Raw genomic sequence first — 57,671 nt, 5'->3', positions numbered from 1 at the left:
CTTACTTATTTTCTGCTTTAATACTTCATCTTTTTTTGCTTTGCTAGCGTGATATTAGGTCTCATTAATAGTAATACAGCAGACCCATTTTAGTGAGGTACAACCATCGCGGGCAAGATGCCCGCACTATAAATATTTAATTGTTAATATCTGTACTTTATATACTTACGAATATGCTGTAAAAATACTCTTCTTCATTCTCTTGAAAATCTCTGAAATTTCCCACTATTTTAGCGAGGTACAACTATCGCAGGCAAGATGGCCACACTATAAATATTTAATTGTTAATATCTGTACTTTATATACTTAAGAATATGCTGTAAAAATACTCTTCTTGGTTATCTTGAAAATGTCTGAAATTTCCCACTATATCCCTACTCCCTACTACCCTGGTTAAGAAAATTAGTTGACACTTCAATTATTAAATAATTAACACAGAAAAAATAACCTTTTCGATAATTATTAGTCAGTTCATGTTAATGATTCTTATGTTTACCACTCCCTTACCGAAAAATTTTAGTCTAAAGCCTCCCCTTTTAAGGGGATAAAAAAAAGAGAATATTCCTTATTTTAATCCCAATGCTTTCCTAGGTCATGCTGCGCAAACAGCTAGAAATACTGATAACTGATAACTGATAACTGATAACTGAAATGACTCCCCTACTCAGGTCACCGTCTATAAGCAAGCCAAACAATTAAGGCAGGAAGCATAGCCAAAACCACTGCCACCAGCGCCCAAATAATTATATTAGAACCAGGAGAGTGTAAGGCCAGAGGTAGCCAAATCACTAATGGAACTAAAATCATTACTATAGCTATTGGCAAATAATGCGCCCTCCAATTAGAATAGGCACGATTCCAATGTTTGCCTGTCCATCGCCAAGCTGGTTTGTAGGGGTAGTGAGTGGAGAGTTGTTCAATAGTATCGCCACTGTCACTTACCACAAATATTTGCTGACAGCGGTTACAGCCAAAGGCATCTGTCAGGGCTATTGGAATTAAGTGGCCCTTGCGCCGACACGGACAGGGGTACTCTCCATTCAAATCAATTTTCAGAGCTTTTTGAGGTCGCAAAGTAATCGTAGAACTGGCGTGGATAGAGAAAAGACAATATAAATAATCAGCATAGGTATATTATCCTAATTCTAACTTACATCAGAAGCAAGAGGAAACAAGGAACAAGGAAGAAATTTGATTATTGATATTACTTTGTTTTAACTATTTAATAGATAAATTTCAGCCTTATTAGATAAAAGCTTCAACTTTAGTTAAGCGGGTAACGCGATTCGAACGCGCGACATCAACCTTGGCAAGGTTGCGCTCTACCACTGAGCTATACCCGCAATTTCTAACCATATATCTATAGTTCCACAAATAATTTTATTTGTCAACCCTCCAGCAGATTTTTTATCAGAAAAAATTGTTGATCGCTTGGTTTATCAAAATAATTGGGTCGCGCCACCCCGCCTTTTAAGGCGAAATATTTTGGAGCCTTTCTCAAATCCTACTTCCCTCCTGGGAGGGGTTAGGGTGGGTTAACTTCTGTACGTCGCCAATCCGACGGCTCCCCCCTATCTGACTTATGACTTCTTGCTTCTGACTTCTGACTTCGTTAAGCTTCTGGAGATACATCAGATTCTACTAAATGGTTTGAACTTATGGGTAACGCTTGTGTTGTACCAGTAATACTACGATTATTAGGTGAGGAATTTATACCACCTCTCATTTGACGCATCAAACTAGCCATTTCCAGAGCATTCATGGCATATTCCCAACCCTTATTGCTTTTAATACCAGCTCTTTCTAGAGCTTGTTGCATGGTATCTGTGGTGACAATGCCAAAAATTACTGGTACTCCTGTTTGAAATGCTGCCGCAGCAATTCCTTTAGATACTTCAGCAGCTACATAATCAAAATGAGGTGTTTGGCCTTTAATTACAGCTCCTAAACAAATTACTGCATCGTAGCCACCGTTCATGGCCAATTGACGGGCGACTAGAGGAATCTCAAAACTACCTGGAACCCAAACATAATCTACTTGAGTACCCTCTGGATTTGGATCTACACCGTGGCGTTTCAAACAATCTTGACAACCCTCAATCAATTTACCAGTAATTAAGTCATTGAAGCGGCCAATGACAATAGCAAAGCGTAAGGATTCAGTTTGAGTAAATGTTCCCTCGAAAACTGTCATATTAGAATTCTTTTAGTTAAATTTTTTAGCTAAATCGCTCTTGAGCCTCACGCCATAATCTGTGATTTGGCGTGAGATGAATCGGCGGTAAATTAATGGGACTCGATGTCTCATTAATTTACAAATTTTATGTTATCATCGAACTATGCTGGTTTGAGCTAATCGCCACCAGTAATGAACCATGAAAATTTTATAGGATATGGGGTTGTTGGCCCGAATTCCTAGTCAACTGTGGGAAAACGTAAAATCTTATTCCGGAACTAGGTGAGCAGTTTTTTTATGTGCAAAAAGGGCGGTGGGGCATCCCGTCCTTAAAGCTCGTGGAGTCCGACGGGATACCGGGACTGCGAAACGAGAAGCCCACACTATAGCTTCAGCTTACTGTGGGAGTATGTCACTAAGAGTCAAGTGGCAACAAGGACTAACTTGCTATCTCTTGCCTCTTACACCATTTTTTCTCTAGGTATTGCCCAATAGAATTGTCTGATTCTATTCAATCTCAAATCAAAGTTGTTGGCCTAAACTACCAAAAAGTTTAAAACACCTACTGCAATTACCAGTGCTAACCATAAACCAGAACCAATAAAGATTAAAGGTTTGCCTTGACTCCAGATTTGGGGAGAAGCATAGGCAACAGGTACGCCAACTACTAAAACAAAAGATAAGACTACTAATAAAAGTAGTACAAATTGAAACAAGAATGTTAACATATTTTTCCTGGTAAAACAAAAATTTCAAGATACAAGAGATTAGAATATCATAAATTGTGCGATGGTAATCGTAATTTGAGTGGTGAATTTTTTGTACAGGTAGGTAGTAGAGGATTAGTTCCTAACAACTAGGTTTGGCGTGAAATTAATAAAGCAAATTTATCAGATTTTTCATAATCTCTATACATAGTCTTTCTTTGAGTAATAATTACTAAGATTTTATTGATTTTTAATTCTTCAAATCTATCTGCCTTGAGTTAGATCGGCATAAATAATAATTTCTATGCCTAAAACTACTAATAGAATAAGTTCAAAAGCACAAAATATGTAAATTACTAGGGAAAGATTTGTAGCTAAAGACCAGAACGCAAATAAAGCTACTAAACCAGATAATACAAAAGTAATTTCATCAATAATTAACTGTTCTATTTTTCGCCTTCTTCGTCTTTCGTCGCTTCTATGAAAAATTTCCCAGCCAAAGATAGATTCGATATTTGTATCGTCTATTTGTGCTTTGATTTTTTCGGTGAGAGTCAATCGAATATATTTTCCAAGAGCAGAGATTTTTTCGTCATTAACTAAATAAGTCCAACCGAGAATTAGGCAAACCCAAGGAATAACTAAGAGGGCATAAAAATTAGTTCTATTTGATAGAGCAAAAGAGAGTATTCCGCCAAATATTCCTAGTGTTAGATAAATTATTTGGTCTCGGAAGGCAATACGTTTGAGTTGTTCATCTTTCAATTTTTGATATTCGAGTAGAAAAACTTGAAGTATGGGTTTTTGGTCGTTCATAGAATTTTTTCTGTAATAAGTAATAAATTGGCAACAAAAGCAATTTAGTAGTATTGGAAATAAGTTAAAGTTGATTTAAGAGGAGTTCTGAAAAGTCCCATTTGCTACAGATAAGCCCCCTAAATCCCCCAATTTTGGGGGACTTTTAGAAGCAAATTGACTCTTGTTCCCCATTCAACAAAAAGCGGAGCAACATCTGGTTTCCCTTTCCAAGGGGGACGGGAGGGGATTAACTTTGTTGGGGGCTAGGGGGCAAAATTCAGTATCAAAAACTTTTCATAATTCCTCTAAAAGCAGTTTAATTTTCACACAGTAGGTTGGGTTGACGCTAAGGAAACCCAACAATAATACAGCAGATTCAACTTTGATAAAATATACCTATAGCAGGCAAGATACCCGCACTACAAATATTTAATTGTTTGACTTACTAACCTAAAATTATTATCAGCGATCGCTAGAAGATAAAATTCACAATAAGCATTAGTAATTGACCTGTATTTGAAATGAGTTAAAGTTTATTGAAAAACATTTTTATTTTCACACATTTCAAAATAAATTAGCCATAATAGAAAGCAGTTCAATTAATAGGTAAAGGTATGGCTTGTGCGGTTATTTTAACAGCTATTCGTATCGAATATATGGCAGTACGCGCCCATCTCAGTGACTTGGGGGAGGAGATTCACCGTAATGGGACAATTTATGAAAGGGGGAAATTTTCTATTGATGGTCAAGAGTGGGAAGTGGGTATTGTCGAGATTTATAACTATTCAACTGGATATGATACAATCCACTCATAACAAAATATTCTCTAGGCCAATTTTCAGAAAAGAGTTAGAGATGGAACAAAAAACTTCAATGTTTTGTCACCCAACACAAGAGCAAAACATCAATTTTAAGCAGGCAAAAAATTTTTTCAGCTTAGGAAAAATTTTCGCCAAAAAAAGTGAATGGAAAAAAGCGATCGCTGCTTATCGCAGGGCAATTGAATTAGCTCCTGACTGGAAAGAAGCAAGACAGTCTTTGACAGATGCAGAACATCAGTTTCAGGAGAAAACAATCAATACTCAACAGCAAATAGAACCTAGCAAAAAGTTGACAAGACAGGCAAAACATTTTTTCAGCTTAGGAAAAATTTTCGCCAAAAAAAGTGAATGGAAAGAAGCGATCGCTGCTTATCGCAAGGCAATTGAATTAGCTCCTGACTGGAAAGAAGCAAGACAGTCTTTGGCAGATGTAGAACATCAGCTTCAGGAGAAAACAATCAATACTCAACAGCAAATAGAACCTAGCAAAAAGTTGACAATAGCTGATTATCCGTTAGAGAAAATAGCTACACAAATCGCTACTGCTAGTAATGCAGTTATAGTAAATTATAATTTAGCAGATGACTATCACGCCAATGGCGATATTTTAGTAGAAAAAAGAGAAAAAGAAGAGGCAATTAAGGCTTATAAAAAAGCCATTGAAATTCAACCAGAATTATGGGAAGTGCATCATAAATTAGGTTATTTGTTGCAAGAAAAAGAAGAGTTAGAAGAAGCGGTTGCTTTTATAAGAAATCAATAAAGTTAAAATATGATTTTTGTTGGTCTTATTATAATTTAGGGGATGTTTTAGTTAAGTTAGAGAAGTGGGAAAAAGCTGTCAATGCTTATCGTAAGACTATTGAGTTGAATCCGGACTTTTGTTGGTCTTATTATAATTTAGCAGATGTTTTAGTTAAGTTAGAGAAGTGGGAAGAAGCTGTTAATGCTTATCGTAGGACTATTGAGTTGAATCCTGACTTTTGTTGGTCTTATTATAATTTAGCAGATGTTTTAGTTAAGTTAGAACAAAAGGAAGAGGCGATCACTGCTTACCAAAAAGCAATTAAGTTAGCTCCTGACTGGGAAGAGGCAAAACAGTATTTGGCAGATACGGAAAATCCGTTTCTGCAGAAAATAGCTAATGGCCAAGAGGAGCAAGAAGCTAGAGAGAAGTTAACAACGGCAGAGCAGTTGAGGGAAATATTAGCCATACAAAGGAAGTCAGATTTAGAAAAAGTTGCTGGTAGAGACACAATTAAAGTAGATTTAAATTTGGCAGATAATGATTTATTAAATACTCAAGAACAATACCATTTTAAGACACCAGATATGCAAGAAATTGATGAACAAGAGTTTGAATCACTTAAAAGTGAAGTTAATGTACTGATTATGACTGCAACCCATCCAGAAATAAGCTCAGTATTAGAACTTTTAGAACCTTACCCTGGAAGAGAAAAAATTTTGAAGTATTTTTCTGAAGCGGAAACTTATTATGTTGGTAAATTTGGTGCTTTTAACACTGTTGTTACTAAATGTCGCATGGGTTCAATAGGACCAGGTGCTGCTGGTTTCTCAACACTAGATGCTTTAAGAAAGGTGAATCCTAAAGCAACTATTATGGTAGGAATTGCTTTTGGTAAAGACGAAAAAAAACAAAATATAGGTGATGTATTGGTTGCTTCAGAAATTATTTGTTATGAATCTAAAAGAATTGGTGAAAAGGAAGATATTTATAGAGATGGTCCTTCACCAAGCAATACAACCTTACTGAATCGTTTTGAAAATGTTCATCATTGGGAGTTTAATGGAGTTGATAATTTACCTTGTAAAATTATACATGGAGCAATTCTTTCAGGAGAAAAATTAGTTGATAATTATGATTTTAAAGCCCAATTATTTGAGGATTTTCCTAAAGCTATTGGAGGAGAAATGGAAGGAGCAGGACTTAGTTCTGCTTGTATGCGTGAAGGTAAGCCATGGATTTTAGTTAAGTCTATTTGTGATTGGGCTGATGGAAAAAAACACAGTAAATATCAACCTTTAGCTGCTAGAGCTGCTGCTTCTTTGATACATCATGTTTTGCAGCAAAAAACTGTACTTAATGGAATTGACTAACAAACTAATTAAAGGAGGTAAACTTAAAGCGTTTTATTTTAGTTTGGTTGGGTTTCTTTCCTCAACCTACAAGATACTATTCTGCCTCAACGGTATCAGTTTCCAAGTTAACTCCCTCATATAAAACTTCAATAGCACAAGTAAATTCAATACTCTCTAATGTAATAGACTCACCTTCTGTATACCCACAATAATTCCAAATTTTTCCCTCCCCACGTTGATAAATTTCTACAAACATTGATTCTGAATCTACCAAAACATATTCTTGCAAGCTAGGAAATTGACGATAATATTTCAACTTATCCCCGCGATCGTATTTTCCTGTACTAGGGGAAAGCACCTCAACAATGACTGTAGGATTTTTAATAAAGTCACGAGATTTTAAATCCTCAGCATTACAAGTAACTACTAGATCGGGATAAAAATAACGATTATTTTTACTATCCTGAACTTTCACATCTGAAACATAAGCTTCACAACCTCTTTTACTCAAATGAGGATACAAAGCTCTGTAGAAATTGAGGTAAATTTTAGTATGAGGAATAGTTCCCCCAGTCATAGCTAAAACTTCACCGTCTACATATTCATGGCGAAATTCCTGTTTAGCTTCCCATTCTAGATATTCTTCTGGGCTAATTTTTTGATAATCTTGGGGTTGAGCAATCATAAGTTTTTTATTATTACAACGTTTTATTATAGCAGACTTTCGAGATAAATCCACAACTTCCATGCCACTTTCCGCTTGCTTCTTTTTTTGTAAATCAGCAAATATGGCTTCCAAATCGTGATTCAATGAACGAGAATACTCTTCACGAATTCTGTGAATTTCTTCGACAATCTCATCCCGGTACATAATTAATCTCCAAGCAGTTCCTATAGAAATAATATCAAGTCTCGTTAATTAACTATAATAAATCAGTTACCTTTAGTCATCTAAAGATGACTTAATTATTTATGCTATCCTAAAATTTTTAAGCCTATAAAATCTCACTTTTGACTTTTGTAAGGGCGAATGCCATTCGCCCCTACGACTTTTGACTTAATATATGAAATGAACATAATTTTATGCCACACAACCGCAGACTTCGACGCCCTCGGTGCCGCCGTCGGACTAACCCACCTCCACCCAGGTAGTCGCCTCGTAATAACTGGCGGTTGTCACCCCACTGTCAAACAATTCCTCGCCCTCCATCGAGACGAATTTGCCATTATCGAACGTCGCTCTGTCAACCCAAAACAAATTCACTCCATATTTATCGTAGATGTTCAAACACGCTCCCGACTCGGAAAAACTGCCCAATGGTTAGACTTACCACACCTATCAGAAATTATCATCTACGACCATCACTGTGAAACTCAAACCGATATTCGAGCTACCCAAACTTATATAGAAGCAGTGGGAGCAACCACAACCCTCATCACAGAAAAACTCCAGACTATCCAAAATAAACCCACCCCTATCTTAACTCCAGCAGAAGCAACAATTATGGCTTTAGGTATCCACGCTGATACTGGTTCCCTAACCTTCGACCATACAACACCAAGAGATGCAGCAGCTTTAGCATGGTTAATGCAGCAAGGGGCAAATTTACACGCGATCGCCGAATATATTCAACCTGGTTTGTCACCACAACTGCAAGATTTATTGAAAATAGCTCTGGAAAATATCCAACGCTCTACCGTGAGAAATTATCAAATAGGGTCGATACTATTACATACAGATGAATATGTTCCCGGTTTATCCACTTTAGCTTCTAGTTTAATTGACCTCACAGAAATAGACGCTCTCCTCCTAGCTCATACCCACTCCCTCAAAGACACAACAGAAAAAAGCCTAACAATTATCGGGCGATCGCGCATTCCAGAGACCAACCTCAGCGAATTATTACAACCCCTCGGTGGTGGAGGTCATCTCCGAGCAGCAGCAGTTACTCTCCGAGACAGTAACCCTGAAACAACCTTGGAAAAACTGGTAGACCAACTCAAAAATCAAATTCCTCAACCTCCCACCGCCAGAGATTTGATGTCATCTCCAGTTCGCACCATTCCTCCTGAGACATCCATAGAAGAAGCTCATCGCATACTATTACGTTACGGTCATTCTGGTTTATCAGTAGTAGACTCATCCAGAAAATTAGTAGGAATTATTTCTCGGCGAGATATTGATATTGCTTTACATCATGGTTTTCCTCATGCTCCGGTGAAAGGTTACATGACACCACAACTCAAAACCATTTATCCAGAAACAACCCTCCCAGAAATAGAAGAATTGATGGTGACATACGATATTGGTCGGTTGCCAGTGTTGGAAAATAACCGTTTAGTCGGAATAGTTACCCGCACCGACGTTTTACGAGAATTGCATCAACAACAACGCCCTCAAAACGAACAACTTGGTTGTATACCTGGTGAAACTTGTAAATCAATTGCCGAACTTTTACAAGAACGTCTTGCACCTCAACTTTGGCAACTACTCACCTGTGTTGCTGAGTTGGCAGAAAAACAAGGTTGGCAACTATATCTAATTGGGGGAGGGGTGCGAGATTTATTGTTATCAAAATTTGATGAGACTCTACTGTTAACAGATATTGATTTAGTTGTAGATGGTTGTCACTCTGAGTCAGCAGAAAAAGCTCCTGCGGTGGAGTTGGCAAAAGCACTGCAAAAAATTTACCCGACAGCACGTTTGGAAGTTCACGGTCAATTTCAAACTGCTGCCCTACTTTGGCATAACGACCTCGTGTTAGACTCTCTGTGGATAGATATTGCCACTGCTCGCACAGAATTTTATCCCTATCCAGCAGCTAACCCAGAAGTTGAAGCAAGTTCAATTCGTCAAGACTTGTATCGCCGAGATTTTACTATTAATGCTTTGGCAGCACGACTGACTGAACCTCGTGCTGGAGAATTGCTTGATTTCTTTGGTGGGGTGTCAGATTTGCAGGGGAAACAAATGCGGGTGTTGCACGCTAATAGTTTTATTGAAGACCCGACTCGTATCTATCGTGCGGTACGGTTTGCTGTGAGATTAGGATTTGAAATTGAAGGGAAAACGGAGGAATATATTCGTTACGCTATTAATAGTGGGGTATATCACCGTCAAAATATTGGGAAGGCGGAAAAAAATAGAAGGGTGCCTGCTTTGGAAACTCGACTCAAAAGTGAGTTGAAATATATTTTGCAAGCTAATTATTGGAAACCTGCTTTAGGGTTATTGGGGAGTTTGGGGGCGTTGCGTTGTCTGCATCCAACTATGGAGCTAGACCGGAAATTGTGGCAGCAGGTATGTTTGATGGATAGGTGTCTGCAACGTTTTGATGCCCAGAAAAGTTTATCTCACTGGCAAATGCGGTTGGAGGTTTTGATTGCTTATTTGGAGTCTGACTATCGTGGTTTGGTGGGGAAAAATTTGCAGTTGCCTGTGGATAGTGTGAAGCGACTGGAGCAGTTGGAGTTGGCAAAGGGTAAGGTGATGGAGAATTTACCAGAATGTAATACTCCGAGTCAGGTGGTGTGGTTATTGAGGGAGTACGATCTACCGATGTTGATTTTAATTGCGGTACAATGCGAGCGTTGGGTGCGACGTAAGGTTTGGCAATATTTGACTCAGTGGGGGAATATTAAACCTATTTTGAATGGAAATGATTTGAAGGCGATGGGTTATAAACCTGGGCGTGAATTTAAGTTGATGTTGGACGATCTTTTAGCTGCAACTTTGGATGGGGTGATGAGCGATCGCTCTGATGCTGAGAGATTTTTAGCTAGGTATTATCCTCACGCGCTAGGGAATAGGGAATAGGGAATAGGGAACTTTCAATAATTAATAATTAATACAGGACTTACGCAAATTAACCTTGAAAACGCCATATGTAGGGGCGAACGGCCGTTCGCCCCTACTTCTTCCTTACCTTCTCTATACAATACCGATGCTACCGGACATGATATAAAAGGGTTTTAGCATTGAAAAATGTTTTAACCAATTCTTGTAGTGCTATATTAAATTTATAGGGTAGGGAGATGGGGAGATGGAAGATTTTTTTATGCCGAATTAAGCGGATTTGATATAAGTAATAGAAAATATAAATTATAGCACTTTTGAGGATACTCAGGTACACTTGTAGAACTATTCTTATCAAAATAATTGGGTCGCGCAACCCCACCTTTTATATAGAACCCGGTTGAATAGTTATTGTATAGTTGGGAGTAGGGGACCCACCCCTAACCCCTCCGGTGGAGGGGAAGAGGGGAGTGGGGGAGTGGAGGAGTAGGGGAGATTAAAGGTTTGAAGTAATTTAAGAAATTATCAACATATATTATATAACCGGATTCTATATTACAGCCCTTTTGCTGATTGATAAACCACATCGTCATAACCAAAAACCTATAAGGGCGAATGCCATTTGCGTTCCGCAAAGCTCCGAATTGCGCCCCTACTGTGGTTTACTTAAATGAAAACCGCTGTAAGGCGAAATATTTTTGGAGAGTTGCTCAAATCCCCTATTTCCCCTCCCCTCCTGGGAGGGGTTAGGGGTGGGTTGGGAGGGGTTAGGGGTGGGTTGGGAGGGGTTAGGGGTGGGTTAACTTCTGACTTCTGACTTCTGAGTTCGTTAAATTCCCTGTTCCCTTTTAGGATATTTATGAGGAAAAAACAATGGCAATTGATGATGATTTTTTGTATCCTCGCAGTCGATATCAAGGTGATTTTACCCCTGAAAATTTAGTATTTAATTCAAATTTGCAAGAATTTGCTCAACGAATAAGTATAATTTGTGGTTTAGAAACTGGTGGAAAAATTTCTCCTGAAGAAGCTTACGAGCAAATAAAACAACTGTGGAAACAGTTGAAAATTTCTAAGAAAAATTTAGGAATAGGTACAGACCCTGAAAATAATTCAGACCAGAAAAATATTTGATCGGGTAATCAGATCGAGTTTATCTGAATATCAATTGATTAATAAAGGAGTTATATATAATGTTCCTAGACCATAATAAATACAACCCTTTATTTTTCATAATTAAAAATCAGATATTTTCTTAAATACTAAAGAATTTCATAACATAATAAGTATCAAAAAGTAACTAGAAAAAGCAGATTTTGTTGCCACAGGAAGTTAGAATTATTTCTCTGTAGATTCAATCCAAAAAATTGAGCATTTACCTATAGTAGATGCATGATTGACATACTCCCGACATCAAATCACAGATTATGATGCGGGATTCTCATCATTGATGATTCTACGCTCATAGAGATGACTTAGATTGGCAATATTACTATTACCAAACCAGAGGTCGGACTCTCCCGTAGCTTTTGGGTCTCCCCCAGATTCCGAGTGCCCCTCGGTACTGTTTACTATTGCTCCTAGCATTTCTAAACCTTTAGCTAAAATGTTCCTTGCTGCATTGTGGTCACGGTCTGCTATATAACCACAGTGAGGACATTTGTGAGTCCTAACAGACAAAGATTTTTTAACAGTTTGACCACAATTTGAACAATTTTGAGACGTAAAATGTGGAGGCACTGCTATGGAAGCAATTCCATGGAACTTAGCATAGTATTCTAACCATTGTGTGAACTGATACCAACTTGCATCAGATATGGATTTAGCTAAGTGATGATTTTTAACTAGGTTAGCAATCTTCAAATCCTCGTATACTACCAAATCGTGAGATTGGATTAACGCCCGTGCCGTCTTTACTCCATGGTCTTTACGCTGTCTACTGATTTTGAGGTGCTGCCTGGCTAATTGCTTTCTGGCTTTGTGGTAGTTATTTGATTGTGGCTTTTTACCTTTCTCGTGGCGGCGCGATACTTTCCGTTGTAGCTTTTTTAGTCGTTTTTCCGACTTTCTCAAATATTTAGGATTTTCTATAGCATTACCATCACTATCAGTATAAAAAGCATTTAAACCTAAATCAATTCCTACTATATTGCCTTCAAAGTTATGAGCTTCTTTTCTCTCTACATTTACTAGAAATTGACAATAATAACCATCAGCTCGTCTAACAACTCTTACACGACTTATTTGTTGCTCTGAATACCAGACTAAATCACGGCTACTCCATAGCTCAAATACACCTGCTTTAAAACCATCTTTAAACTCAATTTTCTTTCTGTCTGGGGATAGCTTATAGCCAGTTGTTTTATACTCTACTGAACGAGTAAACTTTTTGAATTTTGGATACCCCTTTTTACCTGGCAAATTCAATCTACAATTTTTATAAAATCCTTGTATTGATTGCCATGTTCTATCGGCTGATGCTTGTCTTGCTTGAGAGTTTAGCTTTTTGACCCAGGGAAAATTACTATCCTTTGCTAGTACAGAACAAAGCTTTTGTAAGTCATTGCGTTTGACATCTTTATTATCCATCCAATAGCGCAAGCAACTGTTTCTGATGAATTGACCTGTGAGAATCATTTCATCTAAAACTTTGTACTGATTTTGACTGCCTTTTAATTTGGCTTCAATTACTAGCACTCGCTATTGTTAATTCCTTGACTACATTGATTATTATAACTAAATTTACCTAAAATGTATACTAGATAAACTATTAATATTTGTGTATAATGATGACATCGAATTATAATTATATACGCATCATTCATCCAGACACGCTCATCTCGCGATTATAGTGTTGGCCTTCTGATGGGTTTAGGTAAAAGTACTGAAATAAGTAGGGCTTGCTGAATAAATCTAAAAGCATTGACATATAAAGACAAGCGCCTTTTTGGAATCGAATTGCAGTGCGCCTGTTTCAGTCTAAAATACTCATGCATGGAGCGTATTTTCGGCTCATAGTTGGGCAGAATAATTAAGGGACAATTCTTACTCCTACCTCCTGGCTCATTCACATTTCTTCTGTCTCCTGTCTCCTGTCTCCTACCCCTACTAAAAGACTTTTGAGCGCAAACCCTAAGTATATTTAATTTGACAAAAAGTAAATACTTATTAACTAAAATTACAGACCTTAAAGATTGGCAAATAAAAATTGATATAATATTCTCTATATCAAAGAAAAAAATAAACTTAAAATTTTTGAAATAAACTAAGGAAAAGCTGAAATGAAAAAGGGTAAATTTCTATATCCACAAAGTCGCTATTATGGGCAAGCAACTCCAGCAAATATCAATTTCAATGCGAAATTACAAGAATTTTCTCATAAAATAAGTTATATCAGTGCTTTACAAACATCAGGAAAAATTTCAGCAACATCTGCTTATCTACAAATTCAGGAACTATGGGAACAGCTAGAAAAAACCAAGAAAGAGTCTGATTTTTCTCAAAAATAGAGCAGAGTGGCAACTTTTCAGTATCCCCATCCACTTTTTCAATTCTTTATTACTGCAATAGACATCTCCAATAATAAAGAATAAAATTAACTATCGTACTCTTATTCATTAATTCTTTTCAGCTACTCCCTCTTTTCTAATAAAATTATTCATTTTCAAAGACCAACTCCATCCGATCGCCTCTAAATCTGGTCACCCCATATTCAATAATATTGCCATCCTGATTGACATTAATTGACTCTGCTAACAAAATAGGATGATTCATAGGAACTTCCAACAGAGAAGCATCTTCATGTCTGACTATACGAGCATAAACATGAGTTGTACGACGAATATGATCGCTATTGTATTTTTCCCTTAACAACTGAGTAATTGAATTTTTCTTTCGTAAAAATTCAATTGCTTCCTCCTCTATAATTCCTGGAAAACGATCTAAAGGAAAATGACTACTAGAAATATTAATAGGTTGATCCTCTGCAAATGCTAAACGTTCAATTAAAGCTACAGGAGCACCTACTTCTACTTCTAATCCTTCAGCAATAGAAGCATCAGCAGGTATTTCCACCACTTGCAGTAATCTAAAACTAGGCTTTTGGCCTTGGGCAATGAGAGTGTGATTATAACGTACCCTTTTACCAATAAAATACTTAATGGGTCTACCAACGACAAAAGTCCCACGACCTCGGTCTACTCTCACTAACCCTTCAGTTTTGAGAATGGCGATCGCCCTACGCAATGTATGACGGTTAACAGAAAAATATTCGCTCATTTGAGCTTCGGTGGGTAATTTATCTCCTACTTTATAAATTCCTTGATGAATATTTTGGCGTAATTCTTCAGCAATTCGAGTATAAACTGGCAATACTTCACGGCTCATGGCATCCTGAATATGTTTATATATATTTTTTAATATTTTTCTAGTTTAGATAAAATTGTGGAGCAGGCAACAATTATCAAGGGTAATAGGCACAAGTGTATGAGTCAAAAGTCAAAAGTTAAAAGTCAAAAGTTAAAAGTCAAAAGTCAAAAGTTAAAAGTTAATTTTTATAGACTCGAAACTTTGAGGCCACAGTAATTTCAGGAAATTATTTCAGATATTGGGTTTGAAACTATTTGTGACATCTTGAAAGTGAATTGGTATTAGTCATAGAGGTTTCACCGCTCACCCCCTAAATTGCCAGATATTACTTTGAAAAATGGGCGTTTACTCGATCGTTGAATAATAATATTTTGACCATAATGACGATTGAAATGTAGCAGTTAGTTTTTGTGAATTTATCTCCCGTTAAATCGGAGATTATAACGGGAGACCCCTTGCCGAATCAAGTTGGATAAAAAGTATATATCTATTATATATTGTACATAAGGGAATTTGTATAGACAAATATTGCTCTGGTTAATTGGACTGGAAAACCAATCTATGGACATTCAAACAGAAATGCGACAGGGATGGATGAAAACCTTAGCTAAATCTAATTTGAAGCAATTAGAGAGAAAAGTTGCAGAGATAGGCAAATTGCCTACATACAACTTTATAAGGCCACCAGAAATAGGTCTGACAATGGTACGAGGCCGCGCTGGTGGGACGGGACAAATATTTAATCTAGGGGAAATAACTATTACTCGTTGTGTAGTCAAGATAGAGGATATTATGGGTTTTGGTTATGTCCCAGGGCGATCGCATCGTCATGCTGAACTTGCTGCTTTGTGCGATGGTTTAATGCAACTGCCTGAATGGCATGATGTTGTAAAGTCTGTGGTTATTGAATTTATTGAAGCAGAAGTTAATGAACAAAAGGAAGTTCAACAACTACAAACAGAAGCTACGAAAGTTAATTTTTTTACTATTGCCAGAGGAGATTAATCAATTTTTTGTGAGGTGTATTATCAATGGATAATTGATAATTGATAATTGATAATTGATAATTGATAATTGTTTAATTTGGTCTAAGACCTCTGACGCTCGTTCCGACGCTCCTTCGTCGCTATGGCTTCGCCTCACGCTACCGCTAACGCTATCATTTATGAATAAAATAAAAAGAAAATATTTTCCTTAAGTTTAATCCCATCCGCTTACAAATTCAAGCTTTATTCTTAAAAATTAAAAGAGTAAAAGTGAAGTTATTCAACCATGAAACCTAGAATACTATTTGCTTTTAAGTCATTAAAATCTAGAGGCGGTATACAGCAATTATCAAAAATAAAATTTTATAGCAGTCGAAGAAAAGGTTAGGACAAATCAAAAACTTAAAACTAACACAAAGCTAAGATTTTTCCTTCTTTTTTTCTTCCTTCTTTCTTCTTTTTTCTTCCTTCTTTCTTCTTTCTTATTCCTTATTCCTTTTTTATGATTACTAAACTACCAGGATTTCCCGATATTGTACATGATTCTCAAAGAACTTTTGTCAATCTATTAAATGCCTTATCTTATCCAGGAAAGCAGCAACAAATAGATGGTAAATTAACACCACCATCTGACTTGAATATAGCTTGTGCTGCTGCCTGTTTAACAATGTTAGATTTGGAAACAAAAGTATGGTTAAGTTCAGATTTTCATCAAGATGTAAAAGCTTGGTTATTGTTTCACACAGGTTGTCATTTTACGGAAAATTCTCAAATTGCTGACTTTGCTGTAATTAAGAATATTCAAACTATTCCCAACCTATCAAATTTTCATCATGGTACGGCAGAAGAACCAGAAAATTCAACTACTTTATTTGTGCAAGGAGCGAATTTAGAATCAGGTGATAAAGTCATATTGAAAGGACCGGGAATTTTAGAAGAAATAGCAATTTCAATTCCGAAATTACCGGAATTTTTCTGGTCAGAATGGGAAGTTAACTTTAACAATTATCCTTTAGGAGTAGATATATTTTTCTTTGCTCAAAATACAGTTATTGGTTTACCAAGAACAACGAAAAGTAGATTAGTAAAAATATAAGCATTTCCTTAGAGGATATCTGAAAAGTTTTTTGATACTTAATTTTGCCCCCCTAGCCCCCCAACTTTGGGGGGAACAAGAGTCAATTTGCTTCTAAAAATCCCCCAATTTTGGGGTATGCGCGGGGGCTTGGATGTAGCATAAGGGACTTCTCAGACAACCTCTTAATTTCTACTATATTTTCAAGCAGAGAATTGAAGCATAAGAACGACTAGCTTTAGTTGTCAACAAAAAGTAATAAAGCTGATAGCTGAATTGCTGACCGCTGTTTGCGCAGCATTCCGCAGGAAATGCTTAGGTAAGAGAAAAAATGGAGGCAAAAAAACATGGCTTATGTAGCAGTAAAAGGTGGAGAAAAAGCAATCAAAAATGCCGAAGCATTATTGCAAGCTTTACGGCGTGGAGACCCCAATATTTCTGAACTAAGTTTAGAGCAAATTAAACAACAACTTACCCTGGCAGTAGATAGAGTAATGTGCGAAGGTGCACTATACGATGCAGACTTAGCTGCTTTAGCAATTAAACAATCATGGGGCGATTTAGTTGAAGCAATATTTTTATTAAGAGCATATCGAACGACTTTACCAAGACTTTATTATAGTCAACCATTAGATACTAGCAAAATGAAGATTCGACGGCGAATTTCTGCAATATTTAAAGATATTCCCGGAGGTCAATATTTAGGACCAACTTTTGATTATATTCATCGACTATTAGACTTTAAATTAGCTGCGGAAGGAAATAGTTATACTGCACCTCAAAGCCAAAATTTAAACTTAGATGAAAATCTTCCCAGGGTAATGAATATTTTAGAAAAAGAAGGATTAGTTTATGAGGAAAAAACAGAGGATGATAAACAACCTTATGACTTAACAAGAAAACCTCTAAAATTACCTGCTGAAAGAGATGCAAGATTACAAAATTTAGCTCGTGCAGATGAGGGTTTTTTACTTAGTTTAGGATATTCAACTCAGAGGGGTTATGGTCGTACCCATCCCTTCGCTGGAGAAATTAAAATGGGCGAAGTTGAGGTGTTTATTTGTCCAGAAGAATTGGGTTTTGAAATAGCGATCGCTGAGATTACTATTACTGAAGCTGAAAATGTAAATATGTTTACAGGTAGTAAGGAAGCAGCACCACAACTTACCCGTGGTTATGGTTTAACTTTTGGCTATAACGAACGTAAAGCTATGTCAATGGCGTTAGTGGACCGTGCCATGCAAGCTAAAGAATTAGGGGAGGAAATACAAGGACCTGCTCAAGACCCGGAGTTTGTTTTGTATCACTCAGATAATGTTCAAGCTCAAGGGTTTGTACAGCATTCAAAGTTACCTCACTATATTGATTTTCAAGCAGAAATAAATTTAATTAGAAAGCTGCGGAAGGAACACATTTAATAATGAATAATTAATAATTAATAATGAATAATTAATAATTAACAATTAATTGCTTAGGCAAAATTAATTACCTAATTTTATTCTATAGTATTAATTAGTTAATAATTGAAGTCTCGCCTAGGTTAAGCATTCTTTTCTCACTCTTAGTATTAGGTGTTCAACAATTAATAATGAAAATTAACAATTAACAATTATTTCTCCTTGAAAAGAAGAGGATTGACTCAAAGAATACCTGGCACGGGAGCAAGGAATACCTGACACGGGAGCAAGATGCTCCCACTATTCTCGTAATAAAAATAATGACAATGCACGACAATTACAATACACTACCACCTGATATTTAAGTTATTTATTCTGACTCCTGACTACTGAGTCCTAATAACAGTTTGATAAATGTTTACTACGAATTTCTGTTGCCTATTCCCTCTTCCCTCCTGTCTCCTGTCTCCTGTCTCCTGTCTCCTAGCTAAAAAATTTAATATTTATGAAGATACCATCTATATGTTAAATAACCAAAATCTAGAAATCTCAAATGGCAAAGTAAATAACTCACCAGAAAAAGGTTTTAACTTTGCCTATTTAGACGAACAAACAAAACGTTCTATTCGTCGTACTTTACTCAAAGCAGTCGCCATTCCTGGTCATCAAATACCTTTCGGTTCTAGAGAAATGCCAATGTCCTATGGATGGGGTACGGGTGGCATTCAAGTTACAGCTTCAATCATTGGAAAAAAAGACATTTTAAAAGTAATTGACCAAGGAGCGGATGATACAACAAATGCCGTAAATATTCGTCGCTTTTTTGTGAAAGTTTGTGGAATAGAAACAACAGAAAAAACCACAGAAGCAACAATTATTCAAACCCGCCATCGGATTCCAGAAACTCCACTTCAGGAAGGTCAAATTATTGTTTATCAAGTGCCTATCCCGGAGCCATTGAGATGGTTAGAACCCTCTGAAAAAGAAACTAGAAAAATGCATGCTTTAGAAGATTATGGAGCAATGTATGTAAAATTGTATGAAGATATTACGAGATTAGGAGATTTTGCTACGACCCATGATTATCCAGTAATGGTAAATGACCGTTATATAATGAGTCCGACTCCTATCCCACGATTTGATAATCCTAAGATGAATTATTTACCTGCTTTACAACTTTTTGGTGCGGGAAGAGAGAAGCGAATTTACGCAATACCTCCTTATACTCAGGTAAAAAGTTTAGATTTTGAAGACTATCCTTTTACTGTGGAAAAATGGAATAAAGCTTGTGAGTTGTGTGGTTCTACAGAAAGTTTTTTGGATGAAATTTTGATAGACGATCTAGGTAATAAAATGTGGGTTTGTTCTGATACAGATTATTGTCATCAACGGCAAATACAACTTGAAGAAGGAAGAAGGAAAAAGGAAAAAGGAAAAAGTGGATGGGGATAGTCTTTGACCAAAAAATAAAATCAATAGTCTCCCCTTTCAAGGAGATGAAAAAGCGGTCGAGAGATGGCGAGGAAACCTCGCCATATCCATGAGACCAAGAGAAAATCAAGTTCAATATTTCAATCCCAATACTTTAACTAGAGGTACTGATAACTGATAACTGAAATGACACGCCACTTCGTGTCTGAATAACCCAAACCAATTGTAAGCACCGTGTAGACGGCGGGGTATTAAACCCAAAAGTCCAGATAGAAAAGAAGTATAAAAACCAAATTAAAACTCGATCGGGGTGAATGATGGAACCATTATTAAATGTTGAAAAATTGAGTAAGTTTTATAGAAATATAAAAGCTTGTGACCGTGTTTCTTTCAATATGTATCCTGCCCAAGTTTTAGGAATAGTAGGAGAATCAGGTTCAGGTAAATCTACTTTATTAAATGCTATTGGAGGATACATACCAATTGAAGGTGGAAATATCACTTATACTACCTCTAGTGGAGAAGTATTAACACTGCCAAAACTATCAGAAACTCGTCGCCGTTTATTAAGGCGAAATGAATGGGGGTTTGTTCAACAAAATCCTCGTGATGGTTTGCGAATGAATGTAACTGCTGGAGCAAATATTGGCGAACGTTTAATGAATATCGGAGTAAAAAATTATGGAAAAATTCGGGAAGAGGCAGCTTATTGGTTAAGGCAAGTAGAAATAGATATTAATAGAATAGATGACTTACCAAAAATGTTTTCTGGAGGGATGCAACAACGTTTACAACTAGCTCGTGTTTTAGTGACAAAACCGAGGTTAATATTAATGGATGAACCTACTGGAGGTTTAGATGTTTCGGTACAAGCTCGTTTATTAGATTTAATTCGTTCTCTGGTGCGAACTCTCAGTTTAAGTGTAATTTTAGTTACCCATGATTTAGGGGTAATTAGATTACTTGCTCACCGTTTATTAGTAATGAAAAATGGGCAAATTGTTGAGTCTGGTTTGACTGACCAAGTATTAGATGACCCTCAACATTCCTATACTCAAAAATTAGTTAGTTCAACATTAATTCCATGAGTTATATTGTGTCCGGCATAAGGTAAGGAAGAAGGAAGAAGGAAGAGGGAAGAAGGAAGAGGGAAGAGGGAAAAGGCAGGAAGAGTTAAGAGTAAAAAAACTTAAATTTTCTGTATATATTCACACTTGGGTTGACACAAATTTTCTTTTGCCTATTCCTGACTTCTGCCAAAAAATGTAAGGAAGAAGGAAGAAGGAAGAAGGAAGAGCCAGGAAGGTTTAAGAGCAAGAAAAAAACTTTAATTTCTTGTATATATTCACGCTTTAACAGCCTCCCCTTTTAAGGTGATGAAAAAAGTTAAAGTTAACTTCAGTATTTCAAGCCTTCTTATTGGAGAGATACTGATAATTGATAACTGAAATAGCCTTCTTATTGTAGAGGTACTGATAACTGATAACTGAAATAGCCTTCTTATTGGAGAGATACTGATAATTGATAACTGAAATAGCCTTCTTATTGTAGAGGTACTGATAACTGATAACTGATAACTGATAACTGATAACTGAAATAGCCTCCTTATTGCAGAGGTACTGATAATTGATAACTGAAATAGCCTCCTTATTGCAGAGGTACTGTTTTGCTAGCGCACAACTCCGTTAACGCTCCGCGACATGTTTGCGGAGCATTCCGATAGGAAAAAGCGTAGCTCCTCCGGAGGAGGCTAACTGATAACTGATAACTGATAACTGATAACTGAAATGACTATTCAACTACTAACAGCAAATAATCAGCCAGAAAATACTTTCCTAGAAAGCTCTTTATTATTAAAAGCAGAAGCATTAGAAAAAAGCTTTACTTTACACAACCAAGGTGGAGTAAAATTATCAGTCTTAAAAAATCTTTCTCTCAGTTTAACACCAGGAGAATGTATTGCTTTATCCGGTAAGTCTGGTTCGGGAAAATCTACATTTATGCGCTGCCTTTACGGTAACTATCGAGTCGATAAAGGTTCGGTTTTTATCAAACATAAATCTACCTGGGTCGATATTCCTAAATTAGCACCCCATCAAATATTAGAAGTACGAAAAAATACTATTGGCTATGTCAGTCAATTTTTACGAGTAATTCCTCGTGTGCCAGCTTTAGAAGTAGCAGCAGAGCCTTTATTAGAATTAGGAATTGAGCCAAAAGTCGCCTATCAAAAAGTGGCAGAATTATTTGAAATATTGAATTTACCAAAACGTCTTTGGCATCTTTCCCCTACTACTTTTTCTGGAGGTGAAAAACAACGAGTGAATCTAGCCAGAAGTTTAACAGTTGATTATCCAATTTTATTATTAGATGAGCCAACATCAGCTCTAGATTCTGTCAATCGTCAAGTAGTAATTGAACTTTTAGAAAAACGCCTAGTTAATGGGTGTGGTTTAATCGGAATTTTCCATGATGAAGAAGTCAAAAGAAGGCTTTGTACCAGAGAAATTCTGTTTGGAATTTAGCTAATAAGTAGGTAGGCATTAAAATTTATAGTTAATAGTTAGAGGTTGTCTGAGAAGTCCCTTCTGCTACATCCAAGCCCCCTAAATCCCCCTTTCAAAAAAAAGCGCAGCATCCTCTGACTTCCCCCTTTCCAAGGGGGACGGGAGGGGGATTAATAAAGGGGAACTAGAGCAAGCAAATTGACTCTTGTCCCCCCCCCAAATTGGCTTGCTCGGGGGGCAAAATTCAGTATCAAAAAACTTTTCAGATATCCTCTTAATTCTGTTAAACTTTACAACTTTAATTCCTCCTTCAAGGGCAACTAAATTAATAGCTGAATGTTTACAGTTAAACTTCATAATCAATAGTAATTTTATCTGCCAAAATTGGCTTAATCAAAGTCTTAATAATTTCTTGATGATGGGCATTTTTTGCATAAGCATCAAGAGCAGTTTTATCCTTAAATTGGACTACTAAAGCATTATGAAAGCCTTGAGAAAGCTCCGAGAAATTATTCCCACAAGATAAATCAATTATTTCCGGGACTTTCCCTTTCATCCCTTTCAAAGCTGACATAACCGAAGTAATAGTTTCTGCTGAAATATCTGGCTGCCACTTAAATAAAACTATATGTATTATCATATAAATTAATCTTTCAAAACTGCCCCTGTATTTTAACAGAAATTGAAATTACTATAGAGAAATTAAAATTCCAATCGGTTCATTTAAGATTATTGGTTCATTTAAAATTGACTGTCGATAAAAAAAACATGAACGAACAGATTTACACAAACTATCGCCTACAATTACCAGACCAAGAAACTATTGGTACTCTAATAGTTCGTGATGGAAAAATAGCCGAAATTCAGCCAGGAATTGTTAATCTTGGTCAAGATGGGCAAAGAGAATATTTAATGCCTGGATTAATAGAACTTCATACAGATAACCTAGAAAAATGTATGTCTCCTCGTCCTGCTGTAAAATGGCCTTTAAAAGCAGCAGTATCTTACCACGACCGAGACTTAATTAGTTCTGGAATTACAACAGTTTGTGACGCGATCGCTATTGGAGATATTAAACCTAATTCTGTTAGAGTTAAGCGTTTTGGTGAAATGATTGAAGCTATTTTTGAGGGGCAAAAAACAGGTAGATTTCTGACAGATCATCGGCTACATTTACGCTGTGAAGTTTCTTTTGAAGGTATATTTACTGCTGCGCAAAAATATGCAAATAATCCATTTCTTTCTCTCATGTCTTTGATGGATCATACTCCTGGCCAAAGACAATTTGTGAATGTGGAAAAATATAAAGAATATTACATGGGTAAGTATGGAATTAGCGAAGTAGAAATGAATAAATATATTGCCCATCGTCAGGGAACTCAACAACAATATGCTATTAAAAATCGTCAAGCATTAGTTGAATTAGCAAAACAAAACGGTATTTCTCTAGCTACTCACGATGATGCAACAATAAGTCATGTACAAGAATCTTTAGAAAATGGAGCAATTTTAGCCGAATTTCCAACTACCTTAGAAGCAGCAAAAGAAGCTCATAATTCTGGATTACAAGTATTGATGGGGGCACCGAATTTAGTATTAGGAGGTTCCCATTCTGGAAATGTATCTGCAATGGAATTGGTAGAGCAAAATTTAGTAGATGTCATTTCTTCAGATTATGTACCTCGGAGTCTATTACAATCTATTTTTATTATTAGTCATAAAATTGGTAAACCTTTATATGAAGCGATGAAGTTAGTGACAATTAATCCGGCTAAAACTATTAATTTATCTCACGATAGAGGAAGTTTAGAAGTTGGAAAACGTGCTGATTTAATTACGGTACATGATGATGGTGTAGTCCCCCATTTAACTTCAGCGATCATTAATGGTCGTCGTGTTGCTTAAACTGTTAATTTTGCCAAAGGGAGGATTTTTTTTAAGTCTTAATTTATCGAATAATTAATAATTAACAATTAATAATTAATAATTAAATAATTCGCGCCTTGAAGCCTCCCCTTTTAAGGGGAAAAAAGCTGTCGTTTCGCTACGCGACATGAAAAGCGCAGCTTCCCGAAGGGTGGGATGGCGAGATATCCTCGCCATATCCAATCGACCAAGAGAAGAAATAATATTTCCTTATATTCAATTCCGTAACGGTTTTAACCAGAGGTAATTATCAATTATCCATTAATGAAGGAGATTTTGCCAAAATCAAATGCCAAATTAATTAAGTATTTTAGGCTGTAAAATTTATGGGGTGATTCCCCTTAGTAAAATTTTAAAACTTATTATGAAGGTTACTCTAGTAAATTTTTACAACTGATAACTGAAATGACCCTAGTCAAAAAATCTAGTTAATGGTTAAAACAGCTTAATGGTTAAAACAGCCCTCATTTCACAGAAATAAATAAGCACAAAAAAACATCATCAAATAGCGGTACAATATTCATTTACTAAAATTATAAAATCAACAGTAAATCCGTTTAATTAACTCCATTGTTAATTATTAATTATTAATTGTTGAACCTACTCCCTACTCTCAAAATGAAAATGAAACCTGATATAAAAACAATCATTTCAATTCTTTCCTTAAAAGGTCATATTCAATATGGTCAAGAATCTATTACTCAACTAGAACACGCTCTTCAATGCGCTACTTTAGCAGAAGCTGCAAAAGCCAATAATGAACTAATTGTGGCTTGCTTATTTCACGACTTAGGACATCTAATTCACGACTTAGGAGAAGATGCTGCAAACAAAGGTATTAATGACCATCACGAATATCGTAGTATTCAATATTTAAAACATTTATTTGGTGAAGCTGTAACAGAACCAATTCGCCTTCATGTTGAAGCCAAACGTTATCTTTGTGCGACAAAACCTAGCTATTTTTCAAATTTATCACCAGCTTCTCAACAAAGTTTAGAATTACAAGGAGGAATATTTTCTTCTGATGCTGCTGCTCAATTTATTCATCAACCCTATGCAAAAGATGCAGTAAAACTAAGAATTTGGGATGACAAAGCTAAAGTTGTTGGCTTTAAAACTCCAGATTTAAAACACTTTACTCAAATAATCCTTGAAGAAGGAAGAAGGAAGAAGGAAGAAGGAAGAAGACAGAAGTAAAAAGGAAAAAGGAAAAAATGGATGAATAATTAAGCCCAACAAATTGTAAACATCCTGTAGATAGCGGGTTATTAAACCCAAAAGAAAAAGACAAAACTATGATAATTTAGTAATATTTATGTAAGCATTCAGCAGTCAGCTATCAGCTTTATAGAATTAAAAGTCTGAGTAAAAGCCCATCATTTAACCTGAGTAGTCTATCGAGCCACACCTACAATTTCCTTCCATTTATTATGAATTTGGTATAAATTGTTTGAATATCTATTTGACTAAAAGGATAGATTTTATTTCCCCTGAATACTTACGACTAAAAATACACTAAACATTTATAGCAAAAACTTGTAAAAACGGTATAACAAATTAATTATAACTATAAAAAACTGATGAATAACTTCCAAAAAATTACTCATGTTATTTATGACTTAGACGGTTTACTTCTAGATACAGAATCAATTCATGCTCAGGTAAATTCAGAAATTACCAGCCGTTATAGCAAAATTTTCGATAAACAAACTAAGTGCAAAATTACTGGTAGAAAATCAATTGATTCTGCCAAAGCAATTGTAGAAATATTAGAACTACCCGTCACTCCTGAAGATTATCTTCAACAAAGAAATACCCTCACATATCAACGCTTCCCTGAAGCAAAACCAATGCCGGGTGCAGTTCATCTTACCCAACATTTATATCAAAATAAAATACCTCAAGCTGTAGCTACCAGTTCTTCCAAAGAACCATTTAATTTAAAAACAAAAATCATCAAGAATGGTTCCAATTATTTAATCATATTGTTGTAGGAGATGACCCTAATCTTAAACATGGAAAACCAGCACCAGATATTTTCTTAATAGCTGCCGAAAAATTAGGTGCTTCTCCCAAAAATTGTTTAGTATTTGAAGACTCTTTAGCAGGAATGGAAGCTGCCTTAGCAGCAGGAATGTCCGTAGTAGTTGTACCCGATCCTGACATGGATAAAACCTTATTTTATTCCGCCCATCAAATTCTTAATTCCTTAACAGAATTTCAACCCCAATTATGGCAACTACCACCATTTTTTTGAAGAAGGAAGAATTCAAGAATTTAGAATTTAGAATTTAGAATTTAGAATTTAGAATTACCTCTTCTTATAAATAAGAAGATTAGTTAAAAGGATTTTTTTCTTCACCTTCAGAGTTTAATCCCCTATTTATTAAGATAGAAACATTAACCTACAACCTACAACCTACAACCTACAACCTACAACCTTCTTCAAAACCATATATTTTTGAAACAGTGATAGTATATCTAAAAATAGTTTTTTATTTATACGAACTCACTAAATAATTATGATATTTACTCAACCTATTCCTTTAATTCGCTCCAAATTCGGCTTTACTCTCCTAATTACGGCAGCTTTCATTCTTTTACAACAACCACTGAATGCTCAATCTGAAAATTCCGCACAGCAAGAAATTCCGATTCAAGTTCCACCAGAAAACTCCACAGACCCAAACTTTCCTCCTTCTACAGTTCAACCAATACAACCCACACAACCCGAAAATGCTCGTCCTTTAAATGAACAAAATAGTCTTCTGAGTCTTCAGGGAGGACAACGTTTAATGAGCGAAGCTGACGATGCCATTGCCTCAGAGAATTATGATTTAGCTAGTCAGAAACTTCAAGAAGCTCGTCAAATATTTAATCAACTGTCTAATTTTTATAGTCAATTAGCTGCCAGTTTTTCTGGTATAGATAATCGTCTGGCAGATGACCAACGTACCAAAGCATTAGAAACTGCTCAAATGAGAGACCAGGCCACTTATCAGTTAGCTTTAGTCCACCGGGCGCAAAACCAACCTGAATTAGCAGTACCATTACTTGTTCAAATTATCAGCTCTCAGCAACCCACTCGCGATCTAGGGAAAAAAGCCTACCAACAATTACTAGAATTAGGATTTGTTGATATTCCCTATCCTAGATCCTCTGGAGAGGACCAACCTGCTAATTCATCCCAGTCTCTTAATTAATATGTAGAATAACAGTAATTTGACAGGGGAAGAACAATGAATCTAGAAGAAGTTGAATTAATGATTAAAGCTGAGTTGCCAGATGCTCAAGTACAAGTCCAAGACTTAACAGGAGGTGGCGACCACTTACAAGCGACTGTTGTTTCGTCTCAGTTTGAAGGAAAAACTAGAGTTAAACAACATCAAATGGTTTATGCTGCTGTAAAAGAACCTATGGCTTCTGAAGCTATCCATGCTTTGGCTTTAAAAACTTATACACCTCAAGAGTGGGAAACTGTGGGGCAAACTTCTTAATTTTTGCTTTTGAGTTACAAAGCTGACAGGATTATTTGGTTATATTAGCCATAATTAATTAACTCTGATAATTTGCCTCAACATATTAGGCAAATTAATAGTATCTATAATAGGGCGGCAGAGCATTCCGTCCTTAGAGCTTCGTGGAGTCCGACGGAATACCGGGACTGGGAAACGAGAAGCCCACACTATACCCAATGGTTAGTGTGGGAGTATGTCACCTAAATGCTGAATGCTTTGATGACCATCTATCTAATTTGAGGAAATAGCTATGACTCTAACTCCAGAATTGAAAGCAAAAATTGATGACTTAGTTACTAAGAATAAAATTATGGTTTTTATGAAGGGTACTAAAATTATGCCTCAGTGTGGTTTCTCTAACAATGTTGTACAAATATTGAATACTTTAGGAGCTACCTATGAAACTTTTGATGTGTTAGAAGATCCAGAAATTCGTCAAGGAATTAAGCATTATTCTGACTGGCCAACAATTCCCCAGGTTTACATTAGTGGCGAATTTATCGGTGGCTCTGATGTGATAAGTGAAATGTTCAAGAACAATAAAGAAGAACTAGAGCAAAAGGTAGCAGTTGCTTTAGCCTCTTAGAGACTCTGCATTTGTCACTCTAAAACTATTAAAAAAAAGAATGAAGGGCGTTATTCAATACCCTTCATTTTTAGATTCCAACTACTGTAATTTAGTAATAATCTATTTCAGTTTCAGTTTGTAATGCTGGCATTTCAAAATTTGAACGGTCATATATGTAGCGAGTTGTTTCTTCCTCTAATCTATGGATTAAAAATGGTTCGATCGCTTTAGAGATTCTTAAAGATGCTAGGTAGCCATCTAAATATATACGCATCTCCTCATAGCGGTAACCACGGTTCCACATTTCGACGAGGGCGTCAGTGAGTTTTTGATAGTGGCGAATTGTTAGAGCGTCGGTTAACATGACCTTTTTATTCTCAGAATTAATGGTTATATTTTCAGTTAAAACCTAGTCTTTAGGTTAATGTAATTTTATTTTTAGTGCAACTAAATAGTGTTTTTTTAGATTAGTGTTAATTAACTATAAAGTTGGTATTACACATTACAGCAACACTTATAGCTGAACATTTTTTTGACTATTATTCTTGCTGCTTTTATTTTAAAACAATTTCCTCAACCCCCTCAACTCTTTAGTAGACTTATAAATCTTTTGATTACCAGTCCATCTTATTTCTACAATAGATTTATTGTACATTCCGCTAATTTTCAAAATAAATTCAAGATTTTTGAATTGGCAAAAATATCAAATATGTGATACAGTGAAATATTGAAAATACTAAATAACTTGGATTTTGGTTGTGCAAAATATCTGAGCTGTAATCTTTGATTCAGCGCCGGGAGTATGTCATTTCACTTATCAGTTATCAGTTAGCCTCCTATGGTCGGAACTTCGTTAACAGTTATCAGTACCTCTCTCTGCCTGTTTGCGTAGCAAAACGACCGCTGTCTTGGTCCATTGGATATGGCGAGGGGACCCGCTCTTGGCAGAGCCGCTTCGCTTTTAGCGCAGCTTTGCGATAGCAAACGCCATCCCACCCTTCGGGAAGCTCCGCTTTATATGTTGCGTAGCAAAACGACCGCTTTTTCATCCCCTTGAAAGGCCAGGACTAATTCTTTGTCGTCAGAGAATATTTACAACCCTATATTTTTTTGAGTTCCTGTGCTTCCCACAGTCCCCACATTCCCCTCCCAGGAGGGGTTAGGGGTGGGTCCCCACACTTCCCACCCCCCTCCTTTTTTTTCTGGTGACAATAAATTGACCCTGCCTTGTAGAGCGGTAGCTCGCGGCGCAGCCAAGGGGAGGCTTGAGACCTTATTTTTTGATCAATTTTGCAGAGGAAATATATAAGCAGTGACCTATGTTACAAAACTGTTACTAGACTTTATGTTAACTTAGCAGTAGCTAATTATAGGAAAAGCCAGAGTAGGAATTTAAGTGGGAGCTGCTTGTATTCTAATTGTAGAAGGAAATCCGCGTTTGCGATCGCTGCTTGGTTGGCATTTGCAGCAAACAAACCACTCGGTACATCAGTCAGCGAATATTCATCATGCCAAAAAATTAATAAATAGTCATTGCCCAAATCTAGTAATTATGGAAGCTGACCTACCTGATGGCAATAGTCTCGAATTTTGTCAGTGGGTTCAGCAACAGCAACAGTCCTTAATTTTTATGCTATCCTCACAAAAAACTGAAGCAGATATTGTTGCAGGATTAAAATCTGGAGCAGATGACTATCTCACTAAACCCTTTGGTATGCAAGAATTTATGGCCAGAGTAGAAGCACTACTACGTCGCCAGAGGAGTATTAGTTGTAGTCCACCTATCAGTCTAGATTATGGTGACTTGATTATTGACTTAGTACATCGTAGAGTTAGCTTGAAAGGTAGTTTGATTGATTTAACTCCCCAAGAATTTAGTCTCCTTTATGTCTTAGCTCAATCAGGGGGAGTACCCCTAACTCGCTCAGACTTACTACACAGAGCATGGCCAGACTCTATAGATAATCCTCGTACCATAGACACTCATGTACTATCTCTACGAAAAAAAATAGAAATTGACCCTCGCCAACCTAGTCTAATTCAGACGGTTAGAAATGTAGGTTATAGATTTAATCGAGAAATCTTAACTATGAATAGATGGGAACAGAATTATCAGAGCTACAAACAACCTCAAAAAGTTGCACCTGCTTAATACGGCGTTGCTGAATAAGTGTATGATTTTATAGGAGTCAGTAGGGGCGTTAACGATAGTTATGCGAAGCAAACGGCCGTTTGCTGACCCATAGCTGACGAATGGCGCCCATACAGGAGTCAGTAGCTAGAAAGGAGTTTTTCGGTTACTAATAAATTATGGATATAGAAAGAAAGAGGTATAATTTATAGTTACTAAATCTATAGAAAAATATTCCTAGACAAGTGTTTTAATTAAGTGTTACCTTAACGGGGTGAACTACAACACCACGCCAGTTGCTTCAAGTCGGGAGACCCGCCCAACGCACTGGCTCCTCTATCCCATTGCTAAAAGCGTTTGGGACTACTTTTCGTATCGGTGTTTAAACTTCCATTAACATCAGCATTGTATTTGACACCATTTGAAGCTTTATCAAGTCCTCTTTTGACTCGTTTACCACTAAATCTGTGTTTGACACCTTTTTGATCGACTGGTAAGTCGTCCCAGTCTAAAAAACTAGCAATTGAAGTATAACTCTCTTCATTAATTATTACTTTTATTCCTACTAATTTGGCTTTGTATTTTAGTTGTTCAATTAACTTAAAAAAGGAATTTGAACAAAATTTTGATTGTTTTTTTTGCCAAGATTTATGCCTTGTTTCCAGTTAGGATTATTTCCTATTGCTAAAATTCCTATCTCCCACACTATCAGATGATTAATAATATACCTGCTAATCTTATGCAGATAATCATCAATCTTTAAATTTCTTTTTGTCGATAATCTTTTGATTCGATTACTACTTTTAGCCTCCTTTAATTCTGACTGTAGTTTACCCTTTTTCTTATTTAAGAAATTGATTAATTGATTTGACTGGTCTGCCGTTAATAATTAAGGGTTGAAAACCTTTTTTATTTGATGTTACAGTCGCCAAATTATTCACTCCCAAATCTATAGAAGCTACATGAGATTCTGACAAATCTAATTTAACTTCAACAGATTCGTAAACCACTTCTATAACATACTACTATTTTGGCTGAAAATTTACCCAAAGTGAAATTTTATATCTTTATAGAATCTGGTCATATCATACAGCGGTTCCCGTTATTATGAGGTACACCTGTCGCGGGCAAGATGCCCTACAATGATTTTACCATTCAAGCTTGTACCTCATTTGCCCGAAATATGCTGTATATGTTTATAACTCTATAATTACTTCAATCTCCCCTACTCCCCTACTCCCCTACTCCCCTACTCCCCACTCCCCACTCCCCTACTCCCCCACTCCCCTAATACTAGACTAATTCCATTCCTCAGTTTCTTGTCTTTGTGCCTGAATAATACTATGGCGTAACTTAACCCAATCAACTTTACTACTAGGAGAGTCTTCAATTAATTCTCCTTGCTCTAAATGTAACAATTGTGTACAAAACTGTTGAGCTAAATCTATTTGATGGTTAACCATAATAACCGTTACTTCACTCTCCGTTAATGTTTTCAACACTTCTATAACTCGATCTGCTGTACCAACATCTAGAGCTGAGGTAGGTTCATCCAATAATAGAATTTTAGGTTGAATAACAGCACCACGGGCGATCGCTACTAACTGTTTTTGCCCCACTGAAAGTTGTAATTCTGACCTAGATAACCAGTCGGGAGGAATATGCAACTGCTGTATCCAATATTCGCATCTTTGCTGAATTTCAGGTGGCCTTATTCCTCTAAGTTTTAAAGGATAAGCGATCGCTTCTGCTACAGACATACCCAAAAGTTTTGACTCTTGCAAAACCATTGTCACTTGTTGTCGTAGTTGAGTAACAGGAATCTTGCTATAGTCCTGGTTATCTAAATATATATAACCAGAAGTGGGGGAATTTAGTCGATTTAATAATCGTAATAGAGATGTTTTACCTGCTCCAGAACTACCTACTACCGCAACTCTAGCACCTTTTTCTACAGCAAAAGAAATATCTTTCAGTAAATACTGAGAGCTAACTGGAGCGGTCAAACTTACTTGGTCTAAATATAGTTGACCCTGCTGTCGTCCCATTTTTTATCTTTTTTTTGATGAGTTTAATACCCTGCACTGATGGGGTGATGGAGTGATGGGGTGATGGGGTGATGGGGTGATGGGGTGATGGGGTGATGGGGTGATGGGGCGATCGAGATACCTATAAACAAAAATTCGGTTCTTCGTTCTTCCTTCTCTTCTACCTCCCCCCTTTCAAAGGAGGGCTAGGGGGGGATGCCCTCTTCCCCCTCATCCCTCATCCCTCATCCCTCATCCCTCATCCCTCATCCCTCATCCTTCATCCCTCATCCTTCATCCCTCATCCTTCATCCCTCATCCCTCTTCTCTCATCCCTCATCCCTCATCCCTCTTCCTTCTTCCTTCTTCCTTCTTCCTTCTTCAAGAAGAAATAGCGATCGCGTTAGAAATAGTCCAAGCATCTACTAATAGTAACAATATCGTACAACCAAATAAAATCAAATACATCCAAGGCTGGGATAAAGGACGTACATCAGTTGTATCTATACCCGTCTTAGCCTCAACTATTCTCACCAACTTAGCAAAACCAACTATTCGCATGGGCAACAAATAACCCTTTTCAGAATTACTGACAAAGTAATATACTAAACCTCCCTGACCTGTAGTCCGAGGTTTGAGAGCTTTTATTTCTGCCCAAGGCAAATACCAACCTTTGCGAAACAAGTCTGGCACCCAGACTGGATAGGATACCTGAATTCCCCCATCATCAATCATTACTCGTTCTGTTAAAGCTGCATATAATGCTACTGCTCCTAACCCTAGTCCCACTCCTAAAATCATAGGAGGTAGTGGCGCATTTGTGGCTTGAGATAGGAAAGGTAGAGGTACAGTCAATGCTACATATAAACTTAAAAGAGTTATTTTAATCAGAGGAGAAATTCTAAATACAAAAGTTTCTGAATCTTGATTTTGAGACATTTTTCTTACTAAATATATTTAGTTTAAAAGGCTAATTATTTGTGCATTAAAAACTTTAGAGGAAACAGGTATAAACCCATTTCCTCTCTAGCATCCCTTTGAATACAAAAATCAAAAATTACTGCATTATTTGGGAGTATTAATTATTTAGGAAATCAACTTTTTTATGATGAAATAACTATGACTCAGTTGATATATCCTCGACATTATTAAATTAAATTAATCTACTGCGCTCAATACTGCTGCTCGTTTTGCAGGGGTTTTCCGTCTTTGAGGTAAACTAACTAATTTTGGTATACCCTGTTCAGTTTTAGAAATAGAAGAATAAGGACCTTCATTTATTTGGAGGCGATCGCAGGGTATTGTATCAGATAATATAGAACTTGCCATCATACCTGTATGAATTTCCATAGAAGCACCCATAACAGATTCAAAAACTAAACGCTGGCCTGGAAATACAACCCTTTCAAAATACCAATTTGGTATATTACTAATTCTCGCAACTTGGATTTGACTTGTTGCATTAACGTAGCAGCAAAGAATTTGATTTGAACTGTTAGATGGTAAGGGATCGAGAATTTGCACCATAGTCTATTGAAAAGTTTTTACTTTAAACAAGTTTTAGTTATATTTACAAGTTAACATTAACCGATCCCAATCAGTTGTAATCTTGAATACTGACTAATAATTTTATCATCAAATGGCCCATTAAAATCTAAATAAAATCTTAAAATTATTCCAAATTTTTAACTTTTTGTTTGGTTGAAGCTTTTTAGACAAGGCAGATGAATTGAGCTATGTATAGTCTGGTATTGGCTTTAGGGAAATAGTTGATGATTTGCATCCTGGAAATTTTGTATCAAAATTACATTTTTATAAATTTCATACTTAAAATCAGTAACACCTAGTATTTTACGATTATTAAGATTGTGTATCAAAATTTTAAGAAAATAAATACTAAAATTAAATAAGTCCACCATATTTGCGATCTTTCTTCAAAAAATACTTACAAAAAGTTATATATGTGATAAGAGAAATTGATTATGGAAAATAAAGTTCTTTACGTTCGTCTTCCTTGTAATCCCATTTTTCCTATAGGAGTTGTTTATCTAGCAGATCATGTCCACAAGTACTTACCAGAAGTAGAACAACGAATATTCGATCTTGGGACAGTACCACCTCTGGACTATAAAACAGCTCTAAATAATTGTATTGATGAGTTCAAACCAAATCTATTAGTCTTTTCCTGGCGAGATATTCAGATATATGCACCTGTAGGAGGTCGTGGAGGCAACCCTCTGCAAAATGCTTTCGAGTTTTACTATGCGAAAAACCCTCTGATTAAATTTAGAGGTGCAATAGGAGGTTTGCGGTTAGCTGTTTCCTATTACACAGAACTCTGGCGCAATATAGGATTAATCAAACAAGGTCTCAAGAGGGCGAGAAATTATCGACCTGAAACTCGTGCAATAGTTGGTGGTGGAGCAGTAAGTGTATTTTATGAACAATTAGGTCGTAGTCTACCTGATGGTACTATTGTATCTGTAGGAGAAGGAGAAGTATTGTTAGAAAGACTACTTCGAGCAGAAGATTTTAACGATCAACGATGTTATGTGGTAGGAGAAACATCACCACGCGATCGCTTAATTCACGAAAAACCTGCTCCTGTAGAAAAAACTGCCTGTAACTACGACTATATTAATAGTATCTGGCCAGAATTTGTCTATTACTTACAAGACCAAGACTTCTATATAGGGGTACAGACCAAACGTGGTTGCCCCCATAACTGTTGTTACTGCGTTTATACAGTTATTGAAGGTAAACAAGTCCGGATCAACCCTGCGGATGAAGTAGTTGCAGAAATGAAGCAACTATACGACCGTGGTATTCGTAACTTCTGGTTTACTGATGCTCAGTTTATTCCTGCTCGTAAGTTTATGGATGATGCAGTTGAATTATTGCAAAAAATCCTTGATGCAGGTATGGATGATATTCACTGGGCAGCATATATTCGTGCTGATAACCTCACTCCCCAGTTGTGCGAGCTCATGGCAAAGACTGGGATGAATTATTTTGAAATTGGCATTACCAGTGGTTCTCAAGAACTTGTCCGCAAAATGCGAATGGGTTATAACTTACGGGTAGTATTGGAAAATTGTCGAGATTTAAAAGCTGCTGGTTTTAATGATTTAGTTTCGGTTAATTACTCATTTAATGTAATAGATGAAACTTATGAAACAATTCGACAAACTATTGCTTATCACCGAGAATTAGAGAAGATTTTTGGAGCAGAAAAAGTTGAACCAGCTATCTTTTTTATTGGGTTACAACCTCACACTCATTTAGAAGATTATGCTCTGAAAAACGAAATTCTCAAACCAGGATATGACCCCATGAGTTTAATGCCTTGGACTGCCAGAAAGTTATTATGGAACCCAGAACCTTTAGGTGCTTTTTTTGGAGAAGTTTGTTTAGAAGCTTGGCAAAGAAATTCTAATGATTTTGGTCGTGAAGTAATGAATATTTTAGAAGAAAAATTAGGTCGTGCTGAACTGGAAGAAGCTTTAAGTGCGCCTATAGTATCTTCTGAACAAAAACAGTTAGTAAAAGCAAGTTAATGTTAATCGGGGTGCGTTATTTGCGCACCTTTTTTATATTAATAAATTCAATCTAAATTAGAGCCTCGATAATCTAATTTTTGCTTTTATAAATTCTGTTTAAGTATTTTAATAAGTTTTTCTAAATTCTTACCTTGATAGTGTTCTAAAAGTTTAATCGCTGTTTCTTCTGGATCGTCTATTTTGACATTAATAGTTTTGGGTTTATCGTCAATTTTTGAGAAATATTGATTGTCTAAAAACTTATAACTATTACTATCTTGATGACTTCCATCCATTAACTGTCGATAAACTTTCCAAGCTTCAGTTCCTTTCAGAAGAGCATCAAGTTTTGTCGGGTCAAAATGTAAGCCTCCATCATCCTGAGCTGCTCTTAACCAGTCTAAGAAATTAGCTCTGTGGTCTAGCTCTCCACTAGGTAATTTATGTTTATTGAAGCTGACATATTTACTAAGGTTAGGAATGTATATACAATACCAGGCTTCACGTTCAATTAGTCTTTTAAATTGAGCTGCTATAGACATTGAAAAAGTCTGCATTCTAATATCTTTTGTCAGACCATCTGTACTAATAAAATTCTTATGAGCTTTTTCATGTAGGTCACGATCTGTTACTTCAATAATGTTTGGTTCTGGTAGATTAGGTTCAATATAAACAAACCCTTCTCGTTTAAATTTCTTCTTCACCATACAATCTATATTCCTCCTCGTTATACTCAAATTTATCAGCTCTAATTCTGTTTTGAACTTCTTTAATTTGCTCCTCCAACCACTGATTTTTTTTCTTAATAATTTCTTCCGTGGCTTGAGCGTTGTAACTACCAAATTTTCTGGCAGCACGCTTATTTATTAATTTTATCCTATCTACTAATTTTTGGTTTTCTGCTTTTGTCAGTTTCTTATTATCAAAACCTAACTCTAACCTAGCTAACCAGGCCGTCTGCTTTTTTTGCATTTTTTTAAATGCTTCGACTCTTTCATATTTAGTTCTTTTAATTGTTTCTTCTTGCTTCTGTTTAGCAATTTCTTTCTCTTCGGCTTCTCTCTGAGTCTCACTCATAACTTCATTTTTGAGTTCACGCATGATTTTGATTATAAGTACCTCATCAGTACCAAGAAAACCATGTTTTTCTTTAATTTTTTTAGCTTTTTCAATCAGTTTTCTTTCGTGTTGCTCTCCATCAAATATATGACCTTCCAATTCAGCAGTTGAAGCAGCAGGTAAAAACAAACCCGAATTAGATTCATTTTCTTTCCCATTACCATTATTAGATTTTAATTGCTCTGCTTCCTCCATATCTTGAATAATATGAGCAACAGCTTTCTTAAAATCTAGTGCATACATTTCTAAGGTTCGGTGACGAGGAATATACATATAAGCCATTTGATTATTTATATTAGGAATAACACGAGTAATTCTTCCTACTACCTGCTCAAAGAACATTCTTGTTAATATATTTGTGGCGTAAACACAAACCCTTAAACGCTTAATTGAAACTCCCTCAGAAACTTTCTTAATAGCTACTATCCACCGAGGCGAATTTTCATCTCCTACTGCAAATTCTTCGATTAGTCTAGATGCTTTTTCATCTTCATAAGTTACTAAAACTGATTTATCTCCTGTTAATTTTTTAAGTAGCTGACAAACTTTTCTAGCATAGGGAGCGCCATCCTTACCTTTGCGAGGTTGACAAACAATTAAACCTGCGGCGTTTTTGTGATTAGTATTTTCCCTAATTTCTAATAACTTGTTATCAGCTTCTCTAATAATATCTTTAATCCATTCACCTTCTATACTTAATGCTGTTTGTAAACAGTAACTTTGTTCCAAATGAGTCTCAGCTTCTTCAAAACTCTGTTGATAAATTTTATCGCCTTTCCAGTATTCAAACCGACCATCATATTCGGGAAAAACAACAGGTCTAACCACCCCATCTTTAACAGCACTATCATAACCATAGCGATAATCAAGAGAACATTCTCGATCGCCTCTATTTGTCACTTCGTAAGTTATCCACTTCCCAACAATTTCTGCATTATCGCTGCGAAAAGGAGTACCAGTAGTAAATAATCTGTACTTTGCCTCAGAAAAAGCAAAAGTAAAACCTTCACCCCAACTATTTTCGTCACTGAGGTGGTGTATTTCATCTCCAATAATTAAAACCCTACCATGAAACTTATGAATTCTTTGCTTGTAGGTAGATTTTCCATTGTCAAGTTGAGGGTAGGTAACTACTTCTCCATGATAGTCATCAACTACACAAAGCTTAGTTGTTCCAAATAAATCTAAATCCCAATCCATTGCATCCCTAGCAAACTGAGTTCTTAAGTGGTCGCCAGGAACACAAATAATTGCCCAGTCAATAAGATTTAGTTTCTGAAGAACATATATAACAGCACAAATAAAGTGTGTTTTACCTGCTCCTGGACAAGCTTGCAACAGAAAATTAGCCTCATCACCCCCAATACACTTTTGCTGATAAATTTTAAATGCTTCTTCTTGCCATTCACGAGGTCTAAACCAATCTGGCAAAGTAACACCTGACCAACTTTGCGCCATATTTTCTCCTGTTCGATTTGATTTTTTTAGATTGCAATTTGGGCATAGAGGTTGAGCATTAGATAGTTCTGTTTTGCCCCCTTTACTCCAAGGAATTATATGATCGATGTGAAACTCACATCTTGCACCAACAAAAGTTGATATGAAGAACAATAACTGAAATACTTATCTGATCGGAGGTGGGAGTTAGTTATCTCTTCTCAATAGAGAACTATAATGAAGAAGTAATAAAAACCAGAGGGTAAATTAATCTTACTCTACCCGATGACCTGCTTTTTCTTCATCGGGATATAAATCTAACCAACTTTCATAAAGTGCTTCGATAGCTGAAGTTAATTGCTCAATTTTACCTCTTCTAATCACAGCATTCACTCCATCTATATGTGCTTGACTTCCTGCTTTTCCTAAATGTTTAAAACGCGAAAATTCCCCTTTTTTATTACTTTTTGGGAAAACAGATCTAGACCCTTTGAGTTGATAATACCAATAATGATATTTTTGCCCTTTGGCTTGATACCGTGCTACATAACAATCAGCAGGAGCAACCCATCCTGAAGCTTCAATTTCTGATTTTTCACGTTTTAAAGCAGCTATAGCTTCTCTAATACGGTCTGCTCGCTCTGCTATTTCTAGATTACTGTTGATTTTAGCCATTTTTTGAGCTTTTTGATTATGGAATATGTTATTATAGTTCTCTATTTTAAACAGAGAACTATGTTGCCTCACCCCATTTTATCCCAAGTTGACGAATTACTCTGCTCTTTAAAAGAATTAATGCCCACAATTTATCAAAAAGAAACTCTAGAATCTGTTTTAGGCTTGTTTCTACATAGTCAAGGAAATGCTGTTCCTCATCATTGTCAAACCAAATCAGAAAGTGCTATTAGTCGCTTCTTAAATCATTATAATTGGTCAACTCGTTCTCTGATACGCACTGTTCGTTCTTTCATTCTCAACTTAGTTTTATCTGAAAGAATAAAAGGACGAAAACTCATTTTACAAGTTATTCTAGATTTAACAACTCTTGAAAAAGTAGGGAAGTTTGTTCATCTAAAAGAATTAGTTAGAGTTTATAATCATAAAAAAGGTTTACACATCGTTGTTCTTTACTTAGTTATAGGTAATTGGCGATTTCCTTGGAGTTTTCGTGTATATAGAGGCAAAGGAACCTCATCACCTTCTCAACTGGCTTTAAAATTACTGAATACATTGCCTTCTATTTTGACAAAATCTTTCCCAATTTATGTTTTAGGAGATACAGCCTTTGGGACAATTAAATTCATTGAAAAACTCCGTGACAGTTCTTTTAATCATCATGGAATTCTTGGCATCCCTAATACCAGAAAATTAACTGATGGACGTAAAGTGTCTGAACTAAAAACTCGTGGACAACAAGTTTATCTAAACGGCTTAAATTTTCCTGTCTTCTTATCATGGGTTTGGCTAAAACGAGATGGAAAAAGAGTTAAGCGATTTGTTATTTCAACTAAACCTATGAAGGGAAAAACTATCGTCCGTTGGGGAAAACGTAGATGGCAGATTGAAGGTTTCTTTAAAACGGCCAAACATCAATTTAGTCTCCATCGTTTTGGACAAAAAACTTTATTAGGGGTTTATCGTTGGTTAATTCTTTCTCTCGTCTCTTATTTATTAGCTTATTGGATTTATTTACATAATGGTTATTTTGATGATTTAGATTGGTATGATTCAGCCGAAAAAGCCTTAGTTTTGCTCTTACCTCAGATTTTACTCCTTTCCCTTATCAAAAAATTAAAGTTACTAAATCCTTGGTTTTATAAACACGGTTTGGAACTTTGTCTTGTCAGGTGCAAGATGTGAGTGAAAGCCTTCTCTTAATTTACAACCACAAATAGCACAAAGACCAAAGTAAGCATCATATAAAGTCTGGCGTTCTGATTTATTAAAGTTTCTTCTCATAATAGTCTAATCACTAATCAAATAATCTTAATTATTTCAACTTAAGAATCAACTGAAATCTCCATCTCACTATCGTAGTGCAGGAATCTTACCCGCCACAAATTTACCTCACTGACTGTATCAGGACTTACGCAAAGGCACTATTTATAGAGTACAAGTACTATTGGACAATAGTTTTGACCGCTATATATGGCGTATCTGCGCAAGTCCTATGTATATTATTTATTATCAGGACTTACGCATGAGGTAAGAAAAATTCGGATTTGAGATTACTTTCCTGTCGGTCGCAATGACGAAAATACCTTGTACTGCGTAAGTCCTAATATCTATGTATTTTTACCTTTTTTTCAATACTTCTTCCTTCTTCCCTCTTCCTTCTTCCCTCTTCCTTGTTAGAGTCGATGGAGGGTATTATCCCTCGCACCTCTCCTTCAGAACCGGACGTGCGACTTTCACCGCATCACGGCTCCTAGATAATCTTAGGCTTTTGGCATGGATGCCCATGTGGATATAATCGTGACATGACTCATGTACTGCTAAAAGATTATTAGGTTTCCAATTGTCGTGGTTGCCGTCGATATGGTGCAGTTCTACTTTTTGATTGTTTTCTAGGTAGTATCCGCAGTGCCCACATTTATAACCTTGCCGTTTTAACGCTTTTGCCGTGTGACCATCGTATAGGCTGGAATTTCTTTTACTCCAGTAGAGTAAGTCACCGTCATAAGGAGATTTTGTCCCTTTGACCATGACGAACTTGTTCTCGGAGTAGTTTACCGTTGGAAATGCTTGATTTATGAGTTTTTTGGCTTCATTTTTACCTTTGTTTTTGTCCTTTAAGAACTTTTTAAAGGTTGTATAGCTTAAGAGCCATAGACTAAACCTTGACCCGTCCATCTTGCAATAACGGTGGTAATTTCTCCAACCTCTAATAATAGGGTCTAGCTTTTTCGCTTTGGCGGTAGTGGCTAATGCAGAGTTGTTGACTATGGCTTTAACCTTCTTGCGGAGTTTTTCGTAGTTTTCCTCTGAGGGGGTGCATCGAAATTTCCCGTTTCCTTGCACTTTGAAGTGCCATCCCAAGAAGTCAAAGCCTGCCGTTGCCCGTGTTATTTTTGTCTTCTCTGTTGATATATTCATCCCACGTTTTGCTAGGAACTGCTGTACTTTTTCTAAAATCTTCTCAGCGTTATCTTTTGGCTTCAAGAAAAATATCATGTCATCCGCATATCTTACGGACGGGTGGATATCCTCTATACCGTTTAGTGCTATGTTGGCTAGTAGTGGTGATACTACACCACCTTGGGGTGTGCCTTGTTCAGGAAATTCTGGCGATACCCCTGCCTTTAAACATCTCCATAACCCCGTTTTTATTTGTTGGGGGGCAATGACCTTAGTCATAATCGCCTTGTGGCTAATTCTGTCGAAACATTTTTCAATGTCTAATTCGATTACCCGTTTACTTTTGCCTTTGGCTTGACTTTTGAGGTTATCGAAGACGTATTTTTGTGCGTCTTGTGCGCCTCTTCCGGGTCTGAAGCCGTAACTTCGGGCGTGGAATGTTGCCTCGTGGGCGGGTTCTAAGGCATATTTAACAAGACATTGCCATGCCCTATCTGCGATGGTTGGGATTTTTAATGTTCGGATTTTCCCATTTTTCTTAGGGATTTTAACTTCCCTTAATTCCTCATGTTCCCAATGGTTTGCTTCTTTTAGCTTTTGAGCTAGGTTAAGCCTTTGTTTGAAGTTTAAGGATTTTTGTCCATCGACCCCACAAGTTTTCTTCCCAGAATTAAGCTGAGAGACTTGTCTTACAGCCAGCGTCCTTGCAGCATGAGATTTCAGCACCAAACGTTGAAGACTTTTTACCTTGCGGGTGTCTCCATTCTGCATGGCTTTGTAGATTCGTTTTTGGAGGCGGAACAGGTTTTTCTGGAATTTCTTCCAGTTTTGGTTGCTCCAGGTTTCACTATGATTGTTCATGTGTCTAAACGTACTCTCTTACTAAATTTCACTACGCTGATTACCCTGCAAGCAATTTGCGCTTGCATCCTACCCGTTGGAGAGGTTTCCGTGCTTTCCCACCTACTCTCTTATTCGACCTTTCCTAGAGACTCTCTCAACGTTTTTCCTCGTTCCGAGTTACAGATTATTATGACGGTTTAGGGCTGTCCAATTCGCCTACACGATCCCCAGGGATGCGTTTAACGCTATAAAATTTGACGCGGGGATAATCGTGTGCGGTCAGGAGATTTTGGAGTGACTCCTTGCCGAGAATTAAGACGCTTTTTCAGGACATTCCGTAATGTACCCATGCCGTCTCCCCATTACCCCCAGTGTGCCTATCACCCTTAGCTCTGGTTGGGGCCTGATGCCAGCTTCACTCCGTTAGTGGAAAAGTTCTAGCTCGGTGTGGCCAGGTCGGGAGTCCGCTTTCCCTTAGCGGGCTGGATTCTCACCAGCATCCATAACTCAGTTATCTAACAGGCTCTTCTTTGGTGGCCTCACTTATTGCAGGCTCTTCCTCCGTGGCCTCGTTAGACCCTATTCATACCCCTCTAGTTTCTAGAGGCTCTTAATAGGAACGAGTCGCACTATAGCTCTTCTTGCCAGTCAGGAACCACCAGGAGGCAATCAGCCAGACCGAACTTGCTCCCCATACAGCCAATCCCAGAGATAGCAATATTTCACAGACGAAGAAGCTCAAGCCAATCAAGAGCCCCCATGGAACTAATTGATCTGCGGGGACTGGACCTATGGATGCCTCTTGTTGGTAAATTTTAGAGACTTTGACAAAATCTGACTGATTCTCCATATTCAGAAACTCCATAGCTATTTTTTTCAAGAGAAAGTAAGAAATTTCTTGCTTTCTCTGTCAGACAAGAAAAGTTTTGAATTATAAGGCTACGCACCCAGTATGAGCTGTGTCATTACCTCAATCGCCAACACGAAGCCTACACCTATAGCCATCATGTTGCCAATTGGTTTCCAGTCCCCACCCTGCATAGCTTGTGATACCAAAAATATACCCCCTACCAATATCCCCAAAATCACGATCACCCGCAACACAGTAAAAATCAGGGTAACTGTTGCAGGATCGACAGTCGAACCCGAGCCTGTGAGAATCTCATTCACCTTTGCCTCAATAGCATCGAATAATAGGGCATGAGCGGGCATCCCTATGCTGGAAAATATCATACAACAAATCAAGACAAGTGCTGCTACATGATGGGCCTTAAATCTTACACCGATTAACTTACCTAGTGGCGGGAAATAATCAATCATCATTTTTACGCTATGTGCAATTAAGCACACAATTAAATACACAGTCATCATTGCTGGATTCTGAATACCGATAAAGGTAAGTCCGGCAATAACAAACGCAAGCAACCATAAGTCTCCTTTCTCAATAGGCATTCCTAATGCTTTACTTAGTTTTGATTCCAAAGTTTCTGGACGACGACGGTAGCTTATAGGATAGTCACCGCTGTTTTGCCCTTCATAACGTAGTTGCATAAACTTACTCCATTTTTCTTTTTCAAATTGAGACACACACGCTGAGTTTTTCTGCGGGATATATCAAGTAATCTCCGCATTCTAGATGCGCACGGGCTATAGCTATCAAATTATTTAGGTCTCACAAACCTCTTATTCCGCATACATACAATTAACGCTCCATTTCTGGCCTTTTTTCCCGATGTTGAGACTCCTGTGTCAGCAAATCATCCACATCTGAAGAAGGAATTTCACAAGTATCGCATCGCACGAAATTGTCAGCTTCAATGGAGGCACTAAAAATCTTACGGGGGTTCCCCCATTCATCGGTTTGCTTTAAATCAAATCCTTCTAATTGATACGATAGGTCTGACTGCTTTGAAATTTCAAAGACACGTTCAAACTCTCCATTAGTATCCGTCCAATGGATAGAGCCAATATCCGTCCTAAACTGTTCTGGGGCATGGCGTTGGAAGTAATCAATTAAATCCTTACTATCAACATTTCGGGTATACTCTGACTCTGTTTGAGGTAACTGAAGAATGCGATTTTGTTCTTCCGACGATAGAGAATTATCGGAAATCTGCCAACCTTCATCGGTTTGTTCAGCCCGAAACCGCACCTGTTTATAAGTGATGGTTCGTTCTTTTTCGTCTGAAGAAAATTGATATCCTTCAGCATCAACTGCCTGATTATCAAGCAATCGTGCCACATTGGCTTTATGTGCCTCAGATAACTCGCTATCGGCCTGCCAGTCCTGTAAATTTTCATCCCAACTTGCTACAGTAACGTTTTGAGTAATACTAATAGTATTCTCGTCAGAGTTGAAGTGGAGGACACCTAAGTTAGTTTCAATAGGCTCATCCTGATTCAAGTCATGTGCAGTGGCCCGTACACGAACAAACTGTCTTAATGACTCTGCTACAGCTTGAGGACTTTCCTGAAAGTTGGTTGGGACATCGGAGCTTGGGGTTTCAGTGTCAACTTTTACTTGAGCTAACCGTTCATCAAAATGACGTAAGGCTTCCTCGTCATGGAGCCAATCATCATCACTCTCAGATTGAGATCTTTCTACTGAAGGCCGAGAATTCTCCTCCAATTGCGTTTCTGTCTCTTGCTCTTGCTCCTGCTCCGAGCCCCAAACTTCTCTGCCAATTTCAACAACTTCTGCCAGGTGCGCCGTCACATCAAGAAACATTCCCGCATAGAACCTGCCATCTATATAGTCACTTTGCTCAAGATGATTTGCCTGTTGCTTCATCATCTGGATTAAATTTCCAGGAGCTACCTCTACATCTATATTTTCTAAACTAAACTGTTCCTCATTTTGAGACGTTTCATCCTGTTCGGAGTTCAATTCAGGTGAATAATCTTTGCCCAAAGAGGGTTCATCGACAGTAAATACATCCTTCATTGACGAAATAGGTGTACTTACTGACTCACTCCTTGGCTCCCGATCTTCAGATTCATCCACCTGTTTAACCTCCAAACGCTTCAATATAGAGGGTTTTGTGTATTTACGACCTAGTTGATATCCGGCAAAAGGGATACCTTCATATCGCATCCACCACCCCTGTGATGTAGGATGTACCTCTACTCCTAAAGATTCCATCGCAGCAGTCAAATCTTCAAAGGAACTTCCCGGTTCTAGGCTTTCATCAATAATATTCTGAAGCTTTTGCCGGATACTGCGCTTAGTTGGCTTGATAGTATTTGACTGCTCTTCAAGTTCTCCAATATCTGGAACAGCTTGCAAACCATACTTGCGCTCCACAGTCCGCAAGATTTTGGGAATCTTATAATAATCCCAGCTAGTATTAGCACACTTGCCATTATCATCCACCAAATTAATCAATAGATGAGCATGAGTGCGCGTTTTTTCCGAGCCTGGATAATTTACATCGTTATGCAAACCTACCAGCACCTGGTTCTTATCAAGATTTAGATCGTCAATAACTTGGCTACAAATTGCTGCCCATTCACCCCGGCTCAAATTATCTCCGGCTGAGGGAGACAAAGACAAGTGATATGCTGGACGCTTAACTCTGTTATTACGACTCGCCACCCATTGCATCGCCGCAGCTTTTTCTGCTACCGTCTTGCCTTCAAACACATTCTCAAGAAGTACTTCGGCTCCCGGCTTGCCAAATATATAGCTGGCGACACTATGAAATTTAGTGTTTCGTGTGACTTTACCAATCATGATGCTCATCCAACAAGCATTGAATATCTTGAACAACCTTAAGAGTTTGGGGGGAAAACTCTTCAGTAGAGATTAAATCTCGTACCAGATGAAGTAGAGTTTGCAATTCTACTTGCTGTTTCCTAAATTTCAACCTTTGCTCAATGAAATCTGTGAGGCAATTAGGAGTGAACAACTTTTCTCGAACTACCGAGCTAAGACTCTTTTCACTCCTTTCTGCCAATGCTTTTAGGACATTGTACTCGGAGAACGTTAACCGAACTCTCAAATGACAATCTCTTTTCATTAGTTAGATTAAATTTCATCCATGATTCAGGAGATACCTCACACAATCCTTGAGCTTGTTTTTAACTTAGTCGCTGATTTTAGAAATTGCAACCCCTAGAACAGGTCTCAAAAAAACTTGCAAGCAATGGCAAAAGTATTAGACGAACTAGGATATGGTCTTACCTTTTACACACAAGCGATATTTTTATACACACACGCGATATTTTTATACAAACTTATGCACATTATTTCTTTTTTTTCTTCCGAGCTTATTTTTTAGCTTACTTTTTCATACACACACACGATATTTTCATAAACACACGCGATATTTTCATACAAATTAATACACTCTATTTTTTTGTTAATTTTCATATACTTCTTAACTTTATGTAATAGTTAGTTTTTCTTTCCGATAGCAAATGCTATCGGAAAAACTCTGACAATTGCGTTATTCAACTTAGCAATATTAAAAAACATAAACACTATCCAATTCATTTTTTTTTGAGGTATCAAGGAGACTAAATCAACAAAGTTATTGGCGGAGGTACACAGTGGCTAAGGAGACACAAACAATCACCATCTGTATCGATCTTGGTAGTAGTCTCACCAAAGTTGTCTGGAGTTTGGATAATTCACCAGACATTAACTTTCTCACCATGGAACCCGAGATCATAGAGTGCGAACATGGGCACTTAGACACATACCGATCAAAACGTATCAACCTAAACAGTGCCAGCAAGGATGATGCGTGGGTAAATCTTAAAGACAATAAGCAAAGTAGTTTTGCTATTGGGTTCTTGGCTTCTGCCCTGCTAGCCGAGGCCAACCTAAAAGCTCTCAAATACGAATCAGCTTTGTACAAAATTCTTGCCGTCTTGGGGGTTATTGCCGAACAAACCAAATTCAGGCTAGCAATTAACCTGACCATCTTATTGCCATGGTCAGAGTGGAACGATCAATCTAAGCTGAAGGAGCAAATCAAGAAAGAAGCCAAATCATTTTTGTTTACAGGTAAGCCTATAAACTTGCGGGGTTTAAATTGTATGTGCATACCTGAAGGAGCAGGTATTACCCTGAATAGGTATACAGGAATACTTATTCAAAGCAGCAGATTCATTACCACGCTAGTATTCGGACACCGTAATACCAGTATCCTCACATACCAGAGAGGAATGATGATTGAAGCTGATACCACCAATTTAGGTTTTTTTCGCCTCATAGACCGGATTATCGAACTAACTTCCGGTCTTGACCGAAAACTATTAAATAAAATAGTTTACCAATTAGGAGATCCCGTAAATCCCGATAATCCCATCCTAAACCAGCTATGTATGTCACAAATACCCCAAAATCAGCAGAGAGAAAAAGATGAAATTATTGTTGCCATTCGCACAGCGCAGCAATACTATTGGGCGTTAATCAGTCAATGGCTGCAAAAACAAGTTCCAAAATCCTTAAGTGAAGTGGTCGTTGCAGGGGGAGCAGGAAAATACCTGTATCATAGATTGCAGGAACACTTTTCTACCATTTCAACCTACTGGGGGACTGATTGGCAAGACCTGATCGAAGCTTCTCCTCAATTCAAAAATTTAGATCTACATGAAGAATGCAGAGATATCCTAGCATTTCGATTAGTAGATGCCTATGCTGCCCACTCCTACCAACTAAAAAGCCTCCACGATTCTCAAAATCAAAAGTCTATACCAACTCCAGTCTAGAAAATTTTAACATTTTACATACTCACTCATTATGACTCATACCCAAGATCCCGTAGGTAGACTCAGACTCAATCGAGCAATCTACGCTGATAAAAAAGATCCCCTATATTATGCCTATATATTATGTTCAGATAGTTCGTATGTAGGTGATATAAACAGCGCAATTATAGAAGCTTTCCAGTTAATACATACCCCTCTTGGTTTATACAAATATGGCTCCATAGAAGAAGCTACACGTCTAGCCACACAATCTGTATCAATATATCACAAGGCCATATCAATTACCTCACAGAGACAGTTGGATTGATACCCCGTCAAACTAATCAATTTAATTCGTATTCTCTCTCTCCTGCACCTACAATTGAACCTCAAAATGTTACCTCAGACAACGATATCCCGCTGTCTGAGACCGAACAAATAGGAGTCCAATTATTCAACAGTTTCAATATTGATTAAGGAGAACAACGCATGACATATATCATCCTCGTAGGAGGAATTAAGGGTGGCGTGGGAAAAACCCTCGTGTGCCGTACCTGTATAGAATATCTTGAATCAACGGGTAAGTCTGTTATTGCCGTAGATTCAGACCGAGAAGTTCAAGATGTGTCCGAACTTTATGATTCTGAATCAATTGGATTTTCTGACGATTTGAGGCGGGCAATGGAACCGGATAAAATTTTAGAGATGGCCGAGACCAATCCCGACTACATAGTAGTTAATCTGCCCGGTAACACATATCAGCCACTTCTGGAATGGCTAATAACCACTGGAAGTATTCAAACTCGAAAAGCTCCTGAAGGCAGACCCCAATTTATCCAGTTTTTCATCACCGACGGTTGTTGGTCTTCCATTCAATTGCTTCAAAAATCTTTGAGCGAACATAATGATAACCTTCCTCATGTTTTGATTCGTAATTCGGGGCACTTAATGAGTTCTCCTGATTGGAATTACCTTAATAACGTGCCTGAGTATCGGGAATTGTTCGAGAAGCACTGTATATTAGTAGCTGATTTTCCTTTAGTGGCAACACCCGTACTATTTGAATTAGACCGCAAAAATCTAACATTTCGACAAGCTATAGACACTGCGAATAGTTTGTTAGCGCGACGAGCAAGATTTTTTGTCAATCAGTACAACTAAACCTTTGACCAGATTTTTGAACAGTTGCCGAATCTTGTTGAGGGTAAGTTAAAAGTCCCTAAAAAAAGTCAGAAGAAGGTTACTTTAGATGATTTGGCCAATCAACTCAAAAAAGATATCAGCTCTATTGAGTCAGCGATCACTAATACCAAAAATCTGAAAGAATTAGCAGCAAAATTAAATGTGTCTGAAGAGACACTTAACCTGTCCAACGAACAGTATCAGAAGCTTCGAGACAAAATCCCGGCTGAATCTGGATCTAAATCTAACTAATTTCCATACTAAGAGAAACAGCTTATGTCAACCCCGAGTCAGTGGATTGAGCAGAACCAGAAAGCCTTGAATCACCTTTTGGATGGCGAACCAGAAGAAGCAAAAGTATGGGTCCATAGTTTTCTTACTCAAAGTGGTTCTGCGCTTGAAGATCCGTTTTGCAGTCAGATTGCAGCAAACGCTTATTTAGCCTATGTAATACGCAACAAACCTGATGAAATCCGTTCTGCCTTTGAAATAGCTGAATCAAATATGTTTAAAAGGATTGGAACTGAATTTGATTCAAAAAGAGAAAGTTACCAGCAAGCTTTATCCGCAGAGATAGAGGCACGAATGAGTTGGATGGCAGAACGGTTGGTTGCGGAGCGTTTTGATAGTCCTTCTGAAACAGAAGATAAAGAAGATAAGTCTGTACAGGGCCTCAAAATTGCAACTCATAAATTAGCGCATAGCGCGATCGTTGCTTCAAGTGGAATTATTGGCCTAGTGTTGGGTCTTTTCATCAGTTCTTTTCTGAGCAGTAAAAACCCCATTAATCCTACTACAGACAATCATCTTCTTAATTGGGCCAAATCAAAGCAGGGGGAATTCGCCCGGCAATTGATTGAATGGAATGGCGATCGCTTGGTGTCTCGAAAATGCGAAATCGAAGCGAAACGCGATCGTATCACTCTGGCCATTGATGGTATCCAAGCTACACGAGGAGTTTGTGCAATTTTTGTGAGAAGTCCCCGTGAAACGGAGCCTCAGAAAGTAGCTGAATAATTATGCAAAGAAAGTTGCGATGACTAGAAGACATTATACACATTGGCCTCTACTAGAGAGTCCGTTAACGGCGATCGCCGTCTCGCCCTCAGACCGACAATGCTTTTTTAAGCAGTTTGAGCAATGGGGTTTGGATATGGAATTGCCCCTATACCTATGGAATGCCGGATATAAATATGTCCAAGAATTTCGTTCAGGCAAGATTACCCCTACTCCTACTGCAGTTGAGGATAATATTCTTGGTACTATCTGTAACGCTAGTCGGGATGGGATTTTCTTGGTTGAAGGTATCGTCCAGAGCGTTGATCCTCTCATAGACCTGCAACTACGGAATGCCCACGATGCCCTAACACAGAGGGACAGCCTAACTTTTATAGTGCTGTTTGATGCACTTTTGGACATACCGATGAATTTGTATCCCTTAATTCCTCAGTTGGAGAAGCCTTTTCCTTCGTCCAAAGAACTTGAGGAGTTGGTAGCTCAATTCTGTCAGGAACATCCTTTCAAAAAAGAATCCGATCCTTTACCATTGCTTCAAGCTTGTACGGGACTGCCAGAAGGCGAGATTACCCTTGTTCTGAATCGGTTGGTAGGTGAAGCTAGTACCCTGGAAGAGTTTGCAGATTCGGTTTTGGAGTATGCTAAACAAAAATTAGCGGGTAAAGGTGTTAGGATTTTGCCTCCTCCTGACGTACCCAAGGCTGCTGGCTTGGATTTACTTGATAAAGATATAGATAAAATAGCATCACTATTCGATCCTCGTGCATCTTCTTGGAAATTACGCAATCCTAATGGTGGCTTGCTTTGGGGATTGCCGGGGACAGGAAAATCCCTTGTGGCAAAGATGATTGCCCAACGCATCAGAGCAAAGATGATAGCGGTAGACTTCAACCAACTTGTAGGCTCTACTGTATCAGAATCGTTACAGAATCTCAAGCACCTCCTAGATTTGGCAGATAATTCTGGCAATGTAGTCTTATTTTTTGATGAATTTGAGAAAAACTTTGTGGGGTGGGAGTCTGGCGGTAGTGGCGGGGCGATGGCCAAGATGACTGGGGAATTATTGTCTTGGCTGCAAGACCATACTACTCCCGTGTTTATGCTGGCAACAATCAACAGATTAGGATTGCTCCCGGCAGAATTAGTCCGGCGCTTCAAATATGTGTGGTTTTTGGGCAATCCCCATAATGGAGCGTTGTATGAAATTTTTCAAATACATCTAGGCAAATATTGTCCCAATTTGCGTTTTACTGATTCACAATGGCGAATTTTACTTGATGAGTACCGAGGTTGTTCTCCGGATGAGATTGGTAAGGCCGTTGAAAGAACTCTAGAAACAAACTTTCACCACCAAGTACAAAGTGCAAAGGAACAAGGAAAAGCCTTCAATCCTCGAAAATATTTACCCCAAATTTCCTTAGAAGATTTGCTGACTGAACGGCAGAATTTCACGCCTGCTTCAGCTAATAAAGCCATCAGCGATCAACTTTATGCCATTAAGCAAGATGCCGATTTTGCTCGCCCGACTTCAGGGAGAGATACATCTCGTTTTGCTCGAATTAATCGAGGAATGTTCGAGCAGTCTGGAGCGAAAACCAGGGGACAGGTACGACAAAGCTCAACCGTCAACCTAAATCACTCGAAGTAATTTAATGAATCTAAAAATAGCAACCATATTTACTGGATTTACTGGGCTAATCCTACTACTAACCACTACAACTGCTTCTAGCAATCCCAATACTATCACAGTGCAGCAGGTGGGGGAGCAGCAAGTAGCTATGCCGGACATAGAGAACTGGACATTCAATTCTATGCCTAATATAGAGGGTATGGATGCTCCATCCCAACTACTCAAATTAGGCTCCTTATCCTCCCTGGGAGCTTCCGAATTTACTTTAGAACAAACATCTGCTTTTTTAGGGGTGGATGTCAATCAATTAACTCTGAACCAATTACCACTGATGGGAGAACAAACCCTGGGCAATTTAGTTTTGGGTGATGGCATTTCATCAGCCGGGGTTCCCTATTTAGATCAGTACAAAATCAAGCAAATAAAACCCCTTGCTACTTTTTTTAAGAACAATCCTCAATTTGAAGATATCCAACTTTCACAAAATTTAGGTCAATTTGTGGCCAACAATCCCATTGCTGCCAATATACAATTGAACGAATTGGGGAACCTCAAAATAGGCAGCATCCCAAACCTGGGAAATACTCCCCTTAAGAATTTTGTTGATTGGGAGAATTTTAGTTTAGACAGCATTCCCGGAATCTCGGATATTCCACTCTCTCAGTTTCCCAATCCTTTGAATTTGAGCAGTATTAGCATCATTGCTAGAATTGACACTGTGAGAGGTCCCGCTGAAGCCAATTGGGGGCGGACTGTTACAGGTAGTTCGGAGGTAGGTTTTGAGTTCCCGTGCAATAAAACCTCGGAAAATACAGAGTCCTGTTCCCACATAGAACTTGACGATCCAGAAAACCTGGGTGCGACTGTCTCGTCTCCATTTGAGGGAAAAGCTTGGATTAACGGCCAGCAGCAGTGGGTTGATGGTGGTTCTGGATTACTTAAAATGGCAGTTCTGTCACCCGTCGCTAAACCTGGATTAGAACCTACCGGACGATTTCCATTTGGAGGTTTTGCAAAGATGGTATTATGGGAGGTTGATGAGACAAACGACTCGGCACAATTTGTCTTGTTTTTGCGTTACTGTAACACTGGAGGTTGCACGCCATACAATATTGGCCCTATACCTTTCATGGAGTATAAGAGAGATGCCATGATTCCTATTGGTAGCTTGCGCAGTAATCCTCCAAGTAATCGGCTGCCTATACGGACACAACAACGGTTGGCACAGCAGCAGGTGAGAAGGCAGCAACCAAGTATATCAATGCGAGGCAATATCATTACTGGGGAGGAAGTGGCAGGTGGAATTTCTCCATCTATTTTGGCAGAAGGAATTATCAAGATTCTAAGCGTGGGTTATAGCAATAGTCAATCTGATTTTCCCCCAATCACTTGTTTGGGCGATCGCTGTGGAAAATCTCTTGGCAAATACCATCTACACTCTACTCACCAAAAAGTAATAGAAAGTATTACTCTGCATGATGGGGGTGAAAAATTTCTCTTGAATTTAATAAAATCCAACCATCCTACACCCACAGCTCTAAACAAATTTTTTCCCCCATCCAAACAAGATGAGGTGATGCGACTAATTATTGGTGAAGCTGCTCTATTAGCTCGCAGCGAAATCGATCCTACTACCGACAAGTATTTTTGTGGCGATCGCTTGATTGAAAGAACTGCTCAAATTTTTGCTGGTGGGTTGTTCACCCCCATTGACTCTAGGGTAGCAAATGCTGACAATAGCCTAACTATACTGAAATTGGGCCAGAAAGTAAGGACTTATTACAACTCTCATGGTGGCACTGTAGTTAGCTGTGCCACTAACTAATTTGTTGAAAAATCATGACACCCTCACAATCAAAAAATATATTTACCTTATAGTCCCTTTTATTAAAGGATTTGCTCTATTTCTCATCCTGAGTGGATTATTCGGAATTATTGGGTGTGGCTCCCATGCTCAAGCTATTAGTGGTTGGAAACCTGCTACTACAGTCGTTTCTGAAGATACAGCAAAGCAAATTATTGCTGATAATTCGTCCGAAAAGGCTAACGAGAACACTTATAAGCAATTAGAAGCAATTCGTCTGACTAATAAACTTACTTTATTTAAGATAAATTCACCATCTTTTTGTGGATATTTTGGATGTCTACATCTTGCCTATCTAGAAGAAACTCCGGGAGAGTATAGACCTATTTTGAGGCGATATATCAATCCGCTTCTTCCTAAAAATACTACTCAAATCCAATTACTGAAAGAGCCACCTAATGGTGTTATTGCTAAAAGTTCCCTACCTTGCTTGCGATTTTTCCAAACACATCCCACAAACAATACCCTGCAACAAATTACCGAATGTTTCGACGGACAAGTTTACAAGATTGTGGAAACCAGAAATAGTGTTATTGGTAATTAATAATTAATAATTAATAATTGTTGATTAAATATTTAATAATTATTGATTTCAAAAATCAGGTAAAAAGCCTCCCTTTTCGATTGAGATTAATAAGTAATAATTGAGTCGCGGATTCATGGGGGGGGTAATATAGAATCCGGTTGAATAGTTATTGTATAGTTGGGAGTAGGGGAGTAGGGGAGTGGGGGAGATTAAATATTTAAGTAATTATAGAATTATCAACATATACTATATAACCGAATTCTATATAATACCAATAAAAAGTAATGCTATACTTAGCTGATACTTCAGTTGTTCAATAATTAAAACCAACAAATAAATCATTGCCTAATTAGATTTTTTTCATCTAATATTTCTGTTTGTTTCTGCTTTACTCACTCATTTACTTGTTTAAAAAAGTGTAAAAAAATCATAAGATAGTATAACTTATGATTTATTGTTGGCATCATCATTTAATTCTAGATTTTTGTAATTAATTTATTTATTTCCATACAGCGAAATATAAATTTCCTAAACCTTGAAAATCCTTGTTTTATTAATACATAAAATAGCACAGTTAAGAATGAAACTACCCTGCATTGTTGGTTAATTATTTATTGATCAGAGGTGGTTATTAATTGTTAATTATTAATTGTTAATTATTCAGGAGGAAAATCCTAAATTGAAAATCTTAGCACAAACTACTCAACCACCACCATCTAACAATATTGCAGGCGATATAGGCAGCGCCTTTGGCAATGTCTTTGGGGGAGAAAATCTACCTCTAATTCTGACTATGGGAGGGATACTTTTAGTAATGCAACTTCTCGGTGGCGACAAGAAACAAAAGCTCACCACCGCACATTGGGCAGGAAGAGGAGAAAAAGCTTCTGCTATTGGTAAATTATGTTCCGAAATTAAAAAGCGAAAAGTTTCTGAAATTGGCCTCTACTGTGGGGACTGGAAACTCAGGAAACGGAGTTCTATCGGCACTTTCTTTTCTGGCAATCCTCCTACTATTCCCGTGTGTACAATCAATCGAGGTGTAATGGTTGTCGGAGGTGCAGGGTGTGGTAAAACTTTTGGAGTTCTAAATCCTTTGGCCTCAGCAGCGATCGCTCAAAATCTTGGTTTTCTTCTCTATGACTATAAGGGAGAACAAAAGTGGGTTGTAGCGACTGAAGCATTGCAGAATGGTTACAAAAATGTGAGGGTTTTTGCCCCAGGAAAACCATATAGTTGTTGTATCAATCCTATCAAGGATTTCATTCGTAGTGCTACTGATAATTTTGGAGCTAAACAATTAGCAGAGGTTTTATATCAAAATGGCTCCAAAGATAATTCGGGCGGAGACCCATTTTTTGAACCCGCCAGTCAGCAACTGTTGCAGGCGTTAATTCAACTGGCGCGGGCGACGGACTACCCTGATTTAGCTATGTGCTATGCTTTAATCCAGCTTTCTGATTTAGAAAAAAGACTATTAGAAGCAACTCGCAAACGGGAAAAATATTCTCCTTTCCTTTGGTATCAATTCAATCAAATAGCTTCTTTAGCTAAGGAGGATGCAGGAAAAACTACTGGAGGTATTATTGCTGGAGCGTACAACTTATTACAGCCTTTGGTACAACCTCAATTAATGGCCTGTACTATTGGTGATTCAAGTATTCAGACCTACATCGATGACGGTATGATGCTTGTGGTTGAGAATGACATTGCCCGTCAAGATGCTCTAGCTCCCGTACTGGCAGGAACTATTCACATGATTGTTTTGCAAAACTTTGCAAAGCAGCGCCAGAGTGGCTTAGTTTTGATGTTTGATGAGTTGCCTACCATAAAAGTCAATGTAGCGCAATATGCAGCAGAGTTTAGGTCTAAGGGGTGTGGTACTATTATTGGTTTCCAGAATAATAAACAGCTAGAACAAAGGTATGGAAAGGAAGGAGCCACAATCATACAGGCGAACATGGCGACCAAGTTTTTCTTTAATCCCGGCCATGTGGAGACGGCAGAGGAGATTTCCAAATACTTGGGAGAGTCGGAAATCACCTACTCTACTCAAAATGTTTCTCATAATTTTGGTACTGGTGCTGCGGGGGGGTCACGTTCTAAAAATCAGTCTATTCAGATCGTGCCGTTGATGAGTAAGGAAGTTCTGCTCAAGTTTAAGCGTAGCTGTGTTTTTATTAATCCGGCCGTCGGAAGCTCTCAAGAGGGCAGCGTTCCCTGGCATATCAAACCCGAAATCAAGTTGCCACTAAAGCAGGTAAAACGCTTTCAGGGAAACGAAAAGATGTGGCAGGAGAAAATAGAACCTCGCTTAATTGCCTCTGAGTTCAAACGATTAGAAATTAGCAGTTATGATGAGTTGGATGAGCGCATGGCTGAAGAAATGAATAAGCGTATTGCTCTAGCAGAAGAACTTCTCCCTTTACCCGAAGATCCAAGATCTTCCGCAACAATTAGTTCGCGTCGCAGTAACCCTTTACCTATAGATATTTAAGTAAATTATGAGTGAAATAAGCATCGAAATACCTAATACTGTTCGGCGTGCTGTGGGATTTGAATTGACAGCCACAGCACTAGAAACCCTTGGGGATGACTGGGCTGTTTTTGCCCAACAATATCGCGGGTTTTCTGAGCAAATTAAAGAGCAAAGTCTTTCTGAGGGTATGTCTGAGGAATTATGGGAGGAAACTAGGCAAGCTTTGCTTGATGAGCGTGAGAATTCATCCTCAAATTGGCTACAGATTGATTTTTTTCCTTCAGTTTCGGGTGATAAGAATTCTACTGCTAGTAGTAGTGATGCTGCTAGTGGAGTCACTGTTAATACTATTGATACAGAAACACATCATAAACCTATAACAGCAAATCCGGCTATAAACAATGCCACTGATAAATTTAAGGAGAAAGAAGAACCTAAAGAAGAACCTGAAGAATCTGGCATTTCGGATACTGAGGAACTGATAGACGACGATCCTTTACAACAAGACTTAGTCCAACGAGCAGTTCCTATCCTTTTGCTGCTCTGAACCGTTATGGAGTTGTCTCCAATATGGGTCTGGACATCCGGCTCGAAGGCGAACGCAATTCTGTTACTTGGTCTATCCTCGATCGCAAATTAACTGTAGAGGGAGAGGAGAATATGGAGATTTTGTTTGATTCACACAAACAAGTAGAATCCTTCAATTCGAGTTTGAGTAAAGAGTATGTGGAGCATCTGGAAAATCAAGTCGCTCCACAATTAGAAGCACCAGAACCCACTAAAGCTGTTAGTAAGAACATTAGTCGTTGATAAGAGGAGATATTTTATGATTGATATAAATTTAGATGATATTGATTTTAGTTTTCAGGAAAAGCTGATAGATGAAGTATCAATTGTTGCGAATAATATACTGAACATTCATGGT

At 37.6% G+C, this 57,671-nt stretch carries 53 protein-coding genes, 1 tRNA gene and 1 pseudogene; 33 read left to right on the top strand and 22 right to left on the bottom strand.

Annotation, left to right across the window (positions count from 1 at the left end; translation table 11 throughout):
• Nucleotides 1-669 precede the first annotated feature (669 nt).
• From SAGCYANO_RS35040 to SAGCYANO_RS35020, 5 genes are all read right to left on the bottom strand, one after another.
• On the bottom strand, nt 670-1,074 hold the full coding sequence (locus tag SAGCYANO_RS35040) for a hypothetical protein (RefSeq protein ID WP_202224268.1): 405 nt from the start codon (nt 1,072-1,074) through the stop codon (nt 670-672).
• Between the two features lie 197 nt (nt 1,075-1,271).
• Nucleotides 1,272-1,343 (bottom strand) — tRNA-Gly (locus SAGCYANO_RS35035).
• Nucleotides 1,344-1,612: 269 nt separating this feature from the next.
• The gene (gene ribH / locus SAGCYANO_RS35030; RefSeq protein WP_202224267.1) at nt 1,613-2,194 is read right to left on the bottom strand and encodes a 6,7-dimethyl-8-ribityllumazine synthase; all 582 of its coding nucleotides are present in this window, start codon (nt 2,192-2,194) and stop codon (nt 1,613-1,615) included.
• A 518-nt stretch (nt 2,195-2,712) separates the two neighbouring features.
• The gene (psbZ, locus tag SAGCYANO_RS35025; protein WP_124146930.1) at nt 2,713-2,904 is read right to left on the bottom strand and encodes a photosystem II reaction center protein PsbZ; all 192 of its coding nucleotides are present in this window, start codon (nt 2,902-2,904) and stop codon (nt 2,713-2,715) included.
• A gap of 243 nt (nt 2,905-3,147) precedes the next feature.
• Nucleotides 3,148-3,699, bottom strand: a complete 552-nt coding sequence (locus SAGCYANO_RS35020; RefSeq protein ID WP_202224266.1) for a hypothetical protein — start codon at nt 3,697-3,699, stop codon at nt 3,148-3,150.
• A 596-nt stretch (nt 3,700-4,295) separates the two neighbouring features.
• Between SAGCYANO_RS35020 and SAGCYANO_RS35015 the strand changes: the two genes are divergently transcribed.
• From SAGCYANO_RS35015 to SAGCYANO_RS46370, 3 genes are read left to right on the top strand one after another with little or no spacing between them, the layout of a single operon-like run.
• Nucleotides 4,296-4,496, top strand: a complete 201-nt coding sequence (locus SAGCYANO_RS35015; RefSeq protein ID WP_202224265.1) for a hypothetical protein — start codon at nt 4,296-4,298, stop codon at nt 4,494-4,496.
• A 40-nt stretch (nt 4,497-4,536) separates the two neighbouring features.
• The gene (locus SAGCYANO_RS35010) at nt 4,537-5,265 is read left to right on the top strand and encodes a lipopolysaccharide assembly protein LapB (protein ID WP_237396992.1); all 729 of its coding nucleotides are present in this window, start codon (nt 4,537-4,539) and stop codon (nt 5,263-5,265) included.
• Nucleotides 5,199-6,620, top strand: coding sequence for a tetratricopeptide repeat protein (locus SAGCYANO_RS46370; protein ID WP_307786267.1), 1,422 nt, complete (start codon nt 5,199-5,201; stop codon nt 6,618-6,620). The genes SAGCYANO_RS35010 and SAGCYANO_RS46370 overlap by 67 nt, the downstream gene beginning before the upstream one ends.
• Nucleotides 6,621-6,696: 76 nt before the next feature.
• Here SAGCYANO_RS46370 and SAGCYANO_RS35000 read toward each other — a convergent pair whose 3' ends face one another.
• A complete protein-coding gene (locus SAGCYANO_RS35000; RefSeq protein ID WP_307786266.1) occupies nt 6,697-7,473 on the bottom strand; it encodes a Uma2 family endonuclease in 777 nt (258 codons plus the stop codon).
• A 198-nt stretch (nt 7,474-7,671) separates the two neighbouring features.
• Here SAGCYANO_RS35000 and SAGCYANO_RS34995 point away from each other — a divergent pair, with 198 nt between their 5' ends.
• Nucleotides 7,672-10,419 (top strand): CBS domain-containing protein, encoded by a 2,748-nt coding sequence (locus SAGCYANO_RS34995; protein WP_202224275.1) that lies wholly within the window; start codon nt 7,672-7,674, stop codon nt 10,417-10,419.
• A gap of 852 nt (nt 10,420-11,271) precedes the next feature.
• Complete coding sequence (locus SAGCYANO_RS34990) at nt 11,272-11,532, top strand: hypothetical protein (protein WP_202224263.1); 261 nt, start codon at nt 11,272-11,274, stop codon at nt 11,530-11,532.
• A gap of 291 nt (nt 11,533-11,823) precedes the next feature.
• Here the strand turns inward: SAGCYANO_RS34990 and SAGCYANO_RS34985 are convergent, their stop codons facing one another.
• Nucleotides 11,824-13,095 (bottom strand): RNA-guided endonuclease TnpB family protein, encoded by a 1,272-nt coding sequence (locus SAGCYANO_RS34985; protein WP_202224262.1) that lies wholly within the window; start codon nt 13,093-13,095, stop codon nt 11,824-11,826.
• 584 nt (nt 13,096-13,679) lie between these two features.
• Between SAGCYANO_RS34985 and SAGCYANO_RS34980 the strand changes: the two genes are divergently transcribed.
• Entirely contained in the window at nt 13,680-13,907 is a 228-nt protein-coding gene (locus SAGCYANO_RS34980; RefSeq protein WP_202224261.1) for a hypothetical protein, read from the top strand.
• Nucleotides 13,908-14,052: 145 nt separating this feature from the next.
• On the opposite strand, the gene phnF is transcribed toward SAGCYANO_RS34980, so the two are convergent.
• The gene (phnF, locus tag SAGCYANO_RS34975) at nt 14,053-14,784 is read right to left on the bottom strand and encodes a phosphonate metabolism transcriptional regulator PhnF (protein ID WP_237396991.1); all 732 of its coding nucleotides are present in this window, start codon (nt 14,782-14,784) and stop codon (nt 14,053-14,055) included.
• Nucleotides 14,785-15,327: 543 nt separating this feature from the next.
• Here phnF and phnG point away from each other — a divergent pair.
• The 6 genes from phnG to phnL all read left to right on the top strand — a co-directional run bounded on the left by phnG (nt 15,328) and on the right by phnL (nt 22,180).
• Nucleotides 15,328-15,771, top strand: coding sequence for a phosphonate C-P lyase system protein PhnG (gene phnG / locus SAGCYANO_RS34970; RefSeq protein ID WP_237396990.1), 444 nt, complete (start codon nt 15,328-15,330; stop codon nt 15,769-15,771).
• Between the two features lie 483 nt (nt 15,772-16,254).
• Entirely contained in the window at nt 16,255-16,848 is a 594-nt protein-coding gene (gene phnH, locus SAGCYANO_RS34965; RefSeq protein WP_202224260.1) for a phosphonate C-P lyase system protein PhnH, read from the top strand.
• A 326-nt stretch (nt 16,849-17,174) separates the two neighbouring features.
• Nucleotides 17,175-18,245 carry a carbon-phosphorus lyase complex subunit PhnI gene (locus SAGCYANO_RS34960; protein ID WP_202224259.1) on the top strand — a complete coding sequence of 357 codons (1,071 nt, stop codon included), beginning with the start codon at nt 17,175-17,177 and terminating at the stop codon, nt 18,243-18,245.
• A 501-nt stretch (nt 18,246-18,746) separates the two neighbouring features.
• Nucleotides 18,747-19,676, top strand: a complete 930-nt coding sequence (locus tag SAGCYANO_RS34955; RefSeq protein ID WP_202224258.1) for an alpha-D-ribose 1-methylphosphonate 5-phosphate C-P-lyase PhnJ — start codon at nt 18,747-18,749, stop codon at nt 19,674-19,676.
• Nucleotides 19,677-19,969: 293 nt separating this feature from the next.
• Nucleotides 19,970-20,743, top strand: a complete 774-nt coding sequence (gene phnK / locus SAGCYANO_RS34950; protein WP_202224257.1) for a phosphonate C-P lyase system protein PhnK — start codon at nt 19,970-19,972, stop codon at nt 20,741-20,743.
• A gap of 699 nt (nt 20,744-21,442) precedes the next feature.
• Nucleotides 21,443-22,180, top strand: coding sequence for a phosphonate C-P lyase system protein PhnL (gene phnL, locus SAGCYANO_RS34945; RefSeq protein WP_202224256.1), 738 nt, complete (start codon nt 21,443-21,445; stop codon nt 22,178-22,180).
• A 328-nt stretch (nt 22,181-22,508) separates the two neighbouring features.
• On the opposite strand, the gene SAGCYANO_RS34940 is transcribed toward phnL, so the two are convergent.
• Nucleotides 22,509-22,802: a Dabb family protein gene (locus SAGCYANO_RS34940; RefSeq protein ID WP_202224255.1), complete on the bottom strand. Its 294-nt coding sequence runs from the start codon at nt 22,800-22,802 to the stop codon at nt 22,509-22,511.
• 128 nt (nt 22,803-22,930) lie between these two features.
• Between SAGCYANO_RS34940 and phnM the strand changes: the two genes are divergently transcribed.
• From phnM to grxD, 8 genes and pseudogenes are all read left to right on the top strand, one after another.
• Nucleotides 22,931-24,067, top strand: a complete 1,137-nt coding sequence (gene phnM, locus SAGCYANO_RS34935) for a phosphonate metabolism protein PhnM (RefSeq protein WP_202224254.1) — start codon at nt 22,931-22,933, stop codon at nt 24,065-24,067.
• Nucleotides 24,068-24,712: 645 nt separating this feature from the next.
• Entirely contained in the window at nt 24,713-25,288 is a 576-nt protein-coding gene (locus tag SAGCYANO_RS34930) for a phosphonate degradation HD-domain oxygenase (RefSeq protein WP_202224253.1), read from the top strand.
• A gap of 383 nt (nt 25,289-25,671) precedes the next feature.
• Nucleotides 25,672-26,085, top strand: coding sequence for an HAD hydrolase-like protein (locus SAGCYANO_RS34925; protein ID WP_255502831.1), 414 nt, complete (start codon nt 25,672-25,674; stop codon nt 26,083-26,085).
• Nucleotides 26,076-26,189: pseudogene (locus tag SAGCYANO_RS48450) on the top strand (HAD-IA family hydrolase); the annotation flags it as partial. The gene SAGCYANO_RS34925 and the pseudogene SAGCYANO_RS48450, both read left to right, overlap by 10 nt.
• A 12-nt stretch (nt 26,190-26,201) precedes the next feature.
• Entirely contained in the window at nt 26,202-26,348 is a 147-nt protein-coding gene (locus tag SAGCYANO_RS46365; protein ID WP_237396995.1) for a hypothetical protein, read from the top strand.
• A 265-nt stretch (nt 26,349-26,613) separates the two neighbouring features.
• Nucleotides 26,614-27,294, top strand: a complete 681-nt coding sequence (locus SAGCYANO_RS34920) for a hypothetical protein (protein WP_202224252.1) — start codon at nt 26,614-26,616, stop codon at nt 27,292-27,294.
• Between the two features lie 36 nt (nt 27,295-27,330).
• Nucleotides 27,331-27,588, top strand: a complete 258-nt coding sequence (locus SAGCYANO_RS34915) for a BolA family protein (RefSeq protein WP_202224251.1) — start codon at nt 27,331-27,333, stop codon at nt 27,586-27,588.
• A gap of 271 nt (nt 27,589-27,859) precedes the next feature.
• Nucleotides 27,860-28,195: a Grx4 family monothiol glutaredoxin gene (grxD, locus tag SAGCYANO_RS34910; RefSeq protein ID WP_202224250.1), complete on the top strand. Its 336-nt coding sequence runs from the start codon at nt 27,860-27,862 to the stop codon at nt 28,193-28,195.
• Nucleotides 28,196-28,286: 91 nt separating this feature from the next.
• On the opposite strand, the gene SAGCYANO_RS34905 is transcribed toward grxD, so the two are convergent.
• Nucleotides 28,287-28,541, bottom strand: coding sequence for a DUF6761 family protein (locus SAGCYANO_RS34905; protein ID WP_202224249.1), 255 nt, complete (start codon nt 28,539-28,541; stop codon nt 28,287-28,289).
• A gap of 1,032 nt (nt 28,542-29,573) precedes the next feature.
• On the opposite strand from SAGCYANO_RS34905, the gene SAGCYANO_RS34900 reads away from it, so the two are divergent.
• The gene (locus SAGCYANO_RS34900; RefSeq protein ID WP_202224248.1) at nt 29,574-30,329 is read left to right on the top strand and encodes a response regulator transcription factor; all 756 of its coding nucleotides are present in this window, start codon (nt 29,574-29,576) and stop codon (nt 30,327-30,329) included.
• Nucleotides 30,330-30,903: 574 nt separating this feature from the next.
• Here the strand turns inward: SAGCYANO_RS34900 and SAGCYANO_RS50950 are convergent.
• From SAGCYANO_RS50950 to SAGCYANO_RS34875, 5 genes are all read right to left on the bottom strand, one after another.
• The gene (locus SAGCYANO_RS50950) at nt 30,904-31,098 is read right to left on the bottom strand and encodes a hypothetical protein (RefSeq protein WP_375340049.1); all 195 of its coding nucleotides are present in this window, start codon (nt 31,096-31,098) and stop codon (nt 30,904-30,906) included.
• Nucleotides 31,099-31,150: 52 nt separating this feature from the next.
• Nucleotides 31,151-31,318 (bottom strand): hypothetical protein, encoded by a 168-nt coding sequence (locus tag SAGCYANO_RS34890; RefSeq protein WP_202224247.1) that lies wholly within the window; start codon nt 31,316-31,318, stop codon nt 31,151-31,153.
• A gap of 288 nt (nt 31,319-31,606) precedes the next feature.
• Entirely contained in the window at nt 31,607-32,356 is a 750-nt protein-coding gene (locus SAGCYANO_RS34885) for an ATP-binding cassette domain-containing protein (protein ID WP_202224246.1), read from the bottom strand.
• A 360-nt stretch (nt 32,357-32,716) separates the two neighbouring features.
• Nucleotides 32,717-33,274: a hypothetical protein gene (locus SAGCYANO_RS34880; protein ID WP_202224245.1), complete on the bottom strand. Its 558-nt coding sequence runs from the start codon at nt 33,272-33,274 to the stop codon at nt 32,717-32,719.
• Nucleotides 33,275-33,493: 219 nt separating this feature from the next.
• Nucleotides 33,494-33,862: a DUF1830 domain-containing protein gene (locus SAGCYANO_RS34875; RefSeq protein WP_202224244.1), complete on the bottom strand. Its 369-nt coding sequence runs from the start codon at nt 33,860-33,862 to the stop codon at nt 33,494-33,496.
• A 455-nt stretch (nt 33,863-34,317) separates the two neighbouring features.
• On the opposite strand from SAGCYANO_RS34875, the gene SAGCYANO_RS34870 reads away from it, so the two are divergent.
• Nucleotides 34,318-35,892, top strand: coding sequence for a photosystem II high light acclimation radical SAM protein (locus SAGCYANO_RS34870; protein ID WP_202224243.1), 1,575 nt, complete (start codon nt 34,318-34,320; stop codon nt 35,890-35,892).
• Between the two features lie 86 nt (nt 35,893-35,978).
• Here the strand turns inward: SAGCYANO_RS34870 and SAGCYANO_RS34865 are convergent, their stop codons facing one another.
• The 3 genes from SAGCYANO_RS34865 to SAGCYANO_RS34855 all read right to left on the bottom strand — a co-directional run bounded on the left by SAGCYANO_RS34865 (nt 35,979) and on the right by SAGCYANO_RS34855 (nt 39,105).
• Nucleotides 35,979-36,581, bottom strand: a complete 603-nt coding sequence (locus tag SAGCYANO_RS34865) for a hypothetical protein (RefSeq protein ID WP_202224242.1) — start codon at nt 36,579-36,581, stop codon at nt 35,979-35,981.
• On the bottom strand, nt 36,562-38,604 hold the full coding sequence (locus SAGCYANO_RS34860; RefSeq protein ID WP_202224241.1) for an HNH endonuclease: 2,043 nt from the start codon (nt 38,602-38,604) through the stop codon (nt 36,562-36,564). Before SAGCYANO_RS34860 ends, SAGCYANO_RS34865 begins: the two co-directional genes overlap by 20 nt.
• A gap of 99 nt (nt 38,605-38,703) precedes the next feature.
• Nucleotides 38,704-39,105, bottom strand: coding sequence for a hypothetical protein (locus SAGCYANO_RS34855; RefSeq protein ID WP_202218494.1), 402 nt, complete (start codon nt 39,103-39,105; stop codon nt 38,704-38,706).
• An 18-nt stretch (nt 39,106-39,123) separates the two neighbouring features.
• On the opposite strand from SAGCYANO_RS34855, the gene SAGCYANO_RS34850 reads away from it, so the two are divergent.
• A complete protein-coding gene (locus SAGCYANO_RS34850) occupies nt 39,124-40,290 on the top strand; it encodes a transposase (RefSeq protein WP_237396989.1) in 1,167 nt (388 codons plus the stop codon).
• 510 nt (nt 40,291-40,800) lie between these two features.
• Here the strand turns inward: SAGCYANO_RS34850 and SAGCYANO_RS34845 are convergent.
• The 4 genes from SAGCYANO_RS34845 to SAGCYANO_RS34830 form a co-directional block, all read right to left on the bottom strand.
• A complete protein-coding gene (locus SAGCYANO_RS34845; RefSeq protein WP_202224239.1) occupies nt 40,801-42,369 on the bottom strand; it encodes a reverse transcriptase domain-containing protein in 1,569 nt (522 codons plus the stop codon).
• Nucleotides 42,370-43,290: 921 nt separating this feature from the next.
• Nucleotides 43,291-43,938 carry a hypothetical protein gene (locus SAGCYANO_RS34840; RefSeq protein ID WP_202224238.1) on the bottom strand — a complete coding sequence of 216 codons (648 nt, stop codon included), beginning with the start codon at nt 43,936-43,938 and terminating at the stop codon, nt 43,291-43,293.
• A gap of 115 nt (nt 43,939-44,053) precedes the next feature.
• A complete protein-coding gene (locus SAGCYANO_RS34835; protein WP_237396988.1) occupies nt 44,054-46,084 on the bottom strand; it encodes a relaxase/mobilization nuclease domain-containing protein in 2,031 nt (676 codons plus the stop codon).
• Nucleotides 46,074-46,370: a hypothetical protein gene (locus SAGCYANO_RS34830; RefSeq protein WP_237396987.1), complete on the bottom strand. Its 297-nt coding sequence runs from the start codon at nt 46,368-46,370 to the stop codon at nt 46,074-46,076. Before SAGCYANO_RS34830 ends, SAGCYANO_RS34835 begins: the two co-directional genes overlap by 11 nt.
• A gap of 532 nt (nt 46,371-46,902) precedes the next feature.
• On the opposite strand from SAGCYANO_RS34830, the gene SAGCYANO_RS34825 reads away from it, so the two are divergent.
• From SAGCYANO_RS34825 to SAGCYANO_RS34780, 10 genes are all read left to right on the top strand, one after another.
• Nucleotides 46,903-48,069 (top strand): ParM/StbA family protein, encoded by a 1,167-nt coding sequence (locus SAGCYANO_RS34825; RefSeq protein WP_202224235.1) that lies wholly within the window; start codon nt 46,903-46,905, stop codon nt 48,067-48,069.
• Nucleotides 48,070-48,537: 468 nt separating this feature from the next.
• Nucleotides 48,538-49,209, top strand: a complete 672-nt coding sequence (locus SAGCYANO_RS34820; RefSeq protein ID WP_202224234.1) for a hypothetical protein — start codon at nt 48,538-48,540, stop codon at nt 49,207-49,209.
• Nucleotides 49,210-49,233: 24 nt separating this feature from the next.
• Nucleotides 49,234-49,482: a hypothetical protein gene (locus SAGCYANO_RS34815; RefSeq protein WP_202224233.1), complete on the top strand. Its 249-nt coding sequence runs from the start codon at nt 49,234-49,236 to the stop codon at nt 49,480-49,482.
• 24 nt (nt 49,483-49,506) lie between these two features.
• Nucleotides 49,507-50,247 carry a DUF6753 family protein gene (locus SAGCYANO_RS34810; protein ID WP_202224232.1) on the top strand — a complete coding sequence of 247 codons (741 nt, stop codon included), beginning with the start codon at nt 49,507-49,509 and terminating at the stop codon, nt 50,245-50,247.
• 19 nt (nt 50,248-50,266) lie between these two features.
• Nucleotides 50,267-51,895 (top strand): AAA family ATPase, encoded by a 1,629-nt coding sequence (locus tag SAGCYANO_RS34805; RefSeq protein WP_202224231.1) that lies wholly within the window; start codon nt 50,267-50,269, stop codon nt 51,893-51,895.
• Between the two features lie 4 nt (nt 51,896-51,899).
• Entirely contained in the window at nt 51,900-53,702 is a 1,803-nt protein-coding gene (locus tag SAGCYANO_RS34800; RefSeq protein ID WP_202224230.1) for a hypothetical protein, read from the top strand.
• Nucleotides 53,689-54,285, top strand: coding sequence for a hypothetical protein (locus tag SAGCYANO_RS34795; protein ID WP_202224229.1), 597 nt, complete (start codon nt 53,689-53,691; stop codon nt 54,283-54,285). The genes SAGCYANO_RS34800 and SAGCYANO_RS34795 overlap by 14 nt, the downstream gene beginning before the upstream one ends.
• 661 nt (nt 54,286-54,946) lie before the next feature.
• The gene (locus tag SAGCYANO_RS34790; protein ID WP_202224228.1) at nt 54,947-56,764 is read left to right on the top strand and encodes a type IV secretory system conjugative DNA transfer family protein; all 1,818 of its coding nucleotides are present in this window, start codon (nt 54,947-54,949) and stop codon (nt 56,762-56,764) included.
• A 7-nt stretch (nt 56,765-56,771) separates the two neighbouring features.
• On the top strand, nt 56,772-57,293 hold the full coding sequence (locus tag SAGCYANO_RS34785) for a hypothetical protein (RefSeq protein ID WP_202224227.1): 522 nt from the start codon (nt 56,772-56,774) through the stop codon (nt 57,291-57,293).
• A 23-nt stretch (nt 57,294-57,316) separates the two neighbouring features.
• A complete protein-coding gene (locus SAGCYANO_RS34780) occupies nt 57,317-57,556 on the top strand; it encodes a hypothetical protein (protein WP_202224226.1) in 240 nt (79 codons plus the stop codon).
• The last annotated feature ends 115 nt before the right edge of the window (nt 57,557-57,671 follow it).

The organism is Okeania sp. KiyG1 (genome assembly GCF_014132355.1).
Taxonomy (GTDB): Bacteria; Cyanobacteriota; Cyanobacteriia; order Cyanobacteriales; family Microcoleaceae; genus Okeania.
The sequence above is the reverse complement of the archived record's forward strand: the minus strand, read 5'-3'. Positions and strand labels throughout refer to the sequence as shown.

What these genes read in the sequence shown, in the direction of transcription:
- SAGCYANO_RS35020 (WP_202224266.1), bottom strand. Translation starts at nt 3,699, where the DNA reads ATGAACGACCAAAAACCCATACTTCAAGTTTTTCTACTCGAATATCAA.
- SAGCYANO_RS34940 (WP_202224255.1), bottom strand. Translation starts at nt 22,802, where the DNA reads ATGATAATACATATAGTTTTATTTAAGTGGCAGCCAGATATTTCAGCA.
- SAGCYANO_RS34955 (WP_202224258.1), top strand. Translation starts at nt 18,747, where the DNA reads ATGTTAAATAACCAAAATCTAGAAATCTCAAATGGCAAAGTAAATAAC.
- phnK (WP_202224257.1), top strand. Translation starts at nt 19,970, where the DNA reads ATGATGGAACCATTATTAAATGTTGAAAAATTGAGTAAGTTTTATAGA.
- SAGCYANO_RS34915 (WP_202224251.1), top strand. Translation starts at nt 27,331, where the DNA reads ATGAATCTAGAAGAAGTTGAATTAATGATTAAAGCTGAGTTGCCAGAT.
- SAGCYANO_RS34805 (WP_202224231.1), top strand. Translation starts at nt 50,267, where the DNA reads ATGACTAGAAGACATTATACACATTGGCCTCTACTAGAGAGTCCGTTA.
- SAGCYANO_RS34905 (WP_202224249.1), bottom strand. Translation starts at nt 28,541, where the DNA reads ATGTTAACCGACGCTCTAACAATTCGCCACTATCAAAAACTCACTGAC.
- SAGCYANO_RS34960 (WP_202224259.1), top strand. Translation starts at nt 17,175, where the DNA reads ATGGCTTATGTAGCAGTAAAAGGTGGAGAAAAAGCAATCAAAAATGCC.
- SAGCYANO_RS34990 (WP_202224263.1), top strand. Translation starts at nt 11,272, where the DNA reads ATGGCAATTGATGATGATTTTTTGTATCCTCGCAGTCGATATCAAGGT.
- SAGCYANO_RS34800 (WP_202224230.1), top strand. Translation starts at nt 51,900, where the DNA reads ATGAATCTAAAAATAGCAACCATATTTACTGGATTTACTGGGCTAATC.
- SAGCYANO_RS34870 (WP_202224243.1), top strand. Translation starts at nt 34,318, where the DNA reads ATGGAAAATAAAGTTCTTTACGTTCGTCTTCCTTGTAATCCCATTTTT.
- phnG (WP_237396990.1), top strand. Translation starts at nt 15,328, where the DNA reads ATGGACATTCAAACAGAAATGCGACAGGGATGGATGAAAACCTTAGCT.
- SAGCYANO_RS34875 (WP_202224244.1), bottom strand. Translation starts at nt 33,862, where the DNA reads ATGGTGCAAATTCTCGATCCCTTACCATCTAACAGTTCAAATCAAATT.
- SAGCYANO_RS34925 (WP_255502831.1), top strand. Translation starts at nt 25,672, where the DNA reads ATGAATAACTTCCAAAAAATTACTCATGTTATTTATGACTTAGACGGT.
- SAGCYANO_RS34885 (WP_202224246.1), bottom strand. Translation starts at nt 32,356, where the DNA reads ATGGGACGACAGCAGGGTCAACTATATTTAGACCAAGTAAGTTTGACC.
- grxD (WP_202224250.1), top strand. Translation starts at nt 27,860, where the DNA reads ATGACTCTAACTCCAGAATTGAAAGCAAAAATTGATGACTTAGTTACT.
- SAGCYANO_RS34995 (WP_202224275.1), top strand. Translation starts at nt 7,672, where the DNA reads ATGAACATAATTTTATGCCACACAACCGCAGACTTCGACGCCCTCGGT.
- phnM (WP_202224254.1), top strand. Translation starts at nt 22,931, where the DNA reads ATGAACGAACAGATTTACACAAACTATCGCCTACAATTACCAGACCAA.
- SAGCYANO_RS34850 (WP_237396989.1), top strand. Translation starts at nt 39,124, where the DNA reads ATGGAATATGTTATTATAGTTCTCTATTTTAAACAGAGAACTATGTTG.
- SAGCYANO_RS34830 (WP_237396987.1), bottom strand. Translation starts at nt 46,370, where the DNA reads ATGAAAAGAGATTGTCATTTGAGAGTTCGGTTAACGTTCTCCGAGTAC.
- SAGCYANO_RS34865 (WP_202224242.1), bottom strand. Translation starts at nt 36,581, where the DNA reads ATGGTGAAGAAGAAATTTAAACGAGAAGGGTTTGTTTATATTGAACCT.
- SAGCYANO_RS34855 (WP_202218494.1), bottom strand. Translation starts at nt 39,105, where the DNA reads ATGGCTAAAATCAACAGTAATCTAGAAATAGCAGAGCGAGCAGACCGT.
- SAGCYANO_RS34820 (WP_202224234.1), top strand. Translation starts at nt 48,538, where the DNA reads ATGACATATATCATCCTCGTAGGAGGAATTAAGGGTGGCGTGGGAAAA.
- SAGCYANO_RS34780 (WP_202224226.1), top strand. Translation starts at nt 57,317, where the DNA reads ATGGGTCTGGACATCCGGCTCGAAGGCGAACGCAATTCTGTTACTTGG.
- SAGCYANO_RS34845 (WP_202224239.1), bottom strand. Translation starts at nt 42,369, where the DNA reads ATGAACAATCATAGTGAAACCTGGAGCAACCAAAACTGGAAGAAATTC.
- SAGCYANO_RS34980 (WP_202224261.1), top strand. Translation starts at nt 13,680, where the DNA reads ATGAAAAAGGGTAAATTTCTATATCCACAAAGTCGCTATTATGGGCAA.
- SAGCYANO_RS34880 (WP_202224245.1), bottom strand. Translation starts at nt 33,274, where the DNA reads ATGTCTCAAAATCAAGATTCAGAAACTTTTGTATTTAGAATTTCTCCT.
- psbZ (WP_124146930.1), bottom strand. Translation starts at nt 2,904, where the DNA reads ATGTTAACATTCTTGTTTCAATTTGTACTACTTTTATTAGTAGTCTTA.
- SAGCYANO_RS35000 (WP_307786266.1), bottom strand. Translation starts at nt 7,473, where the DNA reads ATGTACCGGGATGAGATTGTCGAAGAAATTCACAGAATTCGTGAAGAG.
- phnF (WP_237396991.1), bottom strand. Translation starts at nt 14,784, where the DNA reads ATGAGCCGTGAAGTATTGCCAGTTTATACTCGAATTGCTGAAGAATTA.
- SAGCYANO_RS34920 (WP_202224252.1), top strand. Translation starts at nt 26,614, where the DNA reads ATGATATTTACTCAACCTATTCCTTTAATTCGCTCCAAATTCGGCTTT.
- SAGCYANO_RS34810 (WP_202224232.1), top strand. Translation starts at nt 49,507, where the DNA reads ATGTCAACCCCGAGTCAGTGGATTGAGCAGAACCAGAAAGCCTTGAAT.
- phnH (WP_202224260.1), top strand. Translation starts at nt 16,255, where the DNA reads ATGATTACTAAACTACCAGGATTTCCCGATATTGTACATGATTCTCAA.
- SAGCYANO_RS34785 (WP_202224227.1), top strand. Translation starts at nt 56,772, where the DNA reads ATGAGTGAAATAAGCATCGAAATACCTAATACTGTTCGGCGTGCTGTG.
- SAGCYANO_RS46365 (WP_237396995.1), top strand. Translation starts at nt 26,202, where the DNA reads ATGGAAGCTGCCTTAGCAGCAGGAATGTCCGTAGTAGTTGTACCCGAT.
- phnL (WP_202224256.1), top strand. Translation starts at nt 21,443, where the DNA reads ATGACTATTCAACTACTAACAGCAAATAATCAGCCAGAAAATACTTTC.
- SAGCYANO_RS34930 (WP_202224253.1), top strand. Translation starts at nt 24,713, where the DNA reads ATGAAACCTGATATAAAAACAATCATTTCAATTCTTTCCTTAAAAGGT.
- SAGCYANO_RS34835 (WP_237396988.1), bottom strand. Translation starts at nt 46,084, where the DNA reads ATGATTGGTAAAGTCACACGAAACACTAAATTTCATAGTGTCGCCAGC.
- SAGCYANO_RS35015 (WP_202224265.1), top strand. Translation starts at nt 4,296, where the DNA reads ATGGCTTGTGCGGTTATTTTAACAGCTATTCGTATCGAATATATGGCA.
- ribH (WP_202224267.1), bottom strand. Translation starts at nt 2,194, where the DNA reads ATGACAGTTTTCGAGGGAACATTTACTCAAACTGAATCCTTACGCTTT.
- SAGCYANO_RS35010 (WP_237396992.1), top strand. Translation starts at nt 4,537, where the DNA reads ATGGAACAAAAAACTTCAATGTTTTGTCACCCAACACAAGAGCAAAAC.